Origin of the sequence: Marinomonas alcarazii, assembly GCF_003208215.1 — a bacterium.
Taxonomy (GTDB): domain Bacteria; phylum Pseudomonadota; class Gammaproteobacteria; order Pseudomonadales; family Marinomonadaceae; genus Marinomonas; species Marinomonas alcarazii.
The window spans coordinates 1-57,671 of the sequence record NZ_QKLW01000006.1 but is presented as its reverse complement, the minus strand read 5'-3'; the positions used below and the strand labels follow the sequence as shown (position 1 = coordinate 57,671).

The 57,671-nt window shown below is 44.6% G+C and carries 52 protein-coding genes (1 of these 52 running past the window's edge); 30 read left to right on the top strand and 22 right to left on the bottom strand.

Annotated features, from left to right (window positions below; translation table 11 throughout):
- Window positions 1-1,057: the 5' portion of a chromosomal replication initiator protein DnaA gene (dnaA, locus tag DFP75_RS12720; protein ID WP_110576251.1), read on the bottom strand. It extends 494 nt beyond the left edge of the window; 1,057 of the gene's 1,551 nt are visible here — the first part of the coding sequence; its start codon is at window positions 1,055-1,057; its stop codon lies beyond the left edge, outside the window.
- Between the two features lie 513 nt (window positions 1,058-1,570).
- On the opposite strand from dnaA, the gene rpmH reads away from it, so the two are divergent.
- The 4 genes from rpmH (at window position 1,571) to mnmE (ending at window position 5,376) form a co-directional block, all read left to right on the top strand.
- On the top strand, window positions 1,571-1,705 hold the full coding sequence (gene rpmH, locus DFP75_RS12715; RefSeq protein ID WP_084035504.1) for a 50S ribosomal protein L34: 135 nt from the start codon (window positions 1,571-1,573) through the stop codon (window positions 1,703-1,705).
- 8 nt (window positions 1,706-1,713) lie between these two features.
- Window positions 1,714-2,112, top strand: coding sequence for a ribonuclease P protein component (gene rnpA / locus DFP75_RS12710; protein ID WP_110576249.1), 399 nt, complete (start codon window positions 1,714-1,716; stop codon window positions 2,110-2,112).
- Window positions 2,113-2,206: 94 nt separating this feature from the next.
- Entirely contained in the window at window positions 2,207-3,862 is a 1,656-nt protein-coding gene (yidC, locus tag DFP75_RS12705; protein WP_110576247.1) for a membrane protein insertase YidC, read from the top strand.
- Window positions 3,863-3,996: 134 nt separating this feature from the next.
- On the top strand, window positions 3,997-5,376 hold the full coding sequence (gene mnmE / locus DFP75_RS12700) for a tRNA uridine-5-carboxymethylaminomethyl(34) synthesis GTPase MnmE (protein ID WP_110576244.1): 1,380 nt from the start codon (window positions 3,997-3,999) through the stop codon (window positions 5,374-5,376).
- Between the two features lie 7 nt (window positions 5,377-5,383).
- On the opposite strand, the gene DFP75_RS12695 is transcribed toward mnmE, so the two are convergent.
- A complete protein-coding gene (locus tag DFP75_RS12695; protein ID WP_110576242.1) occupies window positions 5,384-6,322 on the bottom strand; it encodes an AraC family transcriptional regulator in 939 nt (312 codons plus the stop codon).
- A gap of 199 nt (window positions 6,323-6,521) precedes the next feature.
- Here DFP75_RS12695 and DFP75_RS12690 point away from each other — a divergent pair, with 199 nt between their 5' ends.
- Complete coding sequence (locus DFP75_RS12690; protein ID WP_110576240.1) at window positions 6,522-7,256, top strand: SDR family oxidoreductase; 735 nt, start codon at window positions 6,522-6,524, stop codon at window positions 7,254-7,256.
- Window positions 7,257-7,329: 73 nt separating this feature from the next.
- Here DFP75_RS12690 and DFP75_RS12685 read toward each other — a convergent pair whose 3' ends face one another.
- The 7 genes from DFP75_RS12685 to DFP75_RS12655 form a co-directional block, all read right to left on the bottom strand.
- A complete protein-coding gene (locus DFP75_RS12685) occupies window positions 7,330-8,733 on the bottom strand; it encodes a TrkH family potassium uptake protein (protein ID WP_245927054.1) in 1,404 nt (467 codons plus the stop codon).
- On the bottom strand, window positions 8,699-9,352 hold the full coding sequence (locus DFP75_RS12680) for a potassium channel family protein (protein WP_110576236.1): 654 nt from the start codon (window positions 9,350-9,352) through the stop codon (window positions 8,699-8,701). Before DFP75_RS12680 ends, DFP75_RS12685 begins: the two co-directional genes overlap by 35 nt.
- A 198-nt stretch (window positions 9,353-9,550) precedes the next feature.
- Window positions 9,551-10,240 (bottom strand): response regulator, encoded by a 690-nt coding sequence (locus DFP75_RS12675; protein ID WP_110576234.1) that lies wholly within the window; start codon window positions 10,238-10,240, stop codon window positions 9,551-9,553.
- Window positions 10,237-11,307, bottom strand: coding sequence for a sensor histidine kinase (locus tag DFP75_RS12670; protein WP_110576232.1), 1,071 nt, complete (start codon window positions 11,305-11,307; stop codon window positions 10,237-10,239). The genes DFP75_RS12675 and DFP75_RS12670 overlap by 4 nt, the downstream gene beginning before the upstream one ends.
- 198 nt (window positions 11,308-11,505) lie before the next feature.
- On the bottom strand, window positions 11,506-12,492 hold the full coding sequence (acuI, locus tag DFP75_RS12665; protein ID WP_110576230.1) for an acrylyl-CoA reductase (NADPH): 987 nt from the start codon (window positions 12,490-12,492) through the stop codon (window positions 11,506-11,508).
- A 74-nt stretch (window positions 12,493-12,566) separates the two neighbouring features.
- Window positions 12,567-13,217: an acrylate utilization transcriptional regulator AcuR gene (gene acuR, locus DFP75_RS12660; RefSeq protein WP_110576228.1), complete on the bottom strand. Its 651-nt coding sequence runs from the start codon at window positions 13,215-13,217 to the stop codon at window positions 12,567-12,569.
- A gap of 111 nt (window positions 13,218-13,328) precedes the next feature.
- Window positions 13,329-14,207, bottom strand: coding sequence for an AraC family transcriptional regulator (locus tag DFP75_RS12655; RefSeq protein WP_110576226.1), 879 nt, complete (start codon window positions 14,205-14,207; stop codon window positions 13,329-13,331).
- A gap of 186 nt (window positions 14,208-14,393) precedes the next feature.
- On the opposite strand from DFP75_RS12655, the gene DFP75_RS12650 reads away from it, so the two are divergent.
- From DFP75_RS12650 to DFP75_RS12585, 14 genes are all read left to right on the top strand, one after another.
- Window positions 14,394-15,452 (top strand): NAD(P)-dependent alcohol dehydrogenase, encoded by a 1,059-nt coding sequence (locus DFP75_RS12650; RefSeq protein WP_110576224.1) that lies wholly within the window; start codon window positions 14,394-14,396, stop codon window positions 15,450-15,452.
- An 803-nt stretch (window positions 15,453-16,255) separates the two neighbouring features.
- A complete protein-coding gene (gene mnmG / locus DFP75_RS12645) occupies window positions 16,256-18,145 on the top strand; it encodes a tRNA uridine-5-carboxymethylaminomethyl(34) synthesis enzyme MnmG (RefSeq protein WP_110576222.1) in 1,890 nt (629 codons plus the stop codon).
- Between the two features lie 50 nt (window positions 18,146-18,195).
- Complete coding sequence (gene rsmG, locus DFP75_RS12640) at window positions 18,196-18,822, top strand: 16S rRNA (guanine(527)-N(7))-methyltransferase RsmG (protein ID WP_110576221.1); 627 nt, start codon at window positions 18,196-18,198, stop codon at window positions 18,820-18,822.
- Between the two features lie 3 nt (window positions 18,823-18,825).
- Window positions 18,826-19,593, top strand: a complete 768-nt coding sequence (locus tag DFP75_RS12635; RefSeq protein WP_110576219.1) for a ParA family protein — start codon at window positions 18,826-18,828, stop codon at window positions 19,591-19,593.
- A gap of 45 nt (window positions 19,594-19,638) precedes the next feature.
- Window positions 19,639-20,523, top strand: a complete 885-nt coding sequence (locus tag DFP75_RS12630; RefSeq protein WP_110576217.1) for a ParB/RepB/Spo0J family partition protein — start codon at window positions 19,639-19,641, stop codon at window positions 20,521-20,523.
- Between the two features lie 163 nt (window positions 20,524-20,686).
- A complete protein-coding gene (locus DFP75_RS12625) occupies window positions 20,687-21,088 on the top strand; it encodes an ATP synthase subunit I (RefSeq protein ID WP_110576216.1) in 402 nt (133 codons plus the stop codon).
- Window positions 21,089-21,142: 54 nt separating this feature from the next.
- The gene (gene atpB / locus DFP75_RS12620; protein ID WP_110576214.1) at window positions 21,143-21,970 is read left to right on the top strand and encodes a F0F1 ATP synthase subunit A; all 828 of its coding nucleotides are present in this window, start codon (window positions 21,143-21,145) and stop codon (window positions 21,968-21,970) included.
- Window positions 21,971-22,038: 68 nt separating this feature from the next.
- Window positions 22,039-22,296 (top strand): F0F1 ATP synthase subunit C, encoded by a 258-nt coding sequence (atpE, locus tag DFP75_RS12615; protein ID WP_087610906.1) that lies wholly within the window; start codon window positions 22,039-22,041, stop codon window positions 22,294-22,296.
- 57 nt (window positions 22,297-22,353) lie between these two features.
- Window positions 22,354-22,824, top strand: a complete 471-nt coding sequence (locus DFP75_RS12610; protein WP_110576211.1) for a F0F1 ATP synthase subunit B — start codon at window positions 22,354-22,356, stop codon at window positions 22,822-22,824.
- 11 nt (window positions 22,825-22,835) lie between these two features.
- Complete coding sequence (locus DFP75_RS12605) at window positions 22,836-23,372, top strand: F0F1 ATP synthase subunit delta (protein WP_110576209.1); 537 nt, start codon at window positions 22,836-22,838, stop codon at window positions 23,370-23,372.
- A 38-nt stretch (window positions 23,373-23,410) separates the two neighbouring features.
- Complete coding sequence (atpA, locus tag DFP75_RS12600; RefSeq protein ID WP_110576208.1) at window positions 23,411-24,955, top strand: F0F1 ATP synthase subunit alpha; 1,545 nt, start codon at window positions 23,411-23,413, stop codon at window positions 24,953-24,955.
- Window positions 24,956-25,036: 81 nt separating this feature from the next.
- Complete coding sequence (atpG, locus tag DFP75_RS12595; protein ID WP_110576206.1) at window positions 25,037-25,897, top strand: F0F1 ATP synthase subunit gamma; 861 nt, start codon at window positions 25,037-25,039, stop codon at window positions 25,895-25,897.
- Between the two features lie 29 nt (window positions 25,898-25,926).
- Window positions 25,927-27,303 (top strand): F0F1 ATP synthase subunit beta, encoded by a 1,377-nt coding sequence (atpD, locus tag DFP75_RS12590; RefSeq protein ID WP_110576204.1) that lies wholly within the window; start codon window positions 25,927-25,929, stop codon window positions 27,301-27,303.
- Between the two features lie 63 nt (window positions 27,304-27,366).
- Window positions 27,367-27,786 carry a F0F1 ATP synthase subunit epsilon gene (locus DFP75_RS12585; RefSeq protein WP_110576202.1) on the top strand — a complete coding sequence of 140 codons (420 nt, stop codon included), beginning with the start codon at window positions 27,367-27,369 and terminating at the stop codon, window positions 27,784-27,786.
- 70 nt (window positions 27,787-27,856) lie between these two features.
- On the opposite strand, the gene DFP75_RS12580 is transcribed toward DFP75_RS12585, so the two are convergent.
- Window positions 27,857-28,597, bottom strand: a complete 741-nt coding sequence (locus DFP75_RS12580; protein ID WP_110576200.1) for a TrmB family transcriptional regulator — start codon at window positions 28,595-28,597, stop codon at window positions 27,857-27,859.
- 114 nt (window positions 28,598-28,711) lie between these two features.
- On the opposite strand from DFP75_RS12580, the gene tcdA reads away from it, so the two are divergent.
- Together tcdA and DFP75_RS12570 are read left to right on the top strand one after the other, a co-directional pair.
- Window positions 28,712-29,491: a tRNA cyclic N6-threonylcarbamoyladenosine(37) synthase TcdA gene (tcdA, locus tag DFP75_RS12575; protein ID WP_110576197.1), complete on the top strand. Its 780-nt coding sequence runs from the start codon at window positions 28,712-28,714 to the stop codon at window positions 29,489-29,491.
- Between the two features lie 42 nt (window positions 29,492-29,533).
- On the top strand, window positions 29,534-29,941 hold the full coding sequence (locus DFP75_RS12570; RefSeq protein ID WP_110576195.1) for a DCC1-like thiol-disulfide oxidoreductase family protein: 408 nt from the start codon (window positions 29,534-29,536) through the stop codon (window positions 29,939-29,941).
- Here the strand turns inward: DFP75_RS12570 and DFP75_RS12565 are convergent.
- Together DFP75_RS12565 and DFP75_RS12560 are read right to left on the bottom strand one after the other, a co-directional pair.
- The gene (locus DFP75_RS12565; RefSeq protein WP_110576193.1) at window positions 29,938-30,327 is read right to left on the bottom strand and encodes a SufE family protein; all 390 of its coding nucleotides are present in this window, start codon (window positions 30,325-30,327) and stop codon (window positions 29,938-29,940) included. The two genes, DFP75_RS12570 and DFP75_RS12565, sit on opposite strands and share 4 nt — an antisense overlap.
- 6 nt (window positions 30,328-30,333) lie before the next feature.
- Window positions 30,334-31,551: an aminotransferase class V-fold PLP-dependent enzyme gene (locus tag DFP75_RS12560; protein WP_110576191.1), complete on the bottom strand. Its 1,218-nt coding sequence runs from the start codon at window positions 31,549-31,551 to the stop codon at window positions 30,334-30,336.
- A gap of 208 nt (window positions 31,552-31,759) precedes the next feature.
- On the opposite strand from DFP75_RS12560, the gene DFP75_RS12555 reads away from it, so the two are divergent.
- Window positions 31,760-33,325, top strand: a complete 1,566-nt coding sequence (locus tag DFP75_RS12555) for an aminotransferase class I/II-fold pyridoxal phosphate-dependent enzyme (protein WP_110576189.1) — start codon at window positions 31,760-31,762, stop codon at window positions 33,323-33,325.
- A gap of 34 nt (window positions 33,326-33,359) precedes the next feature.
- On the opposite strand, the gene DFP75_RS12550 is transcribed toward DFP75_RS12555, so the two are convergent.
- From DFP75_RS12550 to DFP75_RS12540, 3 genes are all read right to left on the bottom strand, one after another.
- The gene (locus tag DFP75_RS12550; RefSeq protein ID WP_110576187.1) at window positions 33,360-33,983 is read right to left on the bottom strand and encodes a DsbA family protein; all 624 of its coding nucleotides are present in this window, start codon (window positions 33,981-33,983) and stop codon (window positions 33,360-33,362) included.
- Between the two features lie 140 nt (window positions 33,984-34,123).
- Entirely contained in the window at window positions 34,124-35,320 is a 1,197-nt protein-coding gene (locus tag DFP75_RS12545; RefSeq protein WP_110576185.1) for an amino acid aminotransferase, read from the bottom strand.
- 244 nt (window positions 35,321-35,564) lie between these two features.
- Window positions 35,565-35,759 (bottom strand): PA3496 family putative envelope integrity protein, encoded by a 195-nt coding sequence (locus DFP75_RS12540; protein WP_110576183.1) that lies wholly within the window; start codon window positions 35,757-35,759, stop codon window positions 35,565-35,567.
- Window positions 35,760-35,945: 186 nt separating this feature from the next.
- Here DFP75_RS12540 and uvrD point away from each other — a divergent pair, with 186 nt between their 5' ends.
- The 5 genes from uvrD to DFP75_RS12515 all read left to right on the top strand — a co-directional run bounded on the left by uvrD (window position 35,946) and on the right by DFP75_RS12515 (window position 43,512).
- The gene (gene uvrD, locus DFP75_RS12535; RefSeq protein WP_110576181.1) at window positions 35,946-38,159 is read left to right on the top strand and encodes a DNA helicase II; all 2,214 of its coding nucleotides are present in this window, start codon (window positions 35,946-35,948) and stop codon (window positions 38,157-38,159) included.
- A gap of 250 nt (window positions 38,160-38,409) precedes the next feature.
- Complete coding sequence (locus DFP75_RS12530; protein WP_110576179.1) at window positions 38,410-39,483, top strand: oxidoreductase; 1,074 nt, start codon at window positions 38,410-38,412, stop codon at window positions 39,481-39,483.
- A gap of 248 nt (window positions 39,484-39,731) precedes the next feature.
- Complete coding sequence (locus DFP75_RS12525; protein ID WP_110576177.1) at window positions 39,732-40,844, top strand: TRAP transporter substrate-binding protein; 1,113 nt, start codon at window positions 39,732-39,734, stop codon at window positions 40,842-40,844.
- A 150-nt stretch (window positions 40,845-40,994) separates the two neighbouring features.
- Window positions 40,995-42,104, top strand: a complete 1,110-nt coding sequence (locus DFP75_RS12520; protein WP_110576175.1) for a TRAP transporter substrate-binding protein — start codon at window positions 40,995-40,997, stop codon at window positions 42,102-42,104.
- A gap of 301 nt (window positions 42,105-42,405) precedes the next feature.
- Complete coding sequence (locus DFP75_RS12515; protein ID WP_110576173.1) at window positions 42,406-43,512, top strand: TRAP transporter substrate-binding protein; 1,107 nt, start codon at window positions 42,406-42,408, stop codon at window positions 43,510-43,512.
- 93 nt (window positions 43,513-43,605) lie between these two features.
- On the opposite strand, the gene DFP75_RS12510 is transcribed toward DFP75_RS12515, so the two are convergent.
- From DFP75_RS12510 to DFP75_RS12500, 3 genes are read right to left on the bottom strand one after another with little or no spacing between them, the layout of a single operon-like run.
- The gene (locus DFP75_RS12510) at window positions 43,606-45,093 is read right to left on the bottom strand and encodes a tripartite tricarboxylate transporter permease (RefSeq protein ID WP_110576171.1); all 1,488 of its coding nucleotides are present in this window, start codon (window positions 45,091-45,093) and stop codon (window positions 43,606-43,608) included.
- Window positions 45,093-45,533 (bottom strand): tripartite tricarboxylate transporter TctB family protein, encoded by a 441-nt coding sequence (locus DFP75_RS12505; RefSeq protein ID WP_110576169.1) that lies wholly within the window; start codon window positions 45,531-45,533, stop codon window positions 45,093-45,095. The genes DFP75_RS12510 and DFP75_RS12505 overlap by 1 nt, the downstream gene beginning before the upstream one ends.
- 32 nt (window positions 45,534-45,565) lie before the next feature.
- A complete protein-coding gene (locus DFP75_RS12500) occupies window positions 45,566-46,543 on the bottom strand; it encodes a Bug family tripartite tricarboxylate transporter substrate binding protein (RefSeq protein ID WP_110576167.1) in 978 nt (325 codons plus the stop codon).
- Window positions 46,544-46,660: 117 nt separating this feature from the next.
- On the opposite strand from DFP75_RS12500, the gene DFP75_RS12495 reads away from it, so the two are divergent.
- The 3 genes from DFP75_RS12495 to DFP75_RS12485 are packed head-to-tail and all read left to right on the top strand — an operon-like array spanning window position 46,661 to window position 49,765.
- A complete protein-coding gene (locus tag DFP75_RS12495; protein ID WP_110576165.1) occupies window positions 46,661-47,329 on the top strand; it encodes a response regulator transcription factor in 669 nt (222 codons plus the stop codon).
- The gene (locus DFP75_RS12490) at window positions 47,316-48,707 is read left to right on the top strand and encodes a sensor histidine kinase (RefSeq protein WP_110576163.1); all 1,392 of its coding nucleotides are present in this window, start codon (window positions 47,316-47,318) and stop codon (window positions 48,705-48,707) included. The genes DFP75_RS12495 and DFP75_RS12490 overlap by 14 nt, the downstream gene beginning before the upstream one ends.
- Complete coding sequence (locus tag DFP75_RS12485) at window positions 48,701-49,765, top strand: ABC transporter substrate-binding protein (protein ID WP_245927053.1); 1,065 nt, start codon at window positions 48,701-48,703, stop codon at window positions 49,763-49,765. Before DFP75_RS12490 ends, DFP75_RS12485 begins: the two co-directional genes overlap by 7 nt.
- 87 nt (window positions 49,766-49,852) lie before the next feature.
- Here the strand turns inward: DFP75_RS12485 and DFP75_RS12480 are convergent, their stop codons facing one another.
- The 4 genes from DFP75_RS12480 to DFP75_RS18615 form a co-directional block, all read right to left on the bottom strand.
- Entirely contained in the window at window positions 49,853-50,536 is a 684-nt protein-coding gene (locus DFP75_RS12480) for a 1-pyrroline-5-carboxylate dehydrogenase (RefSeq protein WP_110576161.1), read from the bottom strand.
- 14 nt (window positions 50,537-50,550) lie between these two features.
- A complete protein-coding gene (gene putA / locus DFP75_RS12475) occupies window positions 50,551-53,673 on the bottom strand; it encodes a bifunctional proline dehydrogenase/L-glutamate gamma-semialdehyde dehydrogenase PutA (RefSeq protein WP_110576159.1) in 3,123 nt (1,040 codons plus the stop codon).
- Between the two features lie 290 nt (window positions 53,674-53,963).
- The gene (locus DFP75_RS12470; protein WP_245927052.1) at window positions 53,964-54,491 is read right to left on the bottom strand and encodes a bacteriophage T4 gp5 trimerisation domain-containing protein; all 528 of its coding nucleotides are present in this window, start codon (window positions 54,489-54,491) and stop codon (window positions 53,964-53,966) included.
- A gap of 486 nt (window positions 54,492-54,977) precedes the next feature.
- Window positions 54,978-57,671, bottom strand: a 2,694-nt coding sequence (locus DFP75_RS18615) for a type VI secretion system Vgr family protein (protein ID WP_245927051.1), incomplete at its 5' end; no start/stop codon positions are given.

The following is a 57,671-nucleotide window of genomic DNA, read 5'->3' as shown; positions in this document are numbered from 1 at the left end:
CCACACGAGTTTCTAATTCCGGTGGCTCGATGGCGACCGTTAACCCCCAGCCAAATCGAGACTTAAGACGGTCTTCCAAACCTTGAATTTCTTTAGGATAGCGGTCACAGGTCAAAATCATCTGCTGGCCACCTTCTAACAAGGCATTAAAGGTGTGGAAAAACTCTTCCTGCGTTCTGTCTTTGCCGGCAAAAAACTGAATATCGTCAATCAGTAAAGCATCCACAGAACGATAATAACGTTTAAAGTCGTTAATCGCGTTCAACTGTAAGGCTTTTACCATGTCAGCAACAAAACGCTCGGAATGCAGGTAAACCACCTTAGCATTCGGGTTGTGGCGCATCATCTCTGTACCGACGGCTTGCATTAAGTGAGTTTTACCTAGGCCAACCCCACCGTATATAAATAGAGGGTTGTAAGCTCCGCCAGGATTTTCTGCGACTTGCAAGGCTGCGGCATGAGCCAGCTGGTTCGATTTACCCTCGATAAAGTTATCAAAGGTAAAAGAATTGTTTAGGTTCGCTCCGTGGTTAATACCACCTTCAACTTGCACTTTACGTTTGGGCGCCGTTAACGGCAATTGGCCCTGTTCATAAGGTTCAAGTTCGCCACGCAGGCCCGTGCCAGACAAAGTTAATGGTGCTTCAAATTCAAGATCGGCGTGTGGTGGCCCATCTTCTTCATCCATTAAGCCAAACCCTGGACGATAGCCGGACTCTCGTGCGACTTCATTATTCAAAGGGCTTACCGTCGGCTCACTTGACACTGGAGGCGGTGGCGGCGACATCTGATTCGTTTGAGCGAAGTTTTGTGATTTAACTTCCAACTTTAAAGCAGGAGCAAGGTCGTCCCCTGCAAATTCAGACAATAGCTCTTTTATGCGCGTTTGATATTTGTTACTCACCCAATCCAACACAAATCGGTTTGGTGCGCTCAGACGCAATTCTCCATTAGGCATCATTTCAGCCTGTAATGGACGAATCCAAGTGTTGAACTGAGATGTGGAAAACTCACTCTGCAAGCGCTGCAGACAAAGATTCCAATGCTCCAAAGACACTGTAGACGTACTCCCTGGTTGAGTGACAGACAAGAAGCGGATTTTACATCGGGCAATAAAAGTTATCCACACATAAATGGAAAATAAACCACACGACCTCTTAAAATCAAAAATGTTAATAACATAGTAGGTTATACACATCGGTAGATAAAACTTTTCTCATGTGCATAAAAGTGATGGTTATACACATATTAACATGGATTTATTTTTATCTTGTTCACAGGCAGAAAATTTTTTATCTTTTTGATTTTTATACACAATAAATCATTAAAAAACCTCTCTGTGGATAAAATCCAAAAATATATTTTTCTTTATCCACTACTAAGGTAGAAGTCTGTGTGTAAGTGTTTAATGAATTGTGAAGCTATTTATTTGATAAAATTGCGCCGCGAAGCATTGAATTTACTGAGGAAAGGCTCTAAAATCCGCGCCCTGATTTGACCAATCAAATGTAGAGGCTTGGCGACCGCTAACCCTCAAAACTCAAACACTGCATTCAGTGAGAGAATTAAGATGAAAAGAACTTTCCAACCTAGCGTTCTAAAACGCAAACGTAACCACGGTTTCCGTGCTCGTATGGCTACTAAAAGCGGACGTCAAATCGTCGCTCGTCGTCGTGCTCGCGGCCGCAAGGTTCTAAGCGCATAAGCACGCTGATGACCGAATATTGTTTTCCTCGGCATGTCAGACTTCTGAATGCCGGGGATTATCAATCTGTCTTTAACGACACTTCCTCCAAAGTCTTCGCAGGCGAATTCCTTTTATTGGCACGAAAACGAGATGACGACCAAGCTCGACTGGGTCTAATTGTGTCTAAAAAAACGGATAAACGCGCGGTAGGCAGGAATCGTATCAAACGCTTGGTACGTGATTCCTTTCGTCACCACAAAACACCACTTTCCGGCCTTGATATTGTCTTCTTAGCAAGACAAGGTATCAAAGAGCTAGAAAATGCGGATTTGCACAAACGACTCGACAAAGCGTGGGATCAATTGGCAAAAAAAGCCCAAAAACCCGCTCAAAATAAAAAACGCGACCAATCTAGACAGAAATAGGCTGAAAAAACTGCCAAAGGCTGGTTTAATAGCGCGTGATTTTTATAAGGGTTCTGTGAACCTATTGTCCAACCAAACAAATTAGTTGAATACCATGGATTTCAGACGTTACTTTTTATGGGGTGCGCTTTTTATCAGTGGCTACCTACTGTTTTTACAGTGGAGCCAAGATTATGGTCCTCAGTCCACTCAAAGCGTAGCTCAAAGCACACAGTCTCAATCTGAGACAGACTCTCAAGTGAGCAATGATTTGCCTACGGCAATTCAAAGCACAACCGAAGCCAATGCCGAAATCCCACAAAGTGTGACAAAAATCGCACCGGGGAAATTGATTGAAGTCACAACCGATACCCTTCGTGTTGCGATCAATCCTGTCGGTGGTGATTTAGTTGAAGCCGCTCTTCTTCAATACAAAAAAGAATTAGGCAAGCCTGATCCATTTGTTATTTTAGAAGATGGCAGCGAACGTACTTATGTGACTCAAAGTGGTTTAGTTGGACAAAATGGTCCAGACGCTTCTCCTGAAGGTCGCCCAGTTTACCAATCTGAAAAAACCGCTTATACCTTAGCGGAAGGTGAAGATTCTCTTGATGTCAATCTTTACTACACAGATGCGCAAGGCGTGAAATACACAAAAACTTTCCGCTTTCTGAAAGGCAAATACCGTATTCGCCAATTGATCACTGTGGACAACGCTTCATCTAATACATGGCGCGGCACTCAGTTTGCTCAGATCAAACGCGATAATACGCCAGATCCGAGCCAAGCAACTAGCATGGGCTTACAGCCTTATCTAGGCGGTGCTATTTCGGACGAACAGACGAAATACAGTAAAATTTCTTTCTCTGATATGAAAGAAGAACCGATAAAAACCACCACAACCAAAGGTTGGGTAGCGGTACTTCAGCATTATTTCGTGTCAGCTTGGATCCCAGAACAAGGCCAAAAAGTTACCCTGCAAACTCGTACTAATGGTGACTTTAACATCATCGGCTTCACTGGCACGCCAGTAGAAATCGCACCAGGTAAGCAGGGCACATTAAGCTCTACTTTCTACGTGGGTCCGAAACTACAAGATCATCTTGAAGAGACCGCTGAAAACCTAGATTTGACCGTCGATTACGGCTGGTTATGGTGGTTAGCTAAACCACTATTCTGGTTATTGACCTTGATCCAATCTTTCGTGGTCAATTGGGGTATTGCGATCATCTTGGTTGTGGTTTGTGTAAAAGCTGTTTTCTTCAAGCTATCTGCTACAAGCTACCGTTCAATGGCCAAAATGCGTAAATTTGGCCCTGAAATTGCCAAGCTAAAAGAAAAGTACGGTGATGATCGCCAGAAAATGTCGCAAGAGATGATGGCGCTTTACAAGAAAGAGAAAATTAACCCATTGGGTGGTTGTTTGCCTATCTTGGTTCAGATGCCAGTTTTCCTTTCTTTGTACTGGGTATTAATGGAATCGGTTGAATTGCGTCATGCGCCATTCTTCTTATGGATTGACGACCTATCTGTCATGGATCCTTACTTCATATTGCCGATCTTGATGGGTATCAGTATGTTTGTTCAGCAATCACTTAACCCAACGCCTCCAGATCCAATGCAAGCTCGAATCATGAAGATTATGCCAGTGGCATTCTCTATCTTCTTCCTATGGTTCCCAGCGGGTCTAGTTCTTTACTGGGTAACAAACAATACGTTGTCTATCTTGCAACAGTATGTAATTACCAAACGCATCGAAAAAGAAGCCTGATACTAAACGGCTAATGATTCGATTAAAAAGGCTTCCCAATGGGAGGCCTTTTTTACGTTTAGATTGCCATGTTTGCTTCGCTAACGGACAATAGCGTCATCGCTATTTAATTTTTTACCGCACAGAGTTTGACTATGACTGACTTCCAATACGCCACAGACCAAGACACCATCGCCGCACAAGCCACAGCTCCCGGCCGAGGTGGCGTAGGTATCATTCGTTTATCGGGTCCAAAAAGCCTTGCCATCGCCAAGCAAATAGTGGGATTTGAACCTACACCTCGCTATGCCCATTACGTGCCATTTAGAACTACGAATCAAGAACAGCTTGATGAAGGCATCGCTTTATATTTCCCAGGACCAAACTCCTTCACAGGCGAAGACGTGTTTGAATTACAAGGTCACGGTGGCCCCGTGATTATGGATATGCTGCTTAGCCATTGTGTGGCGCTTGGAGCACGTTTAGCTCGTCCAGGCGAGTTCTCAGAGCGTGCCTTCATGAACGACAAAATGGACTTAACCCAAGCGGAAGCCATTGCCGATTTAATCGACAGCACATCAGAACAAGCCGCCAAATGCGCGTTACGTTCCTTACAGGGTGCTTTTTCAAAACGCGTTGACGAACTGGTCGAAGCCTTGATTCACCTGCGTATTTACGTCGAAGCGGCGATCGATTTTCCAGAAGAAGAGATCGACTTCATCGGTGACGGCAAAGTCGCCACAGAGCTAGCTGGCATCAAAAATAAGCTCATTGAAGTACTTAAAGAAGCCAACCAAGGCGCCTTGATTCGTGAGGGCATGAGCGTCGTTATAGCGGGTCGTCCTAATGCTGGTAAATCCAGCTTATTGAACGCCTTATCTGGTAAAGAATCCGCCATTGTCACCAACATCGAAGGCACCACTCGTGATGTCTTGCGCGAACACATTCACCTAGATGGCATGCCACTGCACATTATCGATACAGCCGGTTTACGCGACAGCCCAGACGAAGTAGAACGTATTGGTATTCAGCGCGCATGGGACGAAATAAGCAAAGCGGATCGCATTTTAATGATGGTCGACAGCCAATCGATTGATTCAAAAGACCCAAGCGAAATCTGGCCAGAATTTATGGAGAAACTCGGCGACACCAAACACTTAACTTTGGTGCGCAATAAAGTCGACTTGACCAAAGAAGGCACGGGCATTGAAATAGTCTCAGGCGTCCCTGTGGTCTCTCTATCGGCAAAAACGGGTGAGGGCGTTAACGATTTAACTGAACATCTAAAAGCCGTCATGGGCTTCGACAGCACGACTGAAGGTGGTTTTATCGCCCGTCGCCGTCATATCGAAGCGCTTAACAAAGCCAACCGCTTTTTAGACGCAGGCAATGAGCAACTTCACGGCTACGGCGCAGGGGAATTGCTGGCAGAAGATCTAAAAGAAGCTCAACAAGCGCTAAGCGAAATCACCGGAGCATTCACCAGCGACGACTTGCTAGGCCGCATCTTTGGCTCGTTTTGTATCGGTAAATAAAACATGCTCACACCTGGCCCGTGATAATGGCGGGATCATAAAGCTCTGATGACAACCCCCCTTGTGCATCTTGGCGAAGGGTTCTGATGTCACGTGCGGGGGGCGCGCCAAACAGCCGAGAATATTCTCGGCTGAACTGTGACAGACTCTCATAACCCACTAATAAAGCCACGGCAGCGGCAGCGACACCGCCAAGCTCAGTAAAGAGTAGCCTGCGCGCTTCATATAATCTGATCTGTTTTTGATACTGAAGAGGCGACAATCCAACCGTTGCCTTGAAGCGTCGATGAAAAGCCGACGGGCTCATATTCACGGTAGCGGCAAGTTCTTCCACCCGAAATGCCGTGGCGTAGTGTTTGCGAATCCATGTAATGGCATTTCTGATTTGGAAAAAACGATCATCGATACCGGCTATTTGTCTTAACACCGCACCTTGTGGACCGCGCAGCATTCGATACAGGATCTCGCGTTCAATAAGAGGCGCGATTAAGTCGATATCATCCGGATGATCGCTAAGACGGATCATCCTATACCATGCATCAGCAAGATCCTCACTCACTTGATCAATGCAAAAACCTCTCGTCTCAGACAAGCTCAAGGGGCTATCCATCTCACATAAAATCTCTGTCACTAAAGCTCGGTCAAGAGATAAGCGCAAAGCCAAATAGGGGGAAGTCGGACTCGATTCCACCACTTCGGCAATCACAGGCACCTCGACGGATGTAATAAAGCTTTGTCCCGCACGATAGTCGACGACTTGATCTCCGATGACAATCCTCTTACTTCCTTGCAGGATTAGGCTAATCAGGGGTTGATAGATCTCAGGAAAAAGCTCAGTCGGCTGACCAACTCTAAGAATATCCAAACGAGGAATTTTGGTTTGGGTAAGTACGGATTTAGCCCGTTTTTCTACAAGATATCTTAGTTTTTCAAGCGGATGATTCATATCACTCTTTCTAGCATAGCTTTCATCAAGCCTCAATAAATTAAGCAGGAATAGGCATTTTATAGACAGAAACTAACACGCCAGCGTTTAGTGGGTTTGTTATAAATATTGGCAATGTAATAGAGATACCTAATGGGCTCTCTGAAGTACATGTTTGTTTATTTTAACCACTCCACGTCTTTCAAATAGGAAATATGCCATGGAAATTAAAAATTCAGTCGTCCTCATTACAGGCGCATCATCTGGTATTGGTGAAGCGACAGCACGTGCGGTCGTTCAAGCAGGTGCTCAAGCCGTGTTATTAGCAAGACGACAAGATCGACTTGATGATCTAGCAAAAACGCTGGGAAACGATGTTCTGGCCTTACCCTGCGACGTAACCAACCCCATCGAGGTTCAAAAAGCCGTCCAGATCGCGCAAGAGAAATATGGCCGAATCGATGTATTGATCAACAACGCGGGACAGGGACTCTATGCCACGATTGAAGACATTGGCATTGAAGACTTTCGGAAACTATTAAATCTGAACACCGTTGCGCCACTGAATATGATGCAAGCGGTCATTCCCTTGATGCGCAAACAACAAGCCGGATGCATCATCAATGTTAGCTCGGGCGCGACCTTAGCAACGTATCCAGGTTCAGCGGCTTATACGAGCTCAAAGTCAGCACTGAACATGATCTCAAAAGTGGCACGGCTTGAACTAGCGGATGCAGGTATCACTGTTTCTTTGCTACACCCCTTCATGACAGCGACCGAGTTCTATGGCTCGGTGAAATCCGGCTTAAACACTTCTAAAGAACAAGAAGCAGGCGCTATGTCAATCGCACATCAACCATCATTAGCCGCGCAAATGATGGTCAACCTAATAAAAACCGGCGATGAAGAGGTGGATCTTGTTCCGAAAGAATATGGGGGAAGTTTCGAAGGCTAAAAGCATTTCGTTAATAGAAAAAATAGCGTATTCCACGCTCCAAGCTATTGGACTTAGAGCGTGGAAAAGCCTCTTAACCCACGGTCATTTTAACTTTTGGATAGCGGACTTTTTTGCTTCTTGGGCTGGCGAGGAAGTAGGCCAGCGTCAGTGGCCCAAGGCGGCCGATGAACATCAAGAAGATAATGATACCTTCTCCCATATTACTCAATGATCCGGTTAACCCTCGAGAAAGGCCAACCGTACCCAATGCCGATACGGCTTCGAACACCACGTCAATCATCTGTGCGTGCTTCTCACTCACCAACAATATGAATATTGCCAACCAGGTGACACCAATCGAAATCATGCTCAAGGCCAGCGCTTTGCTGATTACTTCCTTTGGAATCTCGCGCTTAAACACGTTTACTTCTTCATCGCGGCGCAGGTAAGCGTAAGTCGCTAAGACCAGCAGCATAAACGTTACGACCTTGATGCCGCTGGCGGTACTCAAAGAGCCGCCTCCAATGAACATCAGCACCAACATGAGTGACGTCGTCGCGTCTCTTAGTTCTTCAATGGCGAGGGTGTTAAACCCAGCGGTGCGTGGTGTTACCGCTTGAAACCAGGAAGCCAGCCATTTGCCCGTTTCACTCAGTGGACCAAGAGTATTCGGATTGCTGTATTCAATAAAATAAATAGCAAGCAAGGCAACAAGGTTAATAACTATGGTGCCAGTAATCATCATTTTGCTGTAGGGCGAAAGTCTCGCCCAGCGGCGATTTTTCATCAGATCAATCCATACGGAAAACCCCAAACCACCGATGATAAACAAACCGCTAATAGTAAAATTCACGATCGGATCGGCCACATAAGGCATCAAGCTCGCTGATGAAAGTGCAAATCCAGCGTTGTTAAAGGCGCTGATGGTGTAGAAAAAGCCATGAAATAAACTGGTTTTCCAACCCAAGGAATCACTCCAATGCAGCGCAAGAATCAGCATACCGATGGTTTCTACGATCAAGGAAAAGACTAATACTGACTTGGCGGTAGAAACAATGGTGGAGGCGTCTGTTTGATTAAAAGCCTCGATGGCGACGGTACGTTGCAAAAAACCAATACGGCCGCCTAACGCGACGAGAGTAACAATAGCGAAGGTCATTAAGCCAAGACCACCACATTGAATCAAAAGTGCAATCACTACTTGACCAAAGGTAGTGAATACCGTGCCCGTATCTTGCACCACAAGACCTGTGACTGTGACCGCGGACGTGGCAGTAAAGACACTGTGTAACCAAGAAATAGGCTGAGTGGTGGCAATCGGTAATTTAAGCAGCAAGGTACCGATAATAATCAATAATAAAAAGCCACCGCATAAAATCAAAGGTGGCGCCGCCATGATTTTTTTCGCCGCTTTTGGGTGACGTTCTATAGCGACAATCGCAGGATCCCAATTCACCATCTCAAACCAACCTTGGTGCGATATTTTTAAGTTCACTGCGAGGGCCACACAGCAACAAGATATCTTTTTCTTTTAGTACAAAGGTTTTGTCTATCTGCAAAAACGTCTCTTGTTCGCGTTTCACCATCACAGCATCAACTTTTCCTTTTGCTGGGTCTAAAACATCACCAAGAGGACGTTCGTCTAGCTGTGGTTTGATATGAATCTCCACCACGTACAAACCATGACCAATAGACAAATAATCGTTCACCATCGGGTAATTCAGTGCCTGTGCAACTCGCACACCCATTTCCTCTTCAGGATGAATGATCCGTGCCACACCAAGTTTAGACACAATCGTATGGTGCGCGCGGCTGCTGGCTTTGACCCAGATCTCTTTCACACCGAGCTTTTTCAACGCCAAGATGCACAACAAGCTGGATTCCATGTCTTCACCAATGGCCACCAGCACAGCATCACTGTTGATTAAGTCGAGTTCTTTTAGTGCGTTTTCGTCGGTGGAATCACAAATCATCACTTGAGTGAAATCATCAACATACTTTTCGGCTACTTTCGAATCACGATCTACACCTGTTACTGTATGGCCTAAATAAATCAGTTCCATACTTGCTGCAACACCAAAACGCCCTAAACCAATCACAGTGAAATGCGCCATATTGACTACCTTTTATTTATGTCTTTTAAGAATTTTTTAACATTTTTAATAGATTGAGACCTTTGCACGAAGTCACGAGCGAAGCCAAGACGAGGCAAAAATAGACGAAAAAGCAGAGTTTATGGGTTATAAATGAGCATTTTGAGTCTATTTTTAACAAAGTATTGGCAAGCGCAGTAGTCGTGCAAAAGTCTCGGATTAACGGTCTGATAACAGTCGATAACCCAGACCAGGTTCTGTTTTGATGATTCGCTGGTCATTAGCGTTATCATTGAGTTTTTTACGCAACTGACTGACTAAAATCCGTAAATAGTGTGAGTCACGGGTATGGGTCATGCCCCAAATTTTAGCTAGTAACTCTTCTTGCATCACCAGTTTGTCTGGCGTAGCCATCAGCATGCGTAAAAAGGCGAATTCCTTCTTGGTTAACGCTAGAGGCTCGCCTTGAAACCACGCTTGGTTAGTACTGATTTCTAGCTTAATATCGCTTGTTTCTATAAGGTCAGCAGGTAAGTGGGTATTCACTAAATCCCGTAATAAAACTTTCACTCGAACAATTAATTCGCGAATACCGAAGGGTTTGCTCAGATAATCATTTGCTCCCGCTTCAAGCAGACGAATCTTTTCATCTTCTTCATCCCGAGCAGTCAGAATTAAAATAGGTGTGTTGCTGGTGGAACGCACAAAGTTAACCAAATCCATACCATCACCGTCTGGCAAGCCCAAATCCAAAATCAACAAATGCGGTGAATTTTGTTCAATCAAACGTTTCGCAGCGCCAATGGATTCGGCACCAAGATACTCGAAACCTTCAGCCGCTAATGAAATCCGAATAAAGGTATGAATTTGTGACTCGTCATCGACCACCAAAATTTTATAAGAAGTCATGATGCCTTGCCTTTATCGTTAATGGACGGCTCAGCGCACGCAGGCAAACAGATACGAATTAGGCAGCCTTGCTCGACAGGAACGGATTGAATAGAACCATGATGAGCCGCAATAATGCCTTTTGATACCGCCAATCCCAAACCTGTGCCGCTGTCATTTCGCTTAAAAGAATCGACCGAGTAAAACAGCTGAAAGATGGTTTCAGACTGGGCTGTACTAATGCCAATCCCTTGATCTCGTACATCAATCACAACTTGAGGATGCTTGCTGTTTGTATCTAATGTCTTTATTGAAATGGTGACAGTTTTGTCTATTGGTGAATATCGCAAGGCATTATCGATAACGTTAAAAATGGCCTGTTGAATAAGCGACGCACTCACCAAAACCAGCGGCAGCTTATCGTCTAACTGTAGAATTAAACGGGATTTTTGCTGACTAAAACGCTCCATAACAAGGTGAATAATGGCAACAGCAGATTGCTCTGACACTTTTGGAAGCACCGCGCCATGGTGCAGTTTTGTCGCTTGCAGTAAGTTCTCAATGTATTGATGAAGACGATGACTTTCGATGGTGGCACTGTCTAGCAGCTCTTGCTTTTCCTGCTCCGAGAGCTTATCCATGTATTCTTTTAAGGTGCTTAAAGTGCCAATAATGGTCGACAAAGGCGTACGTAGGTCATGAGAAACCGATAACAAAATACTGTTACGCAGCTGCTCTTGTTTTAATTGGTTTTGCTGGTTTTGGTATAGCTCAGCTAACTTACTAGTGATCACAGCCACCAACAGAAATACCAGCAAATTCACTATGTCATCGCCATTAAACATCTCGAATGAATAACGAGGTACAGTGAACAGAAAGTTGAAACACAGCGCTTCAAACAGCGCCACGCCATATACCCAACGAGAACGACAGGATAAAGCAACAACCACAACAGCCAGCTGCAAAATCAGTAATACGGCAATATTTGAACCAAGCCAAGTATCCAATCCATAGCTGATCAGTAAAGCCGTACAAACCGCCAGCACAGCTAAATAGTGAGAAGGGATAGTGGATGTTGTCATTTTCATGGTGTCGCTTGTCACAGCCTTTTAAGTAAGGAAGAGCACAAGTAAGACTGTATCAAAGGGCGCAGGTATTGGCGCGTAAAAAAACCGTAACGTTTTTATTCTCTATACCAGTCACTATCCAATCAAATGGCCAAATGGCCCTGATTGGATAAGTGCGGCAATACTATCGAGTACTGGCCGGTGAAACAGAAAATATAGTTATGAAGCTTTTACATTTACCAACACACGACCACGTACCTTTCCTTCAAGTAGCTTATTCGCCGTTTCTATGACATCGTCTAAGCGGATTTCTTCGCTCATGCTGTCAAAATCTTCCGGCTGTAAAAGTTCACTCAGGCGCTGCCATGCTTCAATACGGTCTTCTAATGTGCGCATAACACTGTCGATACCAATCAGCTTGATGCCTCGTAAGATGAAAGGCGCCACAGAAGCAGGGAAATCCATGCCTTGTGCTAAACCGCAACAAGTGACCACACCGCCGTATTTGGTAGTCGCACAAGCATTAACTAAGGTATGACTTCCTACGCAATCTATGACACCAGCCCAACGCTCTTTCTGTAAAGGTTTACCAGGTGCAGACAAAGTATTTCGATCAATGATTTCGCTTGCACCAAGGTTCTTCAAATACTCGCTTTCTTCCATTCGGCCAGTAGACACCACGACGTGATAACCAAGGCGGTTCAGTAGGCGAATTGCAAAACTGCCAACACCACCGTTTGCCCCAGTAACAAGAATATCGCCTGATTCTGGCGTAACGCCTTGTTTTTCAAGAGCAAGTACCGACAACATGGCAGTATAACCTCCTGTACCTATTGCCATAGACTGCTTAGCATCTATACCTTCAGGAAGAGGAATGAGCCATTCGCTTTTTAAACGCGCTTTTTCTGCTAATCCGCCCCAGTGTACTTCACCGACACCAAACCCATTCAGCACTACAAAATCGCCGACAGAGAAGCGCTCTGAATCACTTTGTAGAACTTTACCAACGAGGTCTATTCCAGGCACCATAGGAAAAGAACGTACAATAGGGGACTTACCTGTAATAGCTAAGCCGTCTTTATAATTTAAAGTACTGTAATGAACTTCCACCAATACATCGCCCGCTGGCAACTGATCTTCACTTAGCTCTGCTACAGAAATGGCGTTTTGTTTGTCTTTTTGCGTTATCAATAAGCCTTTAAACATACATCCTCCAAATTTAGACCGATCGTCTATTTATATAACTAAAAAAACCAAGCGTCTTTGCTTGGCTTATGTCATTAATTGGTTTTCTTTCGAATCGCCTGGATAAAAAACACCATGAACAAGCTTAATGGTTGCGTACTTTTAACTAATCTCGCCCGATGAACAGCACCTTCCCAGCCAATCCAAAAGGCTTGGGAGACATCGTTTATATTGCATTGAGAGTCAATTTCGCCTTGTTTCTGACTTTCTAATAAACAATTGGCGACTCGCACTTGCCAACTTTGATAGGTTGCTTGTAATTGCTCTTGAAATGCTTCGGACAGTAAGCTGGATTCTTGTTCTAAGTTGCCCACTAAACAACCGCGCTTAAACTCGTGTCTAACAATACCGTCTTGGGCATCTTGAGCAAATCGCTGTAAACGCTCTAACGGAGCAATAGCGCCATCCAGTAAAAACTTATCTAATTTCGTTTCAAAGTAGCGACGGTATCGGGAGAGAACCGCCAAACCAAACGCTTCTTTGCTTTGAAAATAATGATAAAAAGACCCTTTTGGCACTCCTATCGACTTTAAAATAGGTTCAATACCACTGCGGGTAAAACCAGACTCCGTCAATACCTGCATTCCAGCACGTAATAAGGCTTCTCGGGTATCCAAAGTGTCTGCGCTTTGCTTTTTTGGACGCCCACGACGAGGCTTATTTGATGTATCGAGAACATGAAGCAAATTCTTGTACCTAAACGATTAAAACATGATGGATCTAAAATTAGACCGATCGTCTATTAAATTCAAGTAAGAAAACTCAAGTAGGTAAATAAAGCGCTAAGCCAAAGAAGGTCAGAGGACCGCACCTTCTTTTAATTTATCCTTGGTCGGAGGTGCACCAAAGTAACGTTTGTAGTCTCGACTAAACTGATGAATGCTTTTATAACCAACCTCTACCGAAATCTGGCCGACATTCAATTTCCCTTGGTTTAGCAGCATTTGCGCTTTTAACAGTCGCAACCGCTTCAGGTACTGTAAAGGAGACGACCCAGCGATACTTTTAAAGTGATGGTGAAAGCTTGAAACACTCATATTGGCATCTTCAGCCAGTTGTTCCACTCGAATTTCTTGATCCAGCTGCTGATGTAACTGTTTAAGCGCGTTCACTATCAGTGAAAAACGTCCTTGGTTTACAACTAAGGCACGTAATGCCGCGCCTTGAGGACTTTGTAAGGCTTCAAAGATCACTTCTCGAACTCGGCTTTGCCCCATGATTTTTGCGGTATGTGGATCGTGCAAGGCTTTAATAAGACGAGACACGGATTCGGTCATCTCGCCGCTCATTGGTACGGATGACATAGGAAAATAAGGTACAGATGGTTTTAAGTCATCTTCAGAAGAAACAGAAACCAACTCAGATAATAAAACAGGGTCGATATCAATAGAGACACCCAAAAGCGGTTCTTGTTGGCTTGCAAAGGTTTCACATTCAAAGGGCAAAGGCAGTGTTTGCACCAAATACTGGCCGGAGTTGTAATGAATTTCACGATCACCCAAGTAACCAATCTTACGACCTTGGACAATGATGGTGAGTCCAGGGCGATAGATTAAAGGCATTCTAGGCAAGCACTTCGAACATTTCATCAGGCGAACATTTGTAATTAAGGTATCCGAAAAACCTTCTGTACTTACCAGAGGTTTGATCAAATTTACTAAATTTATATTGGTCATATTTGATCCATCTAACTATAAAAATCAATGATATTATTATTCATGCAAGATTGTGTAGGAAAAGTTAAGTTTTTATTTTTTGGAGAAATTGGCAAAATAACAGTAAGAATGCACAACACAATATCAGCAAGTTTACCCTACACTAGGTTATACCTATTTCATGTTCTAATACTGGAGTAATCATTTATGAGCCAAGCAAAATCTTATGCGGCACTATCGGCAACCACGCCACTAGCACCGTTTTCATTTGAACGTCGCGATCTACGCGAAGACGATGTCAATATTGATATTCTTTATTGTGGAGTTTGTCACTCAGATCTTCATACCGCTGAAAGTGACTGGGGACCAAGTAATTATCCAATCGTTCCAGGCCATGAAATCGTCGGTAAAGTGACAGAAGTCGGCAGCAAAGTATCTAGATACAAGGTTGGCGATATTGTTGGTGTTGGTTGTATGGTTGACTCTTGTCAACATTGCTCCCATTGTGCCGCAGATTTAGAACAATATTGTGATAATGGCCCAGTAGGTACCTATGGTGCTTATGATTTAATCGATGGCACCTTAACCTACGGCGGTTATTCTGATCATATCGTTGTTCGCGAAAAGTTTGTTCTATCTATTCCTGAAACATTAGAGCTTAGTAAAGCTGCACCTTTGTTGTGTGCCGGTATCACGACATATTCTCCACTTCGTCATCATGGCATTAAAGCTGGTGATAAAGTTGGGGTTTTGGGTATGGGTGGCCTTGGTCATATGGGCGTTAAATTCGCGAAAGCCTTTGGTGCAGAAGTAACCATTTTCACTCGCTCAGAAAGCAAAATTGCGGAAGCAAAAAAACAAGGTGCGGATCACGTCATTGTGTCGACGAATGAAGAGCAAATGAAAGCCGCTGCTATGACTTTCGACTACTTGTTAGACACGATTCCTGTCCAACATGATTTGAACCCTTATCTTGGTTGTTTAAAAGTCGATGGCACACACATTTTAGTCGGTCTTATCGAACCAATGGAGCCAGCAGTACATGCAGCTAACTTGGTCATGAAACGTCGTGTTCTTACTGGTTCTTTAATCGGTGGCATCGCAGAAACACAAGAAATGTTGGACTTCTGTGCTGAACACAATATTGAGTGTGATGCTGAGATGATTAATATTCAAGACATTAACCAAGCGTATCAACGTATGAAAAAAGGCGATGTGAAATACCGCTTTATTATTGATATGAAAAGCCTGAAAGAAGAAGTTTAATCCGGCTTTGCTGATCTAAAAATACGTTAGTCGTCAAACAAGCGCCCCCAGTGGGCGCTTTTTTTTGTTACATCATTCGTCATGACAAGAAGTGGTCTGCCGAGCTGGTGGACAAAGGCTTATTTCTGATGAGAAACCAAGCTCAGCTCAAGTAAATGTAAAATAGTTACTCACAGGATGGGGATTTTCAAATTTTCTTCCTTTCTCCACAATGTCCACACGCCTGCAAAATACAGCCTTCCAAGCTAATTATTCACAATACTTATAGAAAAAAAGATCGATATTTGAATTTTTTTAATTTATTTGCTTGTGGATTATTTTTCGATAAAAAATAGCTTTTTCTGCCATAAAAAACCAAAAAATACATTTAAAACATAAACTTATAAACAGACACCTATCAAAAAACACCTGTTGATAAGTATGGTGATAGGTAGATAAGAAGTTTTGCACAGTTTTTAACAACTTAGAGGTTAAAAATCGACTCTGTATAAGTCACCATTTTATACACAGGTTGAGGTTATCCACACCACAAGATAACCCGCCTTGTCTTAACAAGATATCATCGTCATAAATTGTTAATAAATATGATATTTTTGGAATTATACACAGATTTAAGCCTGCTATATAAACATAACAAACATAAAAGACCTTATATACTTACTTAATAATATTAATATTGATGACCGGGGTAATCACGTTTGGATCTCTTTCTTTTTGGAAATTAGCCTATATACTAAGCGGCCTAAATCGATAGTTGATCGTTTTTTATTCATTTTTATTATTCTAGTAATACCGAGGTTCCTGTGGATTTCCCAAGTCACTTTGACGTGATTGTGGTTGGTGGCGGACACGCTGGTACAGAAGCAGCTTTAGCAGCAGCACGTATGGGCGTTAAAACTTTGTTACTTTCTCACAACATTGAAACATTAGGACAAATGTCCTGTAACCCCGCCATTGGTGGCATAGGGAAGTCCCATCTGGTTAAAGAAATAGACGCTTTAGATGGCGCTATGGCATTAGCCACAGATCAGGCGGGCATACAATTCCGTACCTTAAACTCTCGAAAAGGTCCTGCGGTTCGAGCGACTCGTGCTCAAGCTGACCGTATATTATATAAAGCGGCTATTCGTCATAAATTAGAAAACCAAGAAAACCTTTGGCTTTTTCAACAGTCTGTTGAAGATCTGATTGTTGAAAATGGTGCTGCTCGTGGTGTGGTTACTCAGACAGGTATCCGCTTTAACGGCAAAACGGTTGTTTTAACCGCCGGAACCTTTCTAGGTGGCGTTATCCACATTGGTTTACAAAATCACTCTGGTGGTCGTGCAGGTGATCCGCCATCCATTGGCCTAGCACAAAAGCTTCGTGCTCTTCCGTTCCGAGTTGACCGTTTAAAAACGGGAACGCCACCTCGTATTGATGCACGTACTGTTGATTTCTCTTTGATGCAGGCACAGCCTGGTGATGATATTGATCCAGTAATGTCATACATGGGCAATCGCGCCATGCACCCTCGCCAAGTAGAATGTTTTATCACTCATACTAACGAGCAGACTCACGACATAATTCGTGCCGGTATGGATCGTTCACCAATGTATTCTGGTGTTATTGAAGGTATTGGACCGCGTTACTGTCCTTCTATTGAAGACAAAATAGTACGTTTTGCCGATAAAAACTCTCATCAGATCTTTATCGAACCTGAAGGTTTAACAACGCACGAGCTTTACCCGAATGGTATTTCTACGTCGTTGCCGTTTGATGTGCAAATTGAGCTAGTACGTTCAATGAAAGGCATGGAAAACGCCCATATTACGCGTCCTGGTTATGCCATTGAGTATGATTATTTTAATCCTCAAGATTTAAAATATTCTTTAGAAACCAAACATATGCCTGGTTTGTTCTTTGCTGGACAAATTAATGGTACAACGGGCTATGAAGAAGCAGGTGCGCAAGGCTTGCTCGCGGGTTTAAATGCTGCATTATTGGCTCAAGATAAAGAAGCGTGGACACCTCGTCGTGACGAAGCGTATCTCGGCGTATTAGTTGATGATTTGATTAGCATGGGGACAAAAGAGCCGTATCGCATGTTCACCAGCCGTGCTGAGTATCGTCTGATTTTGCGTGAAGATAATGCGGACATGCGCTTGACTGAAAAAGGTCGTGAACTTGGTTTGGTTTCTGACGAACGTTGGGCTGCTTTCTGTAAAAAGCGTGAGGCTATTGAATTAGAGACTCAGCGTTTGAAATCTAGCTGGATTGTGCCTAATACGCCTGAGGCGGAAAGCATCAACCCTAAACTGGAAACGCCAATAACTCATGAATACAGCTTGTTGGATTTGCTTAAACGTCCGAATATTGTTTATTCCGATGTGGCTGGGCTAAAAAATGCCTTGGATGAGCCTGTAGATGAGCAAGTTTCAGAGCAAGTGCAGATAGCGGTGAAATACGCAGGTTACATTTCTCGTCAAGCCGAAGACATTGAGCGTCTTCGTCGTCAGGAAAATACCGAGCTACCTGAAGATCTGGATTATAGTAAGATGGAAGGGTTGTCGAATGAGATCAAGCAAAAGCTGACTCAATTGCGTCCAACGACTCTTGCGGCAGCTTCTCGAATCCAAGGTGTGACGCCTGCTGCAGTATCCTTACTATTAATTCACTTGAAAAAACGTGCGATTGCGCGCAAAAGTGCCTAGAATCATCAGCCGATAATCCTTAATTGCTATCTCTATAGAATGGATCGACTGTGACACACTTTGACACTATTCAAAAAGGCGCCCAACAAATGGGCGCTGTTCTATCTGATGAAACCATTCAGACACTTGTAAAATATCTAGCCATGCTCGAAAAGTGGAATAAGGCTTATAACCTAACTGCTATTCGTGATGTGGAACAAATGATCTCATTACATTTGCTAGACAGTTTGGCGACATTACCTTTTATTACCGGCGAAAATATTATAGACGTCGGCACTGGACCGGGTTTACCTGGTATGGTGCTTGCTATATGTTATCCAGAGAAACAATTTACGTTACTAGACAGTAATGGCAAAAAAACCCGCTTTTTAACGCAAGTTAAGATGGAGTTGGGAATTCATAACGTCACCGTAGCCAATGAACGTGTTGAAAAGCATGCTTTTCAAGGGGCGTACGACCATGTTATTTCAAGGGCGTTTGCTTCTTTGGAAGATATGATTAATTGGACGTTGCCGTTACCAAAAGACTCCGGTAACTTTTTGGCGATGAAAGGCGTTTATCCTAGTGAAGAAATAGCGACACTGCCCAAAGATGTTGACGTGGTGTCTGTAGAACCTCTAAATGTGCCAAATGTTCAGGCGGAGCGTCACATGGTTGTGATGACGCGTAAAGGATAAAGCATGGCAAAAATCATAGCAGTAACCAATCAAAAAGGTGGCGTTGGAAAAACGACTACTTGTGTTAATTTGGCAGCGTCCTTGGCAGCAATGAAGCGTCGAGTGCTGTTAATCGATCTTGATCCACAAGGCAATGCAACAACGGGTAGCGGTTTTACCAAAGAAGAATTAGACACCAGTGTTTATGATGTATTGATTGGTTCTCATGGCGTAAAAGAAGTCATGAAAAAAAGCATGCCTGGAGATTACTGGGTATTGCCTGCTAATGGTGATTTAACCGGTGCGGAAGTGGTTTTACTTGATTTACCAAGCAAAGAAACACGTTTACGTGCAGGTTTGTATGAAGTCGACAATGACTTTGATTATATATTGATGGATTGTCCGCCAGCATTGAATATGCTGACTGTTAATGCGTTAGCTGCGTCACAGGGCGTCTTGATCCCTGTGCAATGTGAGTACTATGCATTAGAAGGTTTGACTGCATTGCTACAAACAATTGAGCGTATTACTCAAGCGTTAAATCCGTCTCTAGAGGTCGAAGGCATTTTAAGAACCATGTATGATCCTCGTCCTAGTTTAACTCACGATGTTTCCAGCCAACTGCACAAGCATTTTGGTGACAAAGTGTATGATACTGTGATCCCTCGAAATATTCGTTTGGCGGAATCTCCAAGTTACGGCTTGCCGGTTCTGCATTATGAGAAACAATCTCGAGGTGCTATTGCTTACTTAGCATTGGCTGGTGAGTTTATTCGAAAATCTGTCGCATAATTATTGTGTTATAAGCGTACTTTAATACCAATTAGGGTTAATGAAATGACGATGAAAAAAAGAGGTCTAGGTCGTGGCTTAGATGCATTACTGGCACCACAATCAACGCCAACTAATGAGGCTGAAAGTGGTTCTAATAATGAGCAAATTAAAGGTCTGACTTATCTACCTGTGGAATGGCTCTCTAAAGGGAAGTTCCAACCTCGTCGTGACATGAACCCAGCACAATTAGAAGACTTGGCCGCTTCCATTCGTACCCAAGGTATTATGCAGCCAATTGTTGTGCGACCAAATGGCCATAATCAATATGAAATTATTGCTGGTGAACGTCGTTGGCGTGCCGCTAAGTTAGCTGATTTAACACAAGTGCCGGTGATCGTGCGTCACGTAGAAGACGCAGACGCTGTGGTTTTAGCCTTGATTGAGAATATACAGCGTGAAGATCTTAATCCCGTTGAAGAAGCCTTAGCCCTTCAACGTTTAGTTGAAGATTTCCATCTTACCCAACAAGAAGTTGCGGATACGGTTGGTAAATCCCGCTCAACCGTCGCGAATTTGTTACGTTTGTTAGGTCTCACACCAGAAGTACGTCGTTTATTGGAACACGGCGATATTGAAATGGGACACGCACGGGCATTGTTGCCTTTAGAGCATGACAAGCAAATTCAAGCGGCGTCGCAAGTTGTTACTAAATCCTTATCTGTCCGTGAGACAGAGAGATTGGTAAAAAACGTCCAAGTAATTGAAAAAAGTGAAGATAACAAACCTCCTCTGCCTGATTTGAGTGCAGAAGCAGAACGCATTAGCCAAAAGATTAATGCGGCCGTAAAAATACAGCCTTCAGCCAAAGGAAAAGGCAAACTTGTCATAGAGTATAGAAACCCTGAGCACCTAGAACTCTTGGTTAGCGAACTACTCGCAGGGAAATGAAGCAATTTGTGACAAGTAGGTTTTTCTATCTAGACAAGATGAGTAGAAACTGATTCTGCTATCCGTTTTAAGTTGAACACAACTGCTATAACCCATATAATGCCTCGAATTTTGTAAATCATCACATTGATTGCACTTTTTCTGTGCAAAAAGAGAGTTTGTAATGGAAGCAAAGAAGCCATTAAGCGCCAGTGCAATGATTAGCGCTAAAAAGAAGGCTGTGTTTCGTTTCCTTTTGTTGCAATTAATACTCACTTTTTTTGTTTCTTTGGGAATCTTTTACATTGTTGATGGTCTGTATGGGTACTCTTTTTTACTAGGAGGACTGACTAGCATACTGCCCAATGTATATATGGCTTGGCGAGTGTTCGGTCATAAAGGAATTTTGCCTGCAAAAGAGGTTGTTAAATCTTTTTACAGGGGAGAAGCTGGTAAGCTTGTTTTAACAGTCTTACTGCTATCACTAGTGTTTATCCTAGTGAAACCTCTGGCCGCTGGAAGCTTTTTTGCGGGCTTTAGTTTAGGAATTTTGAGTCACTGGCTCAGCCCTGCGGTTATCCGTTAATTAAACGAACTGCGGGCGCGTGGTTTTTATCATTAAAAGAGCGTGGATATAAATATGGCAAGTGAAAATCCAACAGCTTCGGAATACATAAAGCACCACCTTCAGAATTTGACCTTTGGTCAGCATCCTGATGGTAGCTGGGGTATTGCGGAGACATCTAAAGAAGCTGCAGACATGGGCTTTTGGGCGATTCACCTAGATACAATGGGATTCTCCATTGGCTTGGGTATTTTGTTCTTGGTACTGTTTCGTTTTGCAGCAAAGAAAGCGTCAGTAGCGACTCCTACAGGCTTACAAAATTTTGTAGAGCTTATGGTTGAGTTCGTTGATAACTCAGTAAAAGAAAGTTTTCATGGCAAAAGTAAGGTTATTGCTCCATTAGCACTAACTATTTTTGTATGGATATTTTTGATGAACTTAATGGATTTGGTGCCAGTTGATTTCATCCCTAGAATTGCTACGGATGTTTTTGGTATTGAGTACTTTAAGATAGTACCGACAACAGATATCAATGCCGCATTGGGTATGTCTTTGTCTGTGTTCTTCTTGATTATTTTCTACAGCATTAGCATTAAAGGGTTTGGTGGGTTCGTAAAAGAACTTACTTTGCAGCCTTTTAATACGCCAATCATGATTCCATTTAACTTTGTTTTGGAAATGGTTGGGCTACTAGCGAAACCTGTGTCATTGGCATTGCGATTATTCGGTAACTTGTATGCTGGTGAATTGATCTTTATCTTGATTGCTCTTTTGCCTTGGGGCGTTCAGTGGGCTTTGTCTGTACCATGGGCAATTTTCCACATACTAGTCATAACACTGCAAGCTTTTATCTTCATGATGTTGACTATTGTATACCTGAGCATGGCTCACGAAGAACACTAAGATATTGTTATATATAGTAATAATTTTTTTTAAACTTGAATCTAAAACTGTAAAATCTAGGAGTTAAAATGGAAACTGTAGTTGGTTTAACTGTTATCTCTGTAGCAATCCTTATCGGCTTGGCTGCATTGGGTACAGCAATTGGCTTTGCTATCTTGGGTGGCAAATTTCTTGAAGCAAGTGCTCGTCAACCAGAACTTGCGCCAATGCTACAAACCAAAATGTTCATCGTTGCAGGTCTTTTGGATGCTGTATCTATGATTGGTGTTGGTATTGCGTTGTTCTTTACTTTCGCTAACCCATTCATTGCTCAGGTTGCTGGCTAATACGTCGCTTTATTGTAAGTGATTTATTTTTTGAACGACTAGAGCGAGGATATTAGCGTGAACTTGAATCTCACACTTATAGGCCAAGCTATTTCGTTTGCCATTTTTGTCTGGTTCTGCATGAAATTTGTGTGGCCACCAGTGATTGCTGCGCTCGAAGAGCGTAGCAAAAAAATAGCAGACGGTTTAGAAGCAGCGAACCGCGCTTCCCGTGATCTTGAGTTGGCACAAGAACAAGCTGACCAAATTTTACGTGAAAGCAAAGACAACGCGGCCGAGATTATTGAACAAGCCAACAAACGTGCGAACCAAATGATCGACGAGGCGAAAGAGCAGGTGATTGCCGATGGCAAACGTCTGCGCGAAGCAGCTCAAGCAGAGATCGAACAAGACGTTATGCGTGCTAAAGAAGCATTGCGTGCTCAAGTTTCTGTTCTTGCATTTGCTGGTGCCGAGAAGATTTTGGGAGCCACCATTGACGAAAAAGCACATAGCGAGATCGTTGAACAGCTCGCCAAAGAGCTTTAAGCGAGGGTCTAATGGCTGAATTAAAAACAGTCGCGCGACCGTATGCGAAAGCCGTTTTTGAAGTTGCTAAAGAGCAAGGTCAAATTACTGAGTGGGCTGATATGCTTAGCATATTAGCTTCTGTAACAGTAGAACCTAAGCTTAAACTGGCGCTTAAAAATTCGGCTTTTAGTGCGGAAGAGAAGGCAAACGCTCTAGCGGACGTTTGTGCAGAAGTAGCTACAGAGCAAGGCAAAGCATTTTTGCTAACCCTTGCACAGAATAAGCGTTTAACGCTTCTTCCTATGATTTCTGAGCTATTTTTACAGTTCAAACTGAATTTCGAAAAAGCCGTAAATGTTAAATTTACGTCTGCATTCGAGCTTACAGCAGAACAAACACAAGCATTAGCCGCTTCACTGGCGAAAAAGTTGGACCGTACTGTCAACTTAACCAGTGAAACAGACGCAAGCCTACTTGGTGGCGTGGTTATTCGTACGGGTGACTTAATCATCGACGGTTCAGTACGCGGTAAATTAGCGAAACTGGCCGAGGCGATAAACTCCTAGCGTTTCGTTAAATCGAAACCAGGGTTGAGGAATTTAGCATGCAGCAACTGAATCCATCTGAGATCAGCGAGATTATCAAGAAGCGCATCGAGAACCTCGATGTATCTTCTGATGCCCAAAATGAGGGCACAATTGTCAGCGTGGCAGACGGTATCGTTCTGATCCACGGCCTGGCAGATGTTATGTACGGGGAAATGATTGAATTCCCTGGTGGTGTTTATGGTATTGCTTTGAACCTAGAGCGTGACTCTGTCGGTGCAGTAGTACTTGGTAAATACCAAGACCTTGTAGAAGGTCAAAAAGTGAAATGTACAGGTCGTATACTGGAAGTTCCAGTAGGTCCTGAATTGCTTGGTCGTGTTGTTGACGCATTGGGTAACCCAATCGACGGCAAAGGCGCAATCGATGCAAAATTAACAGATAAAGTTGAAAAAGTGGCTCCAGGCGTTATCGAACGTCAGTCAGTTGATCAACCGATTCAAACTGGTTACAAAGCCATTGACGCCATGGTGCCAATTGGTCGTGGTCAACGTGAGTTGATCATCGGTGACCGTCAGATTGGTAAGACTGCTCTAGCAATCGACACCATTATTGCTCAGAAAGATTCTGGCATTAAATGTGTGTACGTAGCGATCGGTCAGAAACAATCTACTATTGCTAACGTTGTTCGTAAGCTTGAAGAAGCTGGCGCAATGGAATACACCACAGTAGTAGCCGCTGGCGCATCTGATCCAGCAGCAATGCTTTACATAGCGCCATACACTGGCTGTACTATGGGTGAATATTTCCGTGACCGCGGTGAAGACGCATTGATCATTTATGATGATTTGACCAAGCAAGCTTGGGCTTACCGTCAGATCTCTTTGCTTCTACGTCGTCCGCCAGGTCGTGAAGCTTATCCAGGTGACGTATTCTATCTTCACTCTCGTCTTCTTGAGCGTGCATCACGTGTAAATGTTGATTACGTAGAGAAATTCACCAATGGTGAAGTGAAAGGCAAAACGGGTTCTTTGACCGCATTGCCAATCATCGAGACTCAAGGTGGTGACGTATCTGCGTTCGTACCAACCAACGTTATCTCCATCACAGATGGTCAGATATTCTTGGAAACGAGTGCGTTTAACTCGGGTATCCGTCCAGCGATGAACGCCGGTATTTCGGTATCTCGTGTAGGTGGTGCAGCACAAACTAAGATCGTCAAGAAACTTGGCGGTGGTATTCGTCTTGCATTGGCTCAGTACCGTGAATTGGCGGCTTTCGCTCAGTTCGCATCTGACCTAGACGAAGCGACTCGTAAGCAGCTAGAGCACGGTAAACAGGTTACTGAACTGATGAAACAAAAGCAGTTCTCTCCTATGTCTGTAGCTGATATGGGCGTAGTTCTTTACGCTGCTAATGATGGCTTCCTTGAAGATGTTGAAACAAGCAAAATTGCTAGCTTTGAAAAAGCATTGTTAGGTTACATGAACAGTGAACACACTGATCTTATGGCTGACATTAACAAAACTGGTAATTTTAACGGCGAGATTGAAGCGACATTTAAAGCGGCAATCGAGAAGTTTAAAGCGACGCAAACTTGGTAATGACTTTGGTGACAAGCGATTGAGCTTGTCACCACTTTCTTGCAGTTTGTGAAATAACATTCTCACAAGGGCAGTTCTATTATGGCAGTCGGAAAAGAGATACGCACTCAGATTTCGAGCATTAACAATACGCGTAAAATTACTCGTGCTATGGAAAAAGTAGCCGCTAGTAAGACGCGTAAAGCTCAGGATCGTATGGCCGCTTCTCGTCCGTATGCGGAACGAATTCGCCAAGTAGTTGGTCATTTGGCCAACGCGAATCCTGAGTATAAACACCGTTACCTTACCGAACGTGAGGCGAAGCGTGTTGGTTATATCGTAGTCTCTTCTGACCGTGGTTTATGTGGTGGTTTGAACGTTAACGTGTTCAAAAAAGCCATTAAAGATATGAAACAATTTGCTGATTCAGGTGTTGAAATTGACATCTGTGCTATTGGTAGCAAAGCCGTTTCATTCTTTCGTAACTACGGCGGAAATGTAACAGCAGCTTTCACCGGTTTAGGTGATGCACCGAAAGCTGACGACTTAGTCGGTAGTGTTAAGGTGATGCTAGACGCATTTGATGAAGGTCGTATTGATCGTCTTTACGTGGTTTCAAATGAGTTCGTGAATACCATGACTCAAAACCCGACGGTTGAGCAACTTTTGCCATTAAAAGCGGAAGAGAATACAGAGTTACAGCACCACTGGGATTACATCTACGAACCAGAACCCGTTGAACTTTTGAACGAGTTATTAGTTCGCTATATTGAATCTCAAGTATATCAGTCAGTGGTTGAGAATATTGCGTGTGAGCAAGCAGCTCGTATGATTGCGATGAAGAACGCAACAGACAACGCCGGCGATATCATTGATGAATTACAGTTGGTGTACAACAAGGCTCGTCAAGCAGCGATTACTCAGGAAATTTCTGAGATAGTCAGCGGCGCGGCAGCGGTTTAAGGTATTTAGGTATTTAAGAGGATCCGAACATGAGTAGCGGACACATCGTACAGGTTATCGGTGCTGTTATGGACGTGGAATTTCCACGTGATAGCGTGCCAAAAGTATATGATGCCCTGACCATTGAGGGTAAAGAGTTGGTGTTGGAAGTTCAACAACAACTAGGCGACGGTATTGTTCGTACCATCGCAATGGGTTCTACTGACGGTATTAAACGTGGTTTGGTTGTTGAAAACACAAACAAGCCAGTTTCTGTACCAGTTGGTACTCAAACACTAGGACGTATTATGGACGTTCTAGGTAATCCGATTGACGAAAAAGGCCCAATCGGCGAAGAAGAGCGTTGGTCAATTCACCGTTCAGCTCCTTCTTATGCTGAGCAGTCTTCTAGCAGTGAATTGCTAGAGACGGGTATCAAGGTTATCGACCTTGTTTGTCCTTTCGCGAAAGGTGGTAAAGTTGGTCTGTTTGGTGGTGCCGGTGTAGGTAAAACCGTAAACATGATGGAACTTATCCGTAACATCGCTATCGAGCACAGCGGTTACTCTGTATTCGCAGGTGTTGGTGAGCGTACTCGTGAAGGTAACGACTTCTACCATGAGATGACTGACTCGAACGTAATCGATAAAGTATCTCTAGTGTACGGCCAAATGAACGAGCCACCAGGTAACCGTCTACGTGTTGCTTTGACTGGTTTGACTATGGCTGAGAAGTTCCGTGACGAAGGTCGTGACGTACTTTTCTTCGTAGATAACATCTACCGTTACACGCTTGCGGGTACAGAAGTATCTGCATTGCTAGGTCGTATGCCATCTGCGGTAGGTTACCAGCCTACACTTGCTGAAGAGATGGGTGTTCTTCAAGAACGTATCACCTCTACTAAGACTGGCTCTATCACGTCTGTTCAAGCGGTATACGTACCTGCGGATGACTTGACTGACCCTTCTCCAGCAACAACGTTCTCTCACTTGGACGCAACGGTTGTATTGTCTCGTGACATCGCATCTTTGGGTATCTACCCAGCGATCGATCCTCTAGATTCTACTTCACGTCAGCTTGACCCACTTGTTATCGGTCAAGAGCATTACGACGTAGCACGTGGCGTACAGATGGTATTGCAACGTTACAAAGAATTGAAAGACATCATCGCAATCTTGGGTATGGACGAGTTATCTGAAGAAGATAAGCAAACGGTTAACCGTTCTCGTAAAATCCAGCGTTTCTTGTCTCAGCCTTTCTTCGTAGCAGAAGTATTTACAGGCGCACCTGGTAAGTATGTTTCTTTGAAAGACACGATTCGTGGCTTTAAAGGCATCTTGGATGGTGAGTTTGATGATCTTCCAGAGCAAGCGTTCTACATGATTGGTAGCATCGACGAAGCCGTCGAGAAAGCTAAGAAACTTTAACCATCACGCGTAGCAAAAGCGTTGTAAAACGCTTTTGCTAAGTATGACTAAGAGAGGCAACTTATGGCTATCACAGTACACTGCGATATCGTAAGCGCTGAACAAGAGATTTTTTCCGGCTCGGTCCAATTTCTTGTGGCTTCAGGATATAATGGTGACTTAGGTATTATGCCTGGTCATGCTGCATTATTGACGACTTTAGAAGCTGGTCCTGTTCGTGTGGTTAAAGAAAATGGTGACGAAGAGGTTATCTTCGTGTCCGGTGGCTTCCTAGAAGTTCAACCGCACCGTGTCACCGTCTTGGCTAACACAGCCACTCGTGCAAGAGATCTGGACGAAGAGGCGGCAGTGAAAGCGAAAGAGCATGCAAAAGAGCTCATAGCTAATCAGCAAGCTGATATCGATTACTCTCGTGCAACTGCGGAATTAGCAGAAGCGGTTGCTCGTTTGCGTACGATTCAGCAGTTCCGCGAACACAAGTAAGCGGCAACGTTGAGTTTGAAGTCAAAAAAAGCAGCCTAAGGGCTGCTTTTTTATTGGCTAATTTTTTCTATTAAAGCATCTTCCATAAAGTATCGAAGATGATCTGCTGGGCTTTGGCGATGTCTTTTGACTCCAACACTACAGCAGAAGGAAAGTTGTTACTCGCCAAAGAAATAATCGCACATTTAGGTGGGTAGATAGCGATATAGCTGGCGTCGACCGATCCCTCCGTTTTAATCCACTTTCGTTCTGATAATTCCGCCTCTTCACCACCATCCCCAAGGGCTATAACTTTTACGTTAATACCAAGCTTTACACGCTGCTTTGTGTAGTTGGGAAATGGGCGATACAAAAAAGGGCGAATTGGCTTTGAAGAAAACACACAATATTCTTTGTGGTCTTGTTGCGACACCACGTTTAAAATATCGCGCAAAACCCACTCGATACCATCATCGCCTTCATAATAACGCACATGGGTTTGATGATAATCCGGCTGTTGTTGATGCAAGTTCGGGATAATCGTGTTTTTTAGGTTATCGATGGTCTTGTTTAGGCGGTTACGTTTTTCTTCCGCTAAATTTAATAGAATATCAGGGTTTTCAGCGGTAAAAAGTCGACGCTTTCCTTTTGGAAAATAGCTCACAATGCCTTTGCTTTGCAGCTGTTTTAACGACTCATAGGTTGTGCCGCGGTTAATGCCGCTGTGTTCGGCAATATCTCGAATGGAAGACGGCCCTAGCTTTAATAGCGTTTGGTAAAGTTGCGTTTCTCTTGGTGTTAAACCAAGCATTTCAAAAGCTTGCTGAATCATATGGCTCACAGTACATAGTAATTATTTAGAGAATGTAATCTGTATTTTCTAAGTTCACAGAATACACTTATTGACATAAAAAGCGCAGGACGATCTGGCTGCGAGGAGAGAAAAGTGACAAACGATCAACGATTTGGTGGCATCCGCCGATTATATGGCGATGCAGCGTACGAGCTTTTTACTCAAGCTCACGTTTGTGTCATCGGTATTGGTGGCGTTGGCTCATGGGCAGCAGAAGCTCTGGCTCGTTCTGGTATTGGTCACATCACGCTGATTGATATGGACGATGTTTGCATCACCAATACCAACCGTCAAATTCATGCTTTAGATGGCAACATTGGCCAATCAAAAGTGGATGTCATGGCGGAACGTATCAAGTTGATTAGCCCAGAATGCCAAGTAACTTGCATCGAAGACTTTATTACCCCTGACAACCTTCCTGAGCTGCTCGCTACGCCGTTTGACTATATTATTGATTGCATTGACAGTATTAAACCAAAAGCCGCTCTAATGGCTTGGAGTAAGAGCAATAAGCGTAAAGTCATTACAGTTGGTGGTGCGGGTGGTCAGATCGATCCAACGAAAATCCTCATCGGTGATCTTTCAAAAACGGAAAAAGACCCGCTCGCGGCAAAATTACGCAACTTTTTAAGACGACACTACAACTTTACTCGTAATCCAAAACGCCGTTTTGACATCGAATGCGTGTATTCCACCGAGCAACTACGCTACCCGCAAGGTGACGGCACGGTTTCCCATCAGCGCTTAAAAGGCGATACGGAAACCAAAATGAATTGTGACACCGGCTTTGGCGCCAGTACCGCAGTCACGGCTTCCTTCGCGTTTGTGGCGGTGTCGAGAGTATTGGAAAAACTGGCTCAAAAGGCGAATTAAGACATGATACCTACGACCATGACTTTCTTTGAGAAGTAGTGCATGACAAACAAACAGATTCTGCTCATCTATGACAAAGAATGTCCTGCTTGTCATTTTTACTGTCAGATTGTTCGCATACGCCAAAGTGTCGGTGAATTAGTACTCATTGATGCGAGAGAACATCCTGAAGTGTTGCAAGAAATCACTGCTGAGGGTTTGGACATAGATCAAGGTATGGTATTGAAGATGGATGGACAGCTCTACTACGGCGCGGATGCGATCCATCTTTTAGCCTTGCTTAGCGGCCGATCTGGTGTGTTTAACCGCTTGAATTATTGGTTGTTTAGCTCCAAAAAAGTGGCTGGAATTTTGTATCCAATATTAAGGTCTTGCCGTAATCTGCTGTTAAAAATATTAGGCAAAACTAAGATTAATAACTTAAAGCAAGAAGATAATGATAGGTTTTAGTTTGATGCTATCTTGCCCAAAATCGCCAACACCCCATTGGTTCTAGAGCTGGTTAAGTAGCTTGATAGATTAAGCTCGGCTAGCTCTGCTTTTAGATCCATTTGTTGGATGTCTGTGAGAGTTTTCCCTTCGACCAAGCTCAATATAGCGACTAATACTCCGCGCATGAGTTTGGCATCGCTGTCGGCTTTGAAGTGGCGTATGCCATGGCTTTCTTCAATTATGAGCCAAACTGCGCTTTCGCAGCCTTTTATTTTGTTGTCTTCCGTTTTTTCTTCAGCTGTCAGTCTTGGGAGTGTTTTGCTCAATGTCACCAAGGTTTTGAAGGTTTCTTCTTTGCTACGGCAAGTTTGTAGTTGGGCTTTGATGCTTAAAGTGTCTGTCATTGCGTGTTACTCATCACTTAATAAATCAATGGCTTCTAGCAGTACGTCACAGAAACGATTCGCTTCTTCCATGGTGTTGTAGCAGGCGAAGGAGGCACGTAAGGTTCCAGCAACGCCAAGTTGTGCCATTAATGGATGGGCACAGTGGCTGCCTGCACGAACAGCGACACCTTGGCTATCTAGGTAAGCATTTAAATCCAAAGTATGAATATTGGGTACACTTAAGGAAACCAAAGTTGTACCTTTTTCAGGGGAATAAATCTCGATGCCACCTTCTTTGTGAAGACGCGAATAGACATGCGAGGCGAGGGATTGTTCCCAAGTTAGCAAGGCGAGACGATCCTGCGCGCTAAGAAAATCACAGGCTGCCGCTAAGCCAATAACGCCTTCAATATTGGGTGTTCCAGCTTCCAAGCGATAAGGCAAAACATTGAACTCTGTCGCTTGGTATGAGACATGACGCACCATTTCTCCGCCAGTTTGGTAGGGCATTAATACTTCCAAAGCGTGGCTTTTTCCGTATAAGACGCCAATCCCTGTGGGTCCGTACATCTTGTGGCCAGAAAAAACATAGAAGTCGCAACCTAGCGTTTGTACATCAATAGGATAATGCGCCACGGCTTGAGCGCCATCGACAAGGGTAAAGGCGCCTTGCTGCTTGGCATGATCCAGCATGATTTGCAGCGGTGTGCTGGTGCCGATGGCATTGGAAATTTGCGTCGCGGCAAAAATGCGTGTGCGATCGGTGAAGTAGTGGCGGAATTCTGGTTCCCACTCGCCGTTGGAGGTTAGTGGTAGCACGCGTAAGCGTGCGCCAGTACGAAAGGCTAATTGTTGCCAAGGTACTAAGTTGGCGTGATGCTCTAAACTGGTAATGAGGATTTCATCGCCTTTTTCGAGCAAGTGCTCTAAACCTAAAGCAACGGTGTTGATGGCTTCTGTTGCGCCTTTTGTCCAAATTACATGGCTTTGCTCTGGGGCATTGATAAAGCTTGCGACCGTTTCTCTGGCTTGCTCAAAACGGTTTGTAGCTCTATCGCTTAGGAAATGCGCACCACGATGAACGTTGGCATTGAAGCTCCGGTAATAGTCCTGAAGCGCGTTCAATACAGGTAATGGCTTTTGCGTCGTCGCCGCATTATCCAAATACGTTAATGGATGACCATAGGCTGTCTGCGCCAAAATTGGAAAGAGGTGACGAAGCGAGGAAGGGTCAAAAGCCATGGATACTCTACTATTTGTTTGAACAAGGGGGCCATTTTTCATGGTTAGTACTGAGTTAAAAAACCACTAAATTGGCCTTAAACCAGTGAAATTGTACCTTAACTCCCATCAAAATCGTGAATTATTGGGCTTTTACTTGCGTTTTTTTGAGACAGCTATAATGATTGATAACAGATACTAGATGACAAACTAGAGAAGGTACAAAGCGGTGGCGGATTTTTTATATAAAGGTGTGGTGGATTGGTTCTTCGATCAGATGTCGCAAGAGGCCATCGTGCCCGGTGATAAAATGCCATCACTACGTGCTTTATCGAAACAATTGGGTCTGAGTTTAAACACAGTCATTCATGGTTATGAATTACTAAGCGAAGAGGGCTGGATTGAATCTCGTCCAAAGTCTGGCTACTTTGTTTGTCATCGCAGTGAATCAAAGCCAGCGCTGTTGCTGGCTGGTGATTCCCTTCGAGAATTAACCAATGATGGCACCAAGCCTGCTTGGTCATGCCTTGCGCACCGTGGTGCTTTAGTGGATCAAAGCGAGACGTTTTTAAGTTCGGTATCACGCCAAGAAGAAGACCGACTTCCTGTATTAGGAAAGGGCCATTTGGCGGCTCGTGAAGCGGTCAGTGAGCATTTAAAAGGGCTGGGTATCAAAACTCATGCTTCTCATCTTTGGCTAGGGTATTCGCCTTTGGCTATGTTTACTCAAAGCGTGCAAACGCTTACTCAGCGTGGCGATAGTGTGTTGGTGTTAACACCTTGCGACCCTAGAATTACCACTACGTTGCAGAGCTTAGGACGCAAGGTTATTGCTCTTACGGCTGGTGAGCGCGGTGTTGACCTTGATTTGGCTATTCGTTGTTTACGCGACAAACCCATTCGTCTGATTGTCTTGCCGGGGCAGTTTTCCTTTCCTGCTGGTCAGTTGGTAAGTAATTTGAGTTTGCGTCGTTGGCTGGCGATTATCGAAGAAACTAAGCTGCCGGTGATTGAATGGGATTTGTGTTCCCATTTGGCGTATCGCGCAGGCTCCACAATGACCTATAAATCATTGGATTCGTCTGACCATATTGTTTACATAGGTGGTGTGGAATCAAAAGGTGTAGGTCGTTCTGCTAGTTGGTGCTTACCGGGTAAGCATCAAGCTTTGCTAGAAGGAGCTTTTTTAGGCGCTGATATGGCGTTGAGCGATGCCCAGCAAGTGGCATTAAGTGATGCATTACAGCCAAACAGTAAGCGTTCATTAACGAAGCGTGCTCGAGATGTTTGGGCCAATTCTGAACGTGTTAAAGCGCACTTAGAAACGCGCCTTGGTGATAAAGTCAGCTTTGCGGCTAGTAAAGGTGGTATGTTTCTTTGGATGCGGATGTCAAAACCCTTAGACGTTGCCAGCATGACGGCATTACTCGCTAGCTTCCGTCACGCTATTGTGCCTGGAGCCTTGGTGAGTCATGAAGCGGATGCGAGCAACTGGTTGGCGGTCAACGTGACGTTGGACGATGTTGAGCCTCTAGCAAAAGCCTTGGCAGAGCATTTGGTGGTTGATGACGTTGAGTCAGCGCCCATTGAAGAGATTATGGTTGAAGATACTCCCGAGGAACCTCAACAAACTGCGTCTGAGCCTATTGCTGAAAGCGAGCAAACAGAAGAACTTGTTGATTCTATAGAAAGTGACTTAGCACCGTCAGGGGATGAAGAGAAAAAATCTCGTCACACAACCAGCGAGCCGCTTTATAATCCTATGTTGGATTTAATTAATCACGATTTTGGTTAATCGTTATTAAAGAGAGATAATTAAAAAGGCGCTTTTAGAGCGCCTTTTTTATGCTTTCTAGCATGCTGTTGTGATCTTTATAATCCAGCGGAATCAGTGTCAGTTTATCGCCTATAAGCAAAGCTAAAGAAGGGAAAGAGTTCAGTCCAAGGTGTCGTGCTTGGTCTATTTCTTCTTCTAGCAAACGCTGATTTTTAACATGTTGCATGCTCTTTTGGAAACCGTCTGGGTTCATGCCTATGTGCTCTGCGCACTCAATAAGCGTATCTAGATCTGACGGGTTTTTGGCATTTAGGTAATACGCCTCTTGGATGGCGTGATACATCTCTTCTTCTAACCCTGTGTCTCTTGCCACATAACAGGCTCGACAGGCTGGGTAAGTTGAACGACGTGGCGTTGTTGTCCGCCAAAAATCAAAATTGAATTCAGTGCCTAAAGTGGCTTGTATGTTTTTCCATGTCGCTTCTAGCTTGGTCTTCATATCATTTGGCATGGCAATATCTGAATCAACGGCAAGACCGCCAAGCATAGGTTGAATGGTTAATTGATCTTGATCGATTAACGGTTGCAAGGCTTTTTGTAGCTTGGTCCAGGTTGGTCGAAAACCCCAACACCAGCTGCACATCGGGTCGTAGCAGTAAATAAGTGTGGCAGTCATTGAGAAATCTCTATCGGAAAAACGAGCTGTATAAAGTAGCAGGCTTTTTAGTGATTACACAACTGCTAGAAATGGCAGACATAAAAAAACGGCTACAAGGTTGTTAACTGCAGCCGTTTATACCGTGCATTAATCAGAGATCAGCCTTTTAATATGGCTGCAATCGCATCGCACAAAGGTTCCATGTTGTCGTGAGTCATACCAGCAACACTGATGCGTCCAGAACCCACGATATAAATCCCGAACTCTTTACGCAGTTGAGCCACTTGATCTGGGTTAAGACCAGAAAAAGAGAACATACCCTGTTGTTGAGAAATGAACGAGAAATCTTGGCTAACGCCTTTGGCGCGTAAGGTATTTACGAACAAGCTGCGCATTTCGTGAATACGAGTACGCATCGCTTTAACTTCGCTTTCCCATAATGCGAACAGTTCAGCATCATTTAGAATTTCAGCAACAACCGCAGAGCCATGAGAAGGCGGGTTGGAGTAATTGGTACGAATACAGCGTTTTACTTGCGTAAAGGTGGCTTCCGCTTGTTCTGCTGTTTCACACAGAATAGTAAGAGCGCCGACACGTTCGTTGTACAAACCGAAGTTTTTAGAGAACGAACTAGCTATTAGCATTTCTGGAACATGCTCCAAGAAAGTACGCAAACCTTGAGCGTCTTCTTGTAAGCCTTGGCCAAAACCTTGATAGGCGAAGTCGAACAATGGCAAGAAGCCTTGTTTGCTGCAAAGCTTAGCAAGCTGATACCACTGCTCTGGTGTTGGATCTATGCCTGTTGGATTGTGGCAACAACCGTGGAATAGGACAACATCGCCTTCAGGTATTTGAGACAAGCTGGCAAGCATGGCTTCAAAGTCTAAGGATTTGCTATCAGCATCATAATAAGCGTAGCTGCCGACTTCTAATCCAACGGATTGGAAAACAGACTGATGATTTGCCCAAGTTGGGTTACTGACCCAAATTGTGGCTTCTGGTAGATGTTTCTTAATGAATTCTGCTGCGACACGTAATGCACCTGTGCCGCCGGGAGTATGGGCTGTTTGAGCAAGTTGTTTGGCAATAATAGGATGATCTTTACCAAATAAAAGCGCTTGCACTGCGGATCGATAAGCGGGTGCGCCTTCGATGCTGAGGTAACTTTTGGTTGTTTCTCGAGCCAACAAGCGTTCTTCGGCTTGTTTTACGGCCTTCAAAATTGGTGTATTGCCTTGTTCGTCTTTGTATACGCCAACGCCCAAGTTGATCTTATTGGGATTGGAATCATTTTTATAAGCGTCGTTTAGACCAAGAATTGGGTCTGCAGGAGCAGCTTGGATATGTTCAAACATGGTAACTCCCCAAAAGGGTTATTGTCTTTTTTTATTATGGATTAGAAGATATAAAAATCAGACTGTATGGTACTCCAAGACGGGGCTAACCGCCATAAGTTGGAGCAAAAGGGGAAGGAATTAGCGTAAGAAATGGTCGTATCAAAGGTGATTACTTTTTTTGATGTAATAAAGCCCTAAGACCTAACATGATGTTAGGTCTGGTTTGCTTGCTGTTTGTCTCAGACCGATAGGGGAATGAAAATTAATCGTCCCAACCGTTTGAGATATCCTTATGCAGGCGTTTTTCTTCTAAATGCTGTTCAATTGCGCGTCTGGCTTTTAACATACGCGCAGCGTCTTCCTTTTGATTCCGTTCTTTTGTTTCGTTATCCAAGCTAATGGAAGCATGCATTATGTCGGTTTTTACTTCAGTTAATGTTTCAGCAAAATCGCTCATCGTTATACCCTTTTGGACGTTCGACGACATTGAAATACACAGATCACTGTCATCGACTGTTAAAAAAAGTCAGAATAGACAGATAACACATTTTTCAAGTTAATAAAAAACTCAAACTGATTAAAAATCAATCTATTTTTACGAGTTTTTTGTGACAAAATTATTAATTAATCATGGCGGAATGCAATGGACGTTTCTTTTATCCTCGATTCACTCAATGACAAGCAGCGTGAAGCCGTTGCCGCACCTTTGCAGAATAGCCTTGTTCTGGCTGGAGCGGGATCAGGTAAAACCCGAGTCTTGGTGCACCGTATCGCATGGTTAATGCATGCTTATGAGTTGTCACCTTATAGCCTGATGGCGGTGACTTTTACCAACAAAGCCGCACGTGAGATGCAAGGTCGTATAGAACAGCTGGTGGGGGTACCTCCGCAAGGCATGTGGGTTGGTACGTTTCACGGCCTAGCGCATCGCTTATTGCGAGCCCACTGGCGTGATGCTGGCCTAAAAGAAAACTTCCAGATAATGGACAGTGACGACCAGCTGCGATTAATCAAGCGTATCATGCGAGAACTTAATATCGACGATACGCGCTGGCCACCCAAGCAAGTGTCTTGGTTTATTAACGGGCAAAAAGACGAAGGCCGTCGTGCCGCTCACGTGCCAGACAGTCATGACCCTTTCTCCAAAGGTATGCGCGAGTTGTATTACCATTATGAGGAAGCTTGTGAACGTGGTGGGTTATTGGACTTTGGCGAATTGCTGTTGCGTGCTCATGAATTGATGCTCAGCACGCCAGCGTTATTGCGTCATTATCAAGACCGCTTTCGCCACGTGCTGGTGGACGAGTTTCAAGATACCAACACGATTCAATACGCTTGGTTGCGCCTCATGGTGGGCAGCGAAGGGACAATTACTGCTGTGGGTGATGATGATCAGTCTATTTATGGCTGGCGCGGTGCAAAAATTGAAAATATCCAAAACTTCACCAAAGATTTTAAAGACGTTGGCACTATCCGTTTGGAGCAAAACTATCGTTCAACCGGTCATATTTTGAACGCCGCCAACGGTTTAATCAAAAACAACGATGACCGTCTAGGGAAAGAGCTTTGGACCGACAGCGGTGATGGCGATCCAATCTCCTTGTATGCGGGATTTAACGAACAAGACGAAGCACGTTTTATCATTGGCATTATTAAACAATGGCGTGATAAGGGAACGTCGCTGACAGATATGGCGATTCTGTATCGTTCCAATGCTCAGTCTCGTGTCATTGAGGAATGCTTAGTTAGGGAACAGATTGCTTATCGAATTTATGGTGGGCACAGATTTTACGACCGCCTAGAGATCAAAAATGCCTTGGCTTACGCGCGTTTGGCGCTAGATCCGAATGACGATGGCGCGATGGAGCGTGTGATCAATGTACCGCCACGCGGTATTGGTGAGCGCAGTATCGGCACTTTGCGTGAAATTGCACGTGATAATGGCTGTTCTATGTGGCAAGCCGCGCAGGAAGTCGTGCGCCAATCTTTAATGCCTGGTCGTGCAACGAATGCAATCAAAGCGTTTTTGCATCTAATCGAAGGTTTGAGTACCACGGTTCAGCAACCCGATTTGAACTTGAACGATATTTTCGAGCAGATTATCGAAGAAGCGGGTTTGATCCCTTTTCATGAAAAAGAAAAGGGCGAGAAAGGCGAAGCACGTATTGAGAACTTAAAAGAGTTGGTTGGTGCGGCTGGTGGGTTTAGCTGGAGCGATGAAGACGAAGAATTTAGTTCGCCGTTGATGGCATTCTTGGATAAAGCGGTATTGGATGCCGGTGACGCACAAGCGGACGAATACCAAGACGCGGTGCAGCTGATGACATTGCATTCGGCGAAAGGTCTAGAATTCCCATTGGTGTTCTTAACGGGCGTGGAAGAAAATATCTTCCCAAGCAAGATGTCTTTTGAAGAACCAGGCCGACTCGAAGAAGAGCGCCGCTTATGTTATGTGGGCATTACTCGCGCGATGGAAAAGCTATACATTACTTATGCGGAATCTCGTCGTTTGTTTGGTAGTGAGTCGTTTAACAGCCCATCACGCTTTATCAAAGAGTTACCGCCGGAATGTTTGGAGGAAGTGCGACTACGCTCGCAAGTAAGCCGTCCAGTGTCTTTGCAGCGTCCTGATTACAATTTTGAAAAGAATAAACTGCAAAACAGCAGCGCTTTGAACAATTACAAAGCGCCAGAAGTTACCGTGAATATGGGTGATCGTGTTAATCACCCTGTGTTTGGCGAAGGCTTGGTAGTTAACTACGAAGGCCAAGGCCCACAAGCACGCGTACAGGTCAATTTTGATGACGAAGGCACTAAGTGGCTGGTGTTGTCGTTTGCTAAACTGGAAGTGCTTTAACCCTCCGGTAACAAGGACGCTGAGTCTTATTCCTTTGCGCCTGCTTCGCAGGCTCAGCGCGTCAGCAGGAATAAGACTCAGCTTACCTTTGTCGTATTGTTTTCTGTGTTTCCATTTCTTTCTACGTTCTCCACCTATTTCACCATTATTGGGTGGTCTAACAGCGTAAATGTTTTTAATTGCAGCATTTTTTTTTAATTAGTTGTAAACTATTTAGAGTTGTAAGTATTTGGCTGATGAGGAGTGTGGCATGGCGATTCGTGTTGGTTTGATTGGTTTTGGTTTGTCTGGGCGGGTGTTTCACGCGCCTTTTGTGATGAATGACCCTGACATGACGATGACGTATGTTTGCAGTTCGAAGGCGGATGAGGTGAGGGCGGTGTTGCCTGATGTGTCTGTGGTGTCGTCTGCCGAAGCTGTGTTTGCTGCATCGGATGTGGATCTGGTGGTGATTACTACGCCGAATTCGTTGCATTTTGATCAGGCGAAGAAGGCATTAGAGAACGGCAAACATGTGTTGTTAGAAAAGCCGTCTGTGACCAGTCTAAGTCAGATAGAAGCATTGTGTGCTCTTGCTAAACAGAAAAGTTTGGTGTTTTGCGTGTATCAGAATCGTCGTTTTGATGGTGACTTTTTGCGTCTTAAAGCCTTAATCGAAAGTGGTGAATTAGGGGCATTGAAGCATTTGGACTCGCGCTTTGATCGCTTTCGCCCAGCGGCTCAGGCGCGTTGGCGTGAGGAGCCGGGTATTGGTTCGGGGATTTTCTGGGATTTAGGCCCGCATATTCTCGATCAGGCGTTATGTTTGTTTGGGCCGCCAAAGTGGCTGCACGCGAGTATCGATAAGTTACGTGAAGGCAGCCAAACTCATGATTGGTTTGAAGTTGAGTTGGGGTACGATGATAAGCGAGTGCGTTTAGCGTCTACGCCATTTGAGGCCGGTGAAATGCGCCGCTTCAACGCCAGATTCACCAAGGGCAGCTGGCAATGTGTGGGCTTGGACCCACAAGAAGAAGCGTTACGAGCAGGACAGATGCCGTGGGATGCGGATTTTCCATCGCAAGCCACTCAGCAACGCAATACGCGTTTTGTCGCGCACTCCCAAGATGATATCGAGCGAGTTCAGGAAGACCCAACACAAGGTGATTATGTGGCGTTTTATGCTAAGTTACGTGATGCCATTTTAGGTAAAGGCGAGGCGCCTGTTGCTATGGAACAAGCCTGTCAGTTGATTTATTTGATCTGTTTGGCGGAGCAGTCTGCTGAAAGCGGTCAGCGCATGTCTTGGGGATATACACCGAATTTCTCGGTTTCGTCAAATTAGTCGCAAGAAATCGCAAAAAAGGGTTGAGCAAGATTCCCACAATTCTTATCATCTTTTGCCTTTTTGATCTTTTATGCATCAAAAAGGCAATTTTCTGTCTGATTTTATAATAAAAATACAATAATACGCGGTGTTTTAGCATTCGTGGATTATTGATCCTATCTCTAAGATTGATTGATGTGGGCATCGCTTTCTTGTGTCGCAGGCAGAGTTATTGTCATCAAGTATCTAGCTCCTGAGGGAAAATAATGCGTAATGTAATGGGATTGGGCAAATTAGCGTTCGCTGGTTTGTTGGCTGTGTCTTTGGTCGCTTGTGGTGGATCAGAGAAAGCAGAAGAGACAGCAAAAGCTGAGAAAAAAGTAGAAACGATTCATTGGAAAATGGTGACGGCTTGGCCTAAAAACTTTCCAGGTTTGGGAACGGGCGCTGAAGCACTCGCAAAAAATATTACAAAAATGTCTGATGGTCGTTTGGACGTTAAGGTATATGCAGCAGGAGAGCTAGTTCCAGCGCTGGAAGTATTTGATGCTGTTTCCCGTGGTACTGCGCAAATAGGTCATAGTTCTGCGTATTACTGGAAAGGTAAAGCGCCAGCGGTACAGTTTTTCTCGTCTGTGCCTTTTGGTATGACTGCGCAAGAGTTTAACGCTTGGCTTGAATTTGGTGGTGGATTAGAGCTGTGGGAAGAAGTGTATGCGCCATTCAACATTATTCCTATGGCGGCAGGTAACACTGGCGCGCAAATGGGCGGTTGGTTTAATAAAGAAATCAATTCTTTGGCGGATTTTCAAGGCTTGAAAATGCGTATGCCTGGCCTAGGTGGCGAAGTGCTTAAAAAGGTTGGTGCTGTGACAGTTAACCTTCCTGGTAGCGAGATGTTTACTGCTCTTCAAACGGGTGCTCTGGATGCAACAGAGTGGGTTGGTCCTTACAACGATTTAGCATTTGGTTTGTATAAAGCAGCAAAATACTACTATTACCCTGGTTGGCAAGAACCTGGTTCTGCGGTTGAAGCACTGATCAACAAAGACGCTTTCAATGCATTGCCTGAAGATTTGCAAGAGATCGTTCGTTCTGCGGCAGCGCAAGCTAACTTGAATATGCTAAACGAACTGACAGCTCGTAATAATGCGGCTTTGCAGACTCTGGTTGAAGAACACAATGTCACCTTGAAGAAATTTCCGAAAGATCTGTTAGAAGCCTTACGTGTTGCATCAGACGAAACGCTTAAAGAAGTAGCGGCTAACGATGCAATGAGCCAAAAAGTGTATGACTCTTTCACTGGCTTTTTAAACTCTGTGGCTGAATGGCATGATATTTCTGAGCGTGCCTTTATTAATGCGCGTGCAACAGACTAAGGTTTTCTCATTCATAGAATAGAGAACAAGTGACCCTGATAAGCTCTGCTGTCGGCTGATGGTAGAGCTTATTTTATATTGCTTACCTGATGTGTCCCATCGGGCAAGTTATGACTACTGAGTGAGATTCACTCTTTCACGGATAAGTACATGAATAAAATTAAAAAATGGAACCAAGCCTTACTTGTTGGCTTGATGGCAGCAGCATTGGCTGCTTGTGGTGGAGCAGAAGAAAAAGAGACTGCAAAGGCTGAGCAAAAAGCGGATGTTATCCATTGGAAAATGGTGACAACTTGGCCTAAAAACCTCCCAGGAATGGGAACAGGGGCTGAAAAGCTGGCGCAGAACATTAAAGAAATGTCTAACGGTCGTTTGGATATTAAAGTCTACGCCGCTGGTGAGCTTGTTCCTGCGCTAGAAGTATTTGATGCGGTTTCTCGTGGTACGGCGCAAATGGGTCATGGCTCGGCGTATTATTGGAAAGGAAAAGTAGCGGCTGCACAGTTTTTCTCGACAGTGCCTTTTGGTTTCAATGCTCAGGAGTTTAATGCTTGGATTGCCTATGGCGGTGGTTTAGAACTGTGGCAAGAAATCTATGCGCCTTTTAACCTGATTCCTATGGTTGCTGGTAATGCTGGCGTGCAAATGGGTGGTTGGTTTAATAAAGAAATCAATTCCCTAGAGGACTTCAAAGGTTTGAAAATGCGCATGCCTGGGTTAGGCGGCGAAGTATTGAAGAAAGTCGGAGCATCACCCATCAACTTACCGGGCAGTGAAGTATTTACGGCGCTGCAAACTGGTACGATTGATGCCACTGAATGGGTTGGTCCATATAACGATCTTGCTTTTGGTTTGTATAAAGCCGCGAAGTACTATTATTACCCAGGTTGGCATGAGCCAGGTTCTGCGGTTGAAGTTATCTTTAACAAAGAGGCTTTTGAGGCTTTGCCTAAAGATCTACAAGCGATTGCTCGTGCCGCGGTTAAACAAGCTAACTTAGACATGATTAACGAGTTTACAGCGCGTAATAACGACGCACTGCAAACCCTGGTTAATGAGCATAATGTGATTCTTAAGCCGTTCCCACGAGACCTACTCGAAGCACTTAAGAAAGCGTCTGCAGAAACATTAGAAGAAGTTGCCGCTAATGATCCAGATAGCCAAAAAGTATACGAGTCCTTCAAGAACTTCATGGCGCCAGTAAGTGAATGGCATGATGTTTCCGAGCGAGCTTACATCAATGCACGCGCGGACGACTAAGACGCTACGCTTTCTATTTTAAAAGCGCTAATGCCGATAAAGCCTCGTTATCTTTGATAACGGGGCTTTTTTATTTTGCATGGGGATGAATTGAGTGAGGAAAATAATAAATATCAAAAAAGACTTGAGAGCTGACAGCGCAATTCATACTATTCAAAGCACTTAATGCATTAAATGTGCACGTAGGTTCAATTTTCTTCCTTAGTGGGAAAGGGAGAAAATGAAAGTAATTAGCGTTGCTCTGGCTTGTAAATAAAGCCTCAAAACAATAAATAAAATCAGCCTCCTGAGGGATAAAAAAATGATAAGAAAAACGTGGAGTAAACTGGCATTAGTCGGTTTAGCTGCAGCAACCTTGGTTGCCTGTGGTGGATCTGAAGAAAAAGAAACAGCTCAAGTCGAGAAAAAAGCTGAAGTCATTAACTGGAAAATGGTCACCACTTGGCCAAAAAACTTTCCTGGTTTGGGGACTGGCGCTGAAAATCTAGCAAAAAGCATTAATGAGATGTCCAACGGGCGTATCAACGTAAAAGTCTATGCCGCTGGAGAGTTGGTTCCTGCGCTAGAAGTGTTTGATGCGGTTTCTCGTGGCACAGCGCAAATGGGTCATGGCGCTGCGTATTATTGGAAAGGCAAAGCGCCTGCCGCGCAATTTTTTACAGCGGTGCCTTATGGTTTCACTGCACAAGAAATCAACTCTTGGATTCATCACGGTGGCGGTTTGAAACTGTGGGAAGAAATTTATGCCCCATTTAACTTGATCCCAATGGCGGCGGGTAACACCGGTGTACAAATGGGTGGTTGGTTTAATAAAGAAGTAAATTCTTTGGCTGACTTCCAAGGTCTAAAAATGCGTATCCCTGGTCTTGGTGGTGAAGTTATTAAGAAAATTGGCGGCATCCCAGTGAACTTGCCTGGCGGAGAGATTTTCACTTCTTTGCAAACGGGCGCGATTGACGCAACCGAGTGGGTAGGCCCTTATAATGACCTTGCATTTGGTTTGTATAAAGCAGCGAAATACTACTACTACCCAGGTTGGCATGAGCCAGGTTCTACTATGGAAGCGCTGTATAACAAAGCCGCGTTTGAAGCCTTACCAAAAGATCTACAGCTAATCGTTCGTGCTGCGACGCGACAAGCAAACGCAGAAATGTTGGATGAGTTCACCGCATTGAATAACGCGGCACTTCAGACGCTAATCAATGAACACAACGTGACGTTGAAATCTTTCCCTGATGATGTGTTGATCGCGCTGAAAAAAGCCTCTACTGAAACATTAGAAGAAGTGGCAGCAGCAGACCCATTGAGCCAGAAAGTGTATGACTCGTTTAAAGAGTTTGGCGCGAAAGTAAGAGCGTGGCACGAAGTATCTGAGCGTGCTTACATCAATGCTCGTGAGCTTGAATAAAACTAAGTGGCTTTGAGCTATATAAAAAAAGCCTTCATGGTCAGATTGATCATGAAGGCTTTTTACGTAAACGAGTTTAGTTTGTTTCGATTATTACGTTTTAAATTTTTTTATCAACTTAGGAGCAACCAGAGCGGCAACGGTTGCGGTAGCTAAGATATAAGTCATAGTACCGTTTAGTAGGATAGACCAATCACCGCCACTGATAGACAGTGCTCGACGTAAGTTTTCTTCTAATACTTCGCCTAATACCAAGCCCAAAATAACCGGTGCAAGAGAAAAGCCTAGTTTGCGCAAGATGAAGGCAAAGATCCCTAATACGATCATAAAGAACAAGTCGAACGAATCCCCATGGATCGAGTAGATACCAACGAAAGTAAGCATGACGATAATAGGGACAAGGTATGCTTGTTTGATAGACAGCAATCGAACAAACAAGCCAATAAGCGGTAAGTTCATGATTAGCAACGCAATGTTACCAATGAACATAGACGCGATAAGACCCCATGCAATTTCCGGCTGTTGTTCAAACAAAAGCGGCCCCGGCGTGATGTTAAACATCAACAACGCACCTAATAGAATGGCGGTTGTCCCACTACCTGGGATACCCAAGGTCAACATAGGTAACATAGAGCCCGCTGCAGAGGCGTTGTTTGCGGCTTCTGGCGCGGCAAGACCACGAATATCCCCTTCACCAAAGTGTTCGTTGTGGCCTTCTGCGAAACGTTTTTCTGTACCGTAAGCAACCGCACTCGCAATGGAAGCACCAGTACCCGGTAAAACACCAATTAAAAAGCCAGATAGAGTAGAGCGTAATACCACCCATTTAACGGCTAGCATATCTGACAGACTCACAAAGCTTTTGCCAACAGGAGTCATCTTTAAGTCGTTACGTGCCCAGCTTTCAAGAAGGATCAATACTTCACTGATGGCAAACATACCAATCACCACGACTAAAAAGTCTACGCCATCGAACAAGTTTGGAATGCCCATGGTGAAACGCAGAATGCCTGTACCGGAGTCGATTCCGACGGTTGCTAGTAGTAAACCAATGACTACACCAACAATGGTTTTGATTGGGCGTTTGCCCACCATGGTTGCCAAACACGTGAAGGCAAAAATCATCAACCAAACATACTCAGATGGACCAAATTCAATGGCTAAGCGACTGAGTAATGGTGCGAAAATAACCATAAGTATCAAGGCGCCTATGCTACCAAAGAATGAGGAAACGGCTGACAAGGCTAACGCTCTGCCACCTTCACCACGCTTGGCCATTGGGTAGCCATCTAAGGTCGTCATGATGGCACCAGCGTCCCCAGGAACATTGAGCAAAATACTGGAAATGCGGCCGCCATATTCGGCACCGTAATAAACACCAGCTAATAGAATAAGTGCGGATTCAGGGGGTAAACCGATGGAATAAGCCAAAGGCAATAAGATGGCTACACCGTTGATTGGTCCAATGCCCGGTAATGAACCGATCAGCGTACCAAAAAAGCAGCCTGCCAATACCAATCCCAAGTTAAGTGGCGTGAAGGCAACCGAGAAGCCTATCGATAAATAATGTAAAACGTCCATTATAGGTCTCCGAACAGTAGGCCTGTTGGAACATTAAGTTCCATCAAATCGGCTAATAAGTAATAGCTGACCAAGCTTAAAGCGAGGGCATATAAAAAGGATTTCAGAGGCTTTTCGCCAAATAACCAGCTAAAAATAGCGCCCACAATCGTGGTTGCAACGATGAAGCCCACTTCCTCAAATAGGAAGGCATACACCACCATAAGCACCAGACCACTAACAATTTTTATCAATATTTCTTTATTGGGTAACCAAGCGTTAGCATCGGGTTTTACGATTAAACGTACGCTACAGATAGCGAGCACAATAGATAAAATGATAGGGAATGCCTTTGGACCTAGGGGCTCATACTGAAACGGGACATCAAAATGGTAAGCTGTCCAGGCGGTTAGCCCGGACAGCACCAATAATGCGCCCGCAAAAATGCGGTCATATAACATGTTATTGCCTCAATTCATGACTTATTAATTGACTATTTAATTAGGCCAGCCTCTTGTGCTAAGCCGCGCATATAGCCAACACGCTCTTTGATGTAGCTGTCTAACGCAGGACCAGACATAGTGAAAGGTACTAAGTTTTGGTCAACAACCACTTTTTCAAAGGCTGGGCTTTTGTAAGCTTTTTTGAATTGATCTGCCCAATAGTTGTACGCTTCGTCAGATACCTTAGGCCCTAAATAGTAACCACGAAGAATGGTCCATTCAGCGTTGTAACCTTGCTCAATCGCTGTTGGATAATTGGAGAATTCGCCTTTTAAACGTTCTGGAGACATGATGGCTAGGATTTTTACTTTGCCAGATTCAACTAAGCCTTTTATTTCACCAACATCGCCTGGGTAGACTTTAATATGCCCACCAAGTAGAGCTGCTGATGCTTCACCGCCACCTTCGTAGGCAACGTAACGCATTTTCTTAGGATCTACACCAGCAGATTTAACGACAATGGCGGCTTTCATCCAGTCTTGGCTACCCACGCCACCACCGGCTCCTAACACAAATGCGCTTGGGTCTTTTTTGATATCGTCAACTAATTCACCAAGCGTGTTCCATGGTGCATCCGCGCGAACCATGATGGCACCATAATCGACTCCTGCTGTACCGACCCAACGAGCGTCATTTTCATCTAAATTTCTGCCAAATTTGCCCTGAGCAAGGTTTAGTAGTGAACCTGAGCTAAAAGCGACTAATTTGTTTGGATCATCTGGAGTTGTGGAATTGATGTAGTTATATGCAACCGCACCGACACCACCAGGCATAAAGGTCACGGCCATTGGAATATCAGTGATCCCTGCATTGGCAAAACCAGTTGAAAGGATACGGCAAGTTAGATCGAAGCCACCACCTGGTTTGGCTGGGGCGATACAAGTTGGTTTGGAAGGTTCAAAGGCGCTAACATTTAGTGCAGCAGTCATGCCGCCTACTAGTAATAAAGAGGCAATTTTGGCTTTCATTTATTATTCTCCAAATTTCTTTTTGTTTTATTTTGCTGTACAAGATTGCACAGTGGATTTTGAATTTACTCTTTTAAACTGACACTAACCTGACAAGATAAAGAATAGGGTTCCGTCATGCGTATGTTATTGATTGAAGACAACGAGAGTTTGGCCGACTCGATTCGAGTGTATTTTAAAAATTTAGGTCACCCTATTGATTGGATTGGTTCCGTAGAAAAAGCGGAAGCGAGTTTGTCTTTTGACGATTTTGATTTGCTAATCTTGGACATTAATTTGCCCGGAAAAAGTGGTTTTCAACTACTGCAAAGTCTTCGAAATCAAGGGAATCGCATCCCTGTTTTGGTCTTAACAGCTCGAACTGAAGTGGATGATAGAGTTAGTTCGTTGGACTTTGGTGCTGATGATTATTTGGCAAAACCCTTTGATTTTCGTGAGCTAGCGGCTCGTTGTCGTGCGCTTTATCGACGTGAACGAGGTGGCGCGAGTAACGAAATACAGTGTGGTAATTTAATGTATGACTTGGCGGCGCACTCGGCTAAAGTGAATGGTGTGACTTTAGATTTACGACCAAGAGAATTGCAACTATTGGAGCTGTTTTTGAAAAACTTGGATCGGGTGCTCACCAAAGATGATATTTCGAATCGCCTTTACAGCTATGATGAAGCCTATACACCCAATGCAATAGAGCAAACGTTAACGCGCTTAAGAAAACAGCTGGACGGTTCGACGTTAATCATCAAAACCATTCGTGGTTTAGGGTATTTGGCACATGTCGATGACTGAGAAAAGTTATTCAATCCGTTCTCGAATGTTAGGCCGATCAGCTTTTCTGCTTTTGTCTATTTTTTTGATTTTAAGTCTTGGCGTTTGGCACTATGCTCGTCAATCAGCCAATTATTCCTATGACCGACTGCTCAATAGCGCCAGTTTGTCTATCATGGAAGGTCTGCATGTTTATGATAAACAAGTGGATTTGGATTTACCTTACGCAGCGTTTGAGATGATGCAGCTGGCCAATGAAGATAAGGTTTTTTATCAAGCGCTAGGAACACAAGGTGAGCTGATTACAGGTTATCCTGATATGCCCTTGCCTGCCAAAATGAGCGTCGAATCACCGATCTCTTTTTATAATGGCCATTATTTATCCGAAGACGTGCGAGTCGTTATTCGTCACAAAAGGATTTCCGAGCCTTCCGTGTCTGGCTGGGTGACTGTGGTGTTGGCGCAAACCCTTAGGGCGCGACATGAGATGATGATCGACATTTTATACCGTAGTTTTGCGGTGCTGTTCGGTATCATGGCTTGTGTGATGATTGTATTGTGGGTAGCGATTAACCGTGCGCTTGAACCGCTTAGTTCAATCTCTAAAAGTCTGGCCTCTCACTCGTTGGTATCCGCAGAGCCTATTCAGACGACACCTATTCAAGAAGTGTCACCCTTGGTAAGCGCGATTAATGATTACCAAGCGCAGTTATTGTCTAACCTAGCGTTAATGAAGCGTTTTATCGCGGATGCTAGCCATCAAATTCGTACTGCGCAAAGTGCAACTCAAGCCCAATTGGACATTGCCAGTCAAAGCCAAAACTTAGCCGATTTACCTGAACATTTAAGCAAAATACGCACAGAGCATGATCGTTTGACGCGTTTAACCAATCAGCTGCTGACCCACGCGATGGTAGTTCATCGAGGTGATGCTGGGGTGATCGAAAAACTAGATGTCGAAAGTGTGGTTAAGCAACTCTTAACGGAATGCGTGCGAGATAATGCTCATCGTACGATCGATTTTTCGTATCAATGTGAGCTGCCATTACCTTTATTTATGGGGGATTCTATTAGCTTGCGTGAGGCTATTCGAAATCTTTTGGATAATGCGTTGTATTATGGGCCTGAGCACAATCAGATCGAGATTCTTTTGCAAACGGATTCTTCTGGTATTGATATTATAATTGACGATGCTGGCTCAGGTATTCCGCTTGAGTTGCGAGAAAAAGCCTTAGAACGTTTTCAACGGCTAGCTAATGATCTTAGTGGTTCGGGGCTTGGGTTATCCATTGTGACTAGTGTGGCAGAAGCACACGGTGGGCAATTCTTTTTAGAAGATAGCCCATTAGGTGGACTAAGGGCTAGAATTCATCTGCCAAAAGAGGGCGTATCATGTTGAGAAAAATGACGCTTATATTGATGGGGCTGATGTTGCTAGTCAGTCGCTCCAGTGCAGAAAGGCCAAGTATTAACCTTGAGTTGGATTCGAATCAATTAATTATTTTCAGTGCAACGGACATAAAAGCTATTGCCCCTGTGTTGAATGCATTTCGCGCACAAAACCCTACTGTAAACCTGGAGTATCACGAATTTAATACTCAAGAATTAGATCGTGCCATCAGAGCTAAACCTCTAGAAGATCAGCCTGATGTGGTGATTAGTTCGGCCATGGATTTGCAAGTTCGCTTGGTAAATGATGGCTATGCGCAACCTGTGTTGGGAGAGGCTGTTGCCGCCTTACCTAGCTGGGCGAATTGGCGTAATGAAGTGATTGGATTTACTTACGAGCCAATTGTCTTTGTTTACAACAAGCAGGCGTTTAAGAATAAAGCCGTTCCGCTTACCCACGAATCATTGGCAAGCACTATGCGCATTGAAGATGGCTTTTTCGCCAATAGAGTGGGCTCTTATGATGCGCGTCGCTCTGGAATTGGCTATTTGGTTGCAACGCAAGATGAAGTGACCTCAAGCATTAGCGGGCGTTTACAAGAAAGTTTGGGACGTGCTCGGACTAAGGTTTATGGTCAAACGGCAAGCTTGTTAGACGATATTGCTTCCGGAAAGCTGATCTTTGGCTACAACCTTTTAGGATCCTATTCATTCGCTCGTGAAAGGCGAGACAACAGCATTGGTGTAGTGATTCCGCAAGACTATGCCTTGGTGGTGAGTCGCGCAGCTTTTATTTCTAAACAAGCTAAGCATGTATCTAATGCCCAGCGCTTTGTGAATTTCCTGATATCTGACGAAGGGCAGGATGTGATTGCGAAAAAAAGCGAGCTGGTGGCCTTATTTCCCGATATTGATAGTTTGGTATCACAACAAGATGTGCAAGATCAGACTATTAATTTTCACCCCATTCCGTTAGGGCCTGCCTTAATGGTGTATCTTGATGATTCGAAGCGTCGACGCTTTATTAAAGCGTGGGAAAGTGCGTTGTTGCCTATTAAAGGCGAATAAAAAGTAGATAAAGGAATATAAAAAAACAGCCCTTCTTGTTTCCAAGAAGGGCTGTTTCGTTTTATATGTATTCTGTCAGAGCGAGTATTAGTCGTTCATGCTGCCCAATTCAAGCAGGGTAGCGTTGCCGCCGATCGCTGTTGTGTTGTTAGACACGGTACGCTCGGTGACAAAACGCAGCACGTAATGTGGTTTGGCAATCACACTTAGATTTTCCGCATCGGTTTCTTCTACTAATTGGCAGATTAGGCCGCTTTTCGCGGCTAAACGTTGGCTTAGTTGTTGAGCTTGTGCTGGGTCGCAAAGTATTGCAATACCAGCAAGGTGATCGGCTTCGACCAACGAGTCTTGTGCAGAGTCTGCAATGTTTTGAACCACGCCTTCCGCCACGAATGGGGAAATTATATCCATGATTTCTTGCCCCATTGGCCCAACTGTAATCACTGGGTTGCCAGCAATAAGTGCGGCAAATACTTGACCGACTAAACCAACTTTTGCTTTCTCACCTTCGATAAAAGACATGCAAAGAAATACGCCACGACCTTGGTTAGATAGCTCGTTGCGTTCACCAGTTGGCCCAGGCATTACGCGTGTTTCCGCAATGGATTTTTTCGCGTTATCGATCTGCCAAGCGGCCATTTTTCCTTGTTCTTTAGGGAAGGCGTTAAGGGCTTTCTGCAGTTTTTCTGCGCGGCCATTAACACCAAGTTTGTCCCATGCTTCGAAGACTTTCTGAGAGACCTGAATTTGGATAGGTTGTACGATTGTCATAGTAATGTCTCCTCTTAAAGGTCTTGCTCAATAGCGAAGCGTTGAAGGTAATGTGGACCGCCTGCTTTTGGTCCTGTGCCGGATAAACCTTGTCCGCCGAAAGGCTGAACGCCAACTACGGCACCCACTTGGTCGCGGTTGATATAAAGGTTACCAACGCGAGCGCGACTTGCGATACGAGCACAAGTGGTTTCGTTGCGGCTGTGTACGCCCATGGTTAAGCCAAAGCCGGAGTTATTGATGGTATCAATGATCTTATCTAGTTCACGGGCTTTATAGCGTACAACGTGAAGGATAGGGCCAAACTTCTCATCCGTTAGCTGGTCAATGCTGCTGATTTCAAATGCCGTTGGCGCAACGTAGGTGCCGTTTTTAGCGAAGTCTGGCAGTTCTGCTTGGGCGATCAACTTGCTTTCTTTGGTCATACGTTCGATGTGTTCAAGCAACATGTCTTGAGCTTTCTTATCGATAACCGGACCCACATCTGTGCTGTGCAGGTAAGGCAAACCAACAGTTTGTTCTTGCATGGCGCCTTTGATCATCGGAATGACACGGTCTGCGATGTCTGCTTGTACGAACAATACGCGCAATGCTGAACAACGCTGACCTGCAGAAGCAAAGGCGGAACGAACAGCATCACGCACTACTTGCTCAGGTAAAGACGTAGAATCAACCAACATGGCGTTTTGACCACCGGTTTCTGCAATCACTGGCACTGGCGCTACGCCACGAGCCGCTAGAGTACGGTTGATCAATTGTGCTGTGCCAGTGGAACCTGTGAAGGCAAGGCCAGCAATGCGTTTGTCGCTAGTCAGTGGAGCACCAACGGTGGCACCGTCACCTGGTAACAAGTGAAGTACGTCTGTCGGAACACCTGCTTGGTGTAGCATTTCAATGGCGCGGAAAGCGATTAAACTCGTTTGCTCAGCAGGCTTCGCAACCACTGTGTTGCCCACTACAAGCGCAGCAACCACTTGGCCTGTAAAGATGGCCAATGGGAAGTTCCATGGGCTGATACAAGTGAACACGCCGCGGCCGTTTAGCTTGGCTTGTTTGTCTTGGCCTAAGAAATCTTTGTAGTGCGTTGGGTTAGCGAAGTGGCTACGGGCTTGTTGCGCGTAATAGCGACAGAAATCCACGGCTTCACGAACTTCGTCGATGCTGTCTTGAATGGTTTTACCCGCTTCACGGTGGCAAAGCGCCATCAATTCAGCGTAGTTTTCTTCCATCAAGTCAGCCATTTTGTCTAGGCAGTCAGCACGTTCTGTTGCTGGACGTGCTGACCATGCAGGGAAAGCCGCTTCAGCAAGGTCTATTGCCTTGGTCACTGTCGCTGCGTCTGCCCAGTCGATTTGCCCCGCTATTTGGCTGTGGTCGTAAGGGCTGTCGACAGAATGCGTTTGACCTGTTGTGACTTTTTCGCCGCCAACAATAGGGAAGGCACGCCATTGGGTGTCTTGTCCCATGAAAACGTCGATTTTGGCTTTGAAAGGCGTCCAATCAGAATCAATTTCGATGTTTGGACCAAACGAGTTTCTGCGGTCGTCAAACAAGTTAGCTGGCAAGTTGATATGCGGGTTCGCCAATGATTTACGGCTTTCAAGGGTCGTCACTGGGTGATTGATCAAATCTGCAATTGGGTAGCTGGCATCAATCAGGCGGTGAACGAATGAGCTGTTAGCGCCATTTTCTAGCAGACGGCGAACCAGGTAAGGAAGTAAGTCTTTATGGCTGCCTACTGGCGCGTAAATACGTACACAGATGTCGCTGTCTTTGATCAAACGGTTGTAAAGCGCATCGCCCATACCGTGCAAACGCTGAAACTCGTATTCGTCAGTGCTGGCGCCTAATTGTTTAGCGATGCAGCTGATTGTCGCGATGGTGTGAGCATTGTGGCTGGCAAACTGAGGGAAGATGTTTGCACGAGCGTGTTCACTTAATAGGAAATTCGCACATGCCAAGTAAGATACGTCAGTAGATTCTTTACGAGTGTAAACTGGATAACCATTGATACCGCGCTGTTGGCACAGCTTGATTTCAGAGTCCCAATAAGCGCCTTTAACAAGACGAACAGGAATGCGATCACCTTGCTCTTTAGAAAGTGCCGCTAACCAAACCAAAACCGGTAAAGCGCGTTTTGAGTAAGCCTGAACAACAAGGCCAAATAAGCCCCAGCCTTTGGTGCATTCATCACGGAACAGTTTTTCAAATAAATGCAAAGACAGTTCTAAGCGATCAGCTTCTTCTGCATCTATGGTAATGCCAACGTTTAACGAGCGAGCTTTGGTGATCAAGCCTTTAACGCTGTCGAACAGTTCTGTCATTACGCGTTCTTCACAACCCACTTCGTAACGCGGGTGAAGGGCTGATAACTTGATAGAAATGGTTGGGCGGTGCTTTTGACTGTAAGTGTCTTTACCAACAGATTCGACCGCTTTCATATAAGACGTTAGGTATTTTTCTGCGTCAGCTGCAGTTAATGCGGCTTCACCCAGCATATCGAAAGAATAAGTGTAACCTTTGTCACGGTAGCTTTTGCCACGGGACAAGGCTTCTTCAATGCTGCGACCAAGTACAAACTGATGCCCCATGATTTTCATCGCTTGGTTCATCGCTTTACGAATTACTGGCTCGGAAACACGGTTTACCATACGGTTTACCAGATTGGCTGGCGTACCGTCTTTCTTCTCGTCCATAGTGACGATTTTCCCCGTCAACAATAAACCCCAAGTGGAGGCGTTAACGAAGAATGAGTCAGAGTTTTTTGCGTGAGAAGCCCAATCGGCGACGCTCAAACGGTCTTTGATAAAAGCGTCTGCGGTTTCTTTGTCTGGCACGCGCATGAGCGCTTCGGCTAAACACATCAACAAAATGCCTTCTTTGGTGTCTAGGCTGTACTCTAGCAACAAGGCGTCAATCATTGACATGCTATCGTCGTCTTGGCGTACGTCGGCAATCAAGTTTGCAGCGGCATTGGTTTGGTTTTCTAGCTCGACGTCAGTCGGCTTTGCCAACGGTAATAATTCCTTTAACCACTTCTCTTCGTCCATATTATAAAGAGGGGAAATAAGCTTCCACAATTCATTAAGTGGACGCTGAATGAAGTTAGGTTGTAATACCTCAATCGCTTTAAACATGGTTGGGTTCTCCCGCGTAAACATAAAAAACTGGATGGTTTTTTATTAAGGCCGCATATTGTTATAGAGCATTAAGCACTCTTTTGACTAATTTTCACTTTGCAGAATCAAAAAAATGCATGTCTGGATAATGCTGACACTTTAGTGACAGAAGGGATAAATTGTCTTTCGAAAAAGTCGTTTTTTTTTATAAGAAAGTCCGATTGCACAAGAATAAGCATAGTAGAGATTTTTTCTTGTGTAAGCGGAGTAAGGAAACCGTGAAGGTGTGGTATGAACAAATTTTCCTTTTAAAATAGGGCTGTCAATTTTCCACTAAATCCACTGTCCGATCCTGCGCTGCCGCCGGTGTTGAAGTTGATTGCAGAGCCGACAACGTGTACGCCAGCTGCGTCGATTTTTATAAAGTTGCCACCAACTTTGACCGTCATTTCTGACCCTGCTTCAATCACGGCTTTGCTGCCACTTTTTAGATGAATTTCATTGGCTGCATCCAGTACGGCTTTCGAGCCAACTTTTTGCTGCTGGCTACCGTCGATGGTGATTGTTTGGTCTTTGTCTATCTTATGGCGACTTTCGCCTTTGACGGTCAGGTGGTCGTTGCCTGTGCCGTTTTCGCCGCCGATTTGGGTAAAACGGTCGTTGTCGATTTGTTCATGTTGGTCGTGGCCGATGTGGGTGATACTGTCGTTGAGTACATCGGTTTCCATGTCTTTTTGGGCATGTACGTAGACTTTTTCGTTGTCGACTTGGTCTTCAAAACCGTTCCCTTGTAAAGAGCCGTTGAAGCCTTCCTCTTGGTGGCCTTTCCCGTTCAAAAAAAGCCTGCGCTACACGGTTTTAGTTTTGTTGTCGGGCAAGACGTGCTGATGATATTTTTTCGTGTAAAAATGCTCCCAATCGGGGAATGGGCTAGCTAATAGAGTGAAGTCAAAGAAGACCGTTAGCACTTAATATATCCATCCATTTATCTAAACTAATTAGATTAAGGTATTCATCCAAGAAAGTAATTCCCCCTCCCCATAAACCTAACATCACTCCCAGAGCACAAAAGATCGTATTGATCTTGGCATACCATGGCATAGTGGGCCGCTCAATGTTAAATAAGTAGCGTAGGCAGTTCCTCCAATAAATCCAGCTTCGTCTATAAAGAATTTCTATCTCGACAATATCTGGTTTATAAGAAAAATAGCCATTAATTAATTTTGAAGGAAAAAAAACCACGTAGAGTAAATTTATGGTTTGCCATAGCCAAAAAAAACCGGCTAATGGCAATGAATAGATCACGATAAAATAGACCCAAATCATTCAGTAAACCTTTTTTTGATTTGATATATATTTTCGCCAAAGCTCTCTCCAAGAGCATCACCTCCTTTACTACCTGCATAGGCACCCGCACCCGCACCAACAAAACCAATGGCGACGATTGCAACACCACCAGTCGCTACGCCTAGGAATACTGCAATACCTGTAGCTATTACTGCTCCAACGTTTCCTCCGTAAAACCCTCCCCCAACACTACCTGCAAATCCGCCAGCTTCTTTGTAACTCACTACTTCACATTGGCTGGTGTCATCGCCCGTGCACGCTTGTTTGATGTTGTCCACAGCAATGATTCCATCTACACCTACCGCTAACCAGCCAACGGCTTTTGCGCCTTTGGCCATTTTGGCGGCTTGACCAATACGCCTGCCCAGTTCAGGGACTTCTCCTTTGGCTGTTACCGTATCCCAGTTATGGATAATGGATTTACTGGACAGCCCTAAGGTGTGTTTGATTTGGGGGTGGTCGCCAATGTTGATTTTACTCATAGTTAAGCGTTCTAGCGCATTATCCAGTTGACCGAATAACGCTTGTCGATTCTGGTAAAAAGTAGGGGTAAAGCTGGCTTTTCCACCCGCACCAACCTGAGTATTGTCTAAGTAGTTTTGATTAAGCTGTTCCAGTACAGATTTTAAGCTATCAAAACGTTGTCCCATAGAGGCGGATGCAACACCAAAACCAGCCGTCCCCATGCCAATTTTGTCTTTGTTAATGTAATCTAATAACTGAAAATGGTTATAAGCGGTTTGTGCTTCTTCCTCTGTCAGTTGTTGTATTTCTTTGCTAGCCAGTTTGGCTTGCTGTTTTAATAGTTTGAGCTTCTCTTTATCTTCTTCCGTCTTTGGCTTATTCGACAGAATAACGAGTTCGCCAGGTAGCACGTTCTCTGGATTCAAGTGCATATTGTTTTTATTAAACTGAAAGGCTAGGTGGAACACATCCTTCTCAGAGACATGGTCATAATACAGTTGTTTTCGTGTGGTGACCTGATCATTAATAATGTACCCCGCTTCGAAGGGGGTATCTTCTTGCGTTTCTTCTGCGGCCTCGGCCGCTTCGTTGTTGCTGGCTGGAGGCGCGGTTGCTGCGGTATTGTTTGACGCGGTTGCGTGTGTGGGAGCGTCGTTGCCAGTTACGGCATCCAGATTGGCATTGTGTTCAGGGGCTACGCCACCCAAGGGTAGGGTGGCGGCTTTTGCCATTAATGAACTGCCCTCACTGGCGTTCCCTCCAGAGTTGAAGTTGATGGCAGAGCCAACTACGTGAACGCCAGCTGCATCAATTTTGATGAAGTTTTCGCCTACTTTGACGGTCATTTCGGATGCCGCTTCTATGATGGCTTTGCTGCCACTTTTTAGATGTATTTCTTTAGTTGCATTCAATATCGCTTTATCACCGATTTTCTGCTGTAAGCTACCATCTACTATTAGTGTGTGATCTTTATCCACTTTATGGCGACTCTCACCTTTTATAGTGAGATGGTCGTTATTATTCAGTTGGGTGAACCTATCGTTGTCGATTTGGTTGTGCTGATCGTGTCCCACATGGTGGATTTGATCATTCAGTACGTCACTTTCGAGGTCTTTTTGCGCATGTAGGTAGACTTTCTCGTTGTCGACTTGGTCTTCGAAGCTGATCTCGTTGAAGCCTTCCCCTTGGTGGGTGTCACTGCGCCAGACGGTTTTGGTTTTGTGTTCGGGTAAAACGTAAGGTGCTGTATTTTTAGCGTTGAATGCACGCCCCGTGACAATGGGCTGATCTGGGTCGCCGTTTAGGAAGCTGACGATGACTTCGCTGCCGATTCTCGGGATGGCCATCATGCCGTGCTGATTGCCCGCCCAACCCTGGGAGACGCGTACCCAGCAGGAGCTGTGGTCATTCGCTTCGCTGTATCTGTCCCATGGGAAGTGCAGTTTGACGCGTCCGTGTTCGTCACAGAAGATTTCTTCCCCTTCAGGACCAACAACCGTGGCCATCATGGGGCCATCGACACTCGGTTTGGGTTGTGGTGTCGCTTGCCAGTTGGTGGTGGCTGGAATAAAGGTAAAGCGATTGTTGTAGGTGGTGCTGCCCGTTTGGCCTTCTTCTTCCAAGACTTGCGGTTGGGTGCCATGGTGTTCTACTGATACCGGCAGCCATTCTTGGTTGATGGTGTCTTCGTTGTGCCCTTCGAGGGTGATTTTCATGCCCGCTTGGATGCCAGCGTGGTTGCTTTTTCCCACTAGGGTACGCGCACTGCGGCGTAGGTATTCTAAGCGGATGCGAGAAAAGGCTTTGCCTGTCACGTCGTCTTTGAAACGCCCTGGGGCATCGAAGTGTTCGTAATTGGGCAGCTGATAATCCATGTTCTCGCCCTCTTGCTGGTGCAAGAAGCGGTAATCGGGCTTTTTGAAGCTGTAGTCTTTCAGCGTGCTTTGGCTTGGTAAGCTTTGTGTATGGTGCGTCAAAGTGGAGATGTAAAGATCGTCTGAGCCACCACCGGCTAAGACGTTGTATGGAATAGGTGTAGGGGATTTAGGTAAAAACTGGCTTTGATCAGCAAAGTGCAGCAGGTGTTTGCCTTCTTCATGGGTAAAGTAATAGACCCAACCCTCTTCGGCGGCCAGTCGGTGTAAAAAGTCTAGGTCGGTCTCACGGTACTGAACGCAAAACTCGCGCTCTAGGGGCGTTCTTTG

Excerpts from the sequence above, each read along its gene's own strand:
- DFP75_RS12690 (WP_110576240.1), top strand. The coding sequence starts at position 6,522 with ATGGAAATTAAAAATTCAGTCGTCCTCATTACAGGCGCATCATCTGGT.
- DFP75_RS12540 (WP_110576183.1), bottom strand. The coding sequence starts at position 35,759 with ATGAGCGATTTTGCTGAAACATTAACTGAAGTAAAAACCGACATAATG.
- DFP75_RS12570 (WP_110576195.1), top strand. The coding sequence starts at position 29,534 with ATGACAAACAAACAGATTCTGCTCATCTATGACAAAGAATGTCCTGCT.
- DFP75_RS12495 (WP_110576165.1), top strand. The coding sequence starts at position 46,661 with ATGCGTATGTTATTGATTGAAGACAACGAGAGTTTGGCCGACTCGATT.
- DFP75_RS12500 (WP_110576167.1), bottom strand. The coding sequence starts at position 46,543 with ATGAAAGCCAAAATTGCCTCTTTATTACTAGTAGGCGGCATGACTGCT.
- uvrD (WP_110576181.1), top strand. The coding sequence starts at position 35,946 with ATGGACGTTTCTTTTATCCTCGATTCACTCAATGACAAGCAGCGTGAA.
- yidC (WP_110576247.1), top strand. The coding sequence starts at position 2,207 with ATGGATTTCAGACGTTACTTTTTATGGGGTGCGCTTTTTATCAGTGGC.
- DFP75_RS12580 (WP_110576200.1), bottom strand. The coding sequence starts at position 28,597 with ATGATTCAGCAAGCTTTTGAAATGCTTGGTTTAACACCAAGAGAAACG.
- DFP75_RS12635 (WP_110576219.1), top strand. The coding sequence starts at position 18,826 with ATGGCAAAAATCATAGCAGTAACCAATCAAAAAGGTGGCGTTGGAAAA.
- DFP75_RS12515 (WP_110576173.1), top strand. The coding sequence starts at position 42,406 with ATGATAAGAAAAACGTGGAGTAAACTGGCATTAGTCGGTTTAGCTGCA.
- acuI (WP_110576230.1), bottom strand. The coding sequence starts at position 12,492 with ATGTTTAAAGGCTTATTGATAACGCAAAAAGACAAACAAAACGCCATT.
- DFP75_RS12565 (WP_110576193.1), bottom strand. The coding sequence starts at position 30,327 with ATGACAGACACTTTAAGCATCAAAGCCCAACTACAAACTTGCCGTAGC.
- DFP75_RS12550 (WP_110576187.1), bottom strand. The coding sequence starts at position 33,983 with ATGACTGCCACACTTATTTACTGCTACGACCCGATGTGCAGCTGGTGT.
- DFP75_RS12520 (WP_110576175.1), top strand. The coding sequence starts at position 40,995 with ATGAATAAAATTAAAAAATGGAACCAAGCCTTACTTGTTGGCTTGATG.
- DFP75_RS12680 (WP_110576236.1), bottom strand. The coding sequence starts at position 9,352 with ATGGCGCATTTCACTGTGATTGGTTTAGGGCGTTTTGGTGTTGCAGCA.
- DFP75_RS12630 (WP_110576217.1), top strand. The coding sequence starts at position 19,639 with ATGACGATGAAAAAAAGAGGTCTAGGTCGTGGCTTAGATGCATTACTG.
- DFP75_RS12510 (WP_110576171.1), bottom strand. The coding sequence starts at position 45,093 with ATGGACGTTTTACATTATTTATCGATAGGCTTCTCGGTTGCCTTCACG.
- putA (WP_110576159.1), bottom strand. The coding sequence starts at position 53,673 with ATGTTTAAAGCGATTGAGGTATTACAACCTAACTTCATTCAGCGTCCA.
- atpE (WP_087610906.1), top strand. The coding sequence starts at position 22,039 with ATGGAAACTGTAGTTGGTTTAACTGTTATCTCTGTAGCAATCCTTATC.
- DFP75_RS12545 (WP_110576185.1), bottom strand. The coding sequence starts at position 35,320 with ATGTTTGAACATATCCAAGCTGCTCCTGCAGACCCAATTCTTGGTCTA.
- DFP75_RS12525 (WP_110576177.1), top strand. The coding sequence starts at position 39,732 with ATGCGTAATGTAATGGGATTGGGCAAATTAGCGTTCGCTGGTTTGTTG.
- DFP75_RS12650 (WP_110576224.1), top strand. The coding sequence starts at position 14,394 with ATGAGCCAAGCAAAATCTTATGCGGCACTATCGGCAACCACGCCACTA.
- atpD (WP_110576204.1), top strand. The coding sequence starts at position 25,927 with ATGAGTAGCGGACACATCGTACAGGTTATCGGTGCTGTTATGGACGTG.
- rpmH (WP_084035504.1), top strand. The coding sequence starts at position 1,571 with ATGAAAAGAACTTTCCAACCTAGCGTTCTAAAACGCAAACGTAACCAC.
- DFP75_RS12670 (WP_110576232.1), bottom strand. The coding sequence starts at position 11,307 with ATGAAAATGACAACATCCACTATCCCTTCTCACTATTTAGCTGTGCTG.
- atpA (WP_110576208.1), top strand. The coding sequence starts at position 23,411 with ATGCAGCAACTGAATCCATCTGAGATCAGCGAGATTATCAAGAAGCGC.
- DFP75_RS12505 (WP_110576169.1), bottom strand. The coding sequence starts at position 45,533 with ATGTTATATGACCGCATTTTTGCGGGCGCATTATTGGTGCTGTCCGGG.
- DFP75_RS12585 (WP_110576202.1), top strand. The coding sequence starts at position 27,367 with ATGGCTATCACAGTACACTGCGATATCGTAAGCGCTGAACAAGAGATT.
- atpB (WP_110576214.1), top strand. The coding sequence starts at position 21,143 with ATGGCAAGTGAAAATCCAACAGCTTCGGAATACATAAAGCACCACCTT.
- DFP75_RS12530 (WP_110576179.1), top strand. The coding sequence starts at position 38,410 with ATGGCGATTCGTGTTGGTTTGATTGGTTTTGGTTTGTCTGGGCGGGTG.
- DFP75_RS12560 (WP_110576191.1), bottom strand. The coding sequence starts at position 31,551 with ATGGCTTTTGACCCTTCCTCGCTTCGTCACCTCTTTCCAATTTTGGCG.
- DFP75_RS12605 (WP_110576209.1), top strand. The coding sequence starts at position 22,836 with ATGGCTGAATTAAAAACAGTCGCGCGACCGTATGCGAAAGCCGTTTTT.
- rnpA (WP_110576249.1), top strand. The coding sequence starts at position 1,714 with ATGACCGAATATTGTTTTCCTCGGCATGTCAGACTTCTGAATGCCGGG.
- DFP75_RS12695 (WP_110576242.1), bottom strand. The coding sequence starts at position 6,322 with ATGAATCATCCGCTTGAAAAACTAAGATATCTTGTAGAAAAACGGGCT.
- DFP75_RS12675 (WP_110576234.1), bottom strand. The coding sequence starts at position 10,240 with ATGACTTCTTATAAAATTTTGGTGGTCGATGACGAGTCACAAATTCAT.
- mnmE (WP_110576244.1), top strand. The coding sequence starts at position 3,997 with ATGACTGACTTCCAATACGCCACAGACCAAGACACCATCGCCGCACAA.
- DFP75_RS12490 (WP_110576163.1), top strand. The coding sequence starts at position 47,316 with ATGTCGATGACTGAGAAAAGTTATTCAATCCGTTCTCGAATGTTAGGC.
- DFP75_RS12480 (WP_110576161.1), bottom strand. The coding sequence starts at position 50,536 with ATGACAATCGTACAACCTATCCAAATTCAGGTCTCTCAGAAAGTCTTC.
- DFP75_RS12485 (WP_245927053.1), top strand. The coding sequence starts at position 48,701 with ATGTTGAGAAAAATGACGCTTATATTGATGGGGCTGATGTTGCTAGTC.
- DFP75_RS12625 (WP_110576216.1), top strand. The coding sequence starts at position 20,687 with ATGGAAGCAAAGAAGCCATTAAGCGCCAGTGCAATGATTAGCGCTAAA.
- DFP75_RS12655 (WP_110576226.1), bottom strand. The coding sequence starts at position 14,207 with ATGACCAATATAAATTTAGTAAATTTGATCAAACCTCTGGTAAGTACA.
- atpG (WP_110576206.1), top strand. The coding sequence starts at position 25,037 with ATGGCAGTCGGAAAAGAGATACGCACTCAGATTTCGAGCATTAACAAT.